We start from the raw sequence: 51,280 nt of genomic DNA, 5'->3' as shown, positions 1-51,280 counted from the left end.
TCGCACGGTCGTTGCTGGAGACTGGCGGGTTTAGACCGCGATTACACTCTCAATCCTGAAGAGCCGCTTTGGGTGAAAATTAAGGGGATGCGGGTATATGTAAACTGCGAAAAGGTTCGCTTTGAATTTTTTCGAGCGCGGGAAACGATCAGCCGCTGAAAGAGTTAGGGCTGTGCTCCTATATGATGAAGTCCATGCATATCGCCGTAATCGCCCTAGGTAAAATCGGGCTTCCACTTGCCGTCCAGTTCGCCGATTCCGGTCATGACGTGATCGGCGTGGATCTCAATCCGCAGACAGTTGATTTAGTCAATGCCGGTAAGGAGCCGTTCCCTGGTGAGGCTTTCCTGCAGGAGAAGTTGAGTGCTTTGGTGCCGGAGCGTCTACGTGCGACTACGGATTATGCCGAAGCTATTCCGAACGCGGACGTCGTGGTTGTCGTGGTCCCTCTGTTTGTCGATGACGCCACCTGGGAGCCGGATTTTACGTGGATGGATGCAGCGACGCGCTCCTTGGCTGAACATCTCACGCCGGGAACTCTGGTTTCCTACGAAACGACGCTGCCGGTTGGCACGACCCGCGGACGATGGAAGCCGATGCTTGAGACAGGTTCAGGCTTGAAAGAGGGGAAGGACTTCCACCTGGTATTCTCCCCTGAACGAGTGCTCACTGGGCGCGTATTCGAGGATCTTCGCAAGTATCCGAAACTTATTGGCGGGCTGTCGGCAGACGGCTGCCGCATTGGTCGGGAGTTTTACGAAGCGGTGCTGCAGTTTGACGAACGTCCTGAGCTAGGGCGTCCGAACGGGGTCTGGGATCTTGGCACCGCAGAAGCATCCGAGATGGCGAAGCTTGCTGAAACAACCTACCGAGACGTTAACATCGGCCTCGCCAACCAGTTCGGGCTGTTCGCCGCCGAGCAGGGGATTGACGTCTATCAGGTCATTGAGGCGTGCAATTCGCAACCGTACAGCCATATACATCGGCCAGGTATCGCCGTGGGCGGGCACTGTATCCCCGTATACCCACGGCTGTACCTTGCCACGGATCCGAATGCTGACATCGTCCGCACTGCGCGGTTGTTGAACGCCTCGATGCCTGAACGCCTGGTGAAGCAAGCCGAGGGTGTCCTCGGGACGTTGAAAGGCCAGCGGGCTGTGGTACTTGGTGCATCTTACAGAGGTGGCGTCAAAGAGACCGCGTTCTCCGGCGTATTCCCCACAGTTGATGCGCTACGTGATCTTGGTGCGATAGTCAGCGTCCAGGATCCTCTCTACAGTGATAAGGAACTAAGACGACTTGGTTTTGATCCGTATGTTACTGGTGATGAAGTAGATCTTGCCATCCTGCAGACCGATCATGCAGACTACCGCGACCTGATGCCATCGCAGTTGCCGGGCATCAAACTCCTAGTCGATGGACGCAACACGACCGATGCTGACCGATGGGCCGGGACCCCGCGAATCGTCGTCGGTACCGGATCCGTGCCGATGAGTGCTAAAGCATAGACAACAAATTACGCCCGACCTTTTCCTGAATGGAATCCGCTATCGCAAATCATCCCTCCTCCGTTCGAATCGTCGATTCTGCCGATGTATCCGCTGATGCCCTGCTTGGCGCAGGGACAAGTATTTGGCACTTGGCTCAAGTGCGCGAAGACGCGCGACTGGGTGCAAACTGCATCATTGGTCGCGGTGCTTACGTGGGTACGGGTGTAGTAATGGGAGACAACTGCAAGGTGCAGAACTATGCTCTTCTTTACGAGCCTGCTCGACTCGCCGACGGCGTCTTCGTAGGTCCAGCCGTAGTGCTAACGAATGACACCTATCCACGGGCCATCAACGCCAACGGAACTATTAAGACTGCCGATGATTGGGAACCGGTTGGAGTCACTATCGAGCGTGGTGCGTCGATCGGTGCACGTGCTACCTGCGTTGCTCCGGTGACTATCGGGCCTTGGGCAACTGTCGCTGCGGGTGCGGTGGTTGTAAAGGACGTGCCAGCCTATGCGTTGGTGGCCGGCGTGCCAGCACGACAATTGGGTTGGGTCGGTGAGGCGGGTCAGCCCCTCATAGCTGGAGAGAAACCAGGGATCTGGATCTGCCCAGTAACCAAAGAACGCTATATGGAAACAGAAACTACATTGACCAAGGAGAACGCATGAGCGAGTTCATTGTCCCTGCAAAACCTATTATCGGTGACGATGAACGTATGGCGGTTGACCGGGTGATGCGCTCCGGCATGGTGGCGCAGGGACCGGAAGTCGCCGCCTTCGAAAATGAATTCTCCGCACATTTCGTACCGGGCAGACCCTCAGTGGCAGTGAACTCCGGTACGGCTGGATTGCATCTGGGACTGCTCGCGGCTGGGGTTGGGCCAGGGGATGAAGTTATCGTTCCATCCTTTACTTTCGCTGCTACAGGGAATTCGGTGGCATTGACCGGGGCAACGCCAGTGTTTGTCGATATTGAGCCCGACACCTTTACCATGGATCCGGTCGCGGTCGCTGCGGCCATCACTCCAAGGACCCGGGGAGTCATGCCGGTTCACCTATATGGCCATCCGGCACGAATGCGAGAATTGGAACCGATTGCGAAGAAACATGACATCGCCATCTACGAGGATGCCGCGCAGGCGCATGGAGCTATGCTGGATGGTCGGCCAGTGGGTTCATTTGGAGAATTCGCAATGTTCAGTTTGTATCCAACAAAGAACATGACCAGTGGTGAGGGCGGAATGGTTACCGCGGCTTCCGACGAGGTCGCTCGAAAGCTTCGGCTGTTGCGCAATCAGGGGATGGAACGTCAGTACGAGAACGAGATTATCGGGTTCAATGCGCGGATGACTGACATCCATGCTGCGATCGGGCGGGTTCAATTGACTAAAGTTGATGCATGGACGAAGACGCGTCAAGCTAATGCGGCTTACTTGGATGCGAGCCTAGATGGTGTGACAGTGCCTCCGGTGATTGACGGCGCGGAGCATGTCTATCATCAATACACTATCCGTGTGCCTGAGGACAGGGACGGGTTTGTCGCGGCGCTCAAAAACGAATACAACGTGGGTGCGGGGGTGTATTATCCGATCCCTAACCATCGTTTACCTTCTCTTACTTCTTACGCGAATAATCTACATTTGCCTGAGACGGAGAAAGCAGCCCGCGAGGTACTGTCCCTTCCGGTGCATCCATCGCTTACACAGGAGGATCTGGATCGCATTGTCTGTGCCGTTAATACTCTGGCGAAGGCGGGTGCCTGACGATGGTGCTTCGCGCTGGCCTACTTGGAGTGGGCATGATGGGCCGTCACCATGCCCGAGTTTTACGGGAGGTTGAAGGGGTAGAGCTCGTCGCAATTGCTGACCCAGGTGGGGATCCCCATGGAGTTGCCGGGGGCTTGAAGATTCTGCCAGATACCGACGCCCTGATTGCAGTTGGTATTGACATTGCGGTAGTCGCGGTACCGACCGCTTTCCACGAGAAGGCGGCCCTACAGCTTGGTGCGGCCGGTGTGCACACGCTAGTGGAAAAGCCAATCGCGCATTCACTGGAGGCGGGTCAACGAATGGTGGACGCATTCCGGGATGCGGGGCTGGTCGGCGCAGTCGGACACATTGAGCGGTTCAACCCTGCGTTGCAGGAACTACGTCGCCGGATCGAGCGCGGTGAATTAGGCGCGCTCTATCAGATCCAAACTCGACGACAAGGACCTTTCCCCTCCCGGATTTCGGATGTAGGAGTAGCCAAGGACTTGGCATCACATGATGTCGACCTTACGGCTTGGGTGGTGCAGTCCGAATATGAATATGTATTCGCTCAAACGGCCTTCAAGAGTGGACGTGCTCATGAAGACATGATTGCTATTACCGGTCGCACCCAATCAGGCGTGATCGTCAATAACTTGGTGAATTGGCTCAGCCCAATGAAAGAGCGTCTCACCGTAGTTACCGGCGAGAAGGGTGCCTTCGTTGCGGATACCGCTACAGGTGACTTGACATTCTATGCCAACGGCACCATTCCTCTGGAGTGGGATACGGTTTCGTCTTTCCGCGGTGTCTCGGAAGGCGATGTCACTCGGTATTCATACCCTAAACGCGAACCATTACGCGTTGAACACGAGAACTTCCGCGACGCTGTCCTTGGCAGACCGTCTGACATTGTGACCATGGAACAGGGGCAACGTACCCTTCTGGTCGTTGAATCGGCACTTGAAGCAGCGAATAGCCGCTCTGTCTTGCAACTCTGAGCAACGCTTTGGCCAGCTGGTAGATCGTTATAAGCACGAGTTAGGGGCGATCTAAGGGCACTTATTAGTATCGTCTGTCCGATGCGTGGTAAAATTTTTTGTCTTTCGCAAACTACAGGGCTTTGTTGAGTCTCTGTAGTCTTCCTAGTTCTCATGCAGCGGCGAGGTGTGTATCAAGGCGCGAAAATATCTGTGATGGGTGATTCGACTTTCTATCCAATTACGAAGGCGACATGAGATTGACCCTTAGGACCTATTCCGGTCGTGACGGTAAGCATCGCAGAATCCGGTCCAGCATGCTGATCGTTCTTTTTCTTACTGCTTCCCTTTTCATATGGGTAGCGTTGGTAACTAGCAAGGTCCTTGCGCCTACTCCGGGAACTGAGAGACATGCCGATGCTGTGATTTCACTAGCTCCGGGTGATTCCCGCTTACCGACAGCGTTTCATTTATATTCGGCCGGCGAGGCCGACGAACTTGCCATTTCGTGGTTTCCTTCGCGCTTGAGCTATGGGATAGTCAAGCCCGAATGGGCCTTATTGGAAGACCTAAATTGCCGTAATGCCACTCGCGATGATATCCATTGCTTTACACCAGAGATCGATAGTACGTATGGTGAGGCCCTAAGCGTAAAAAAGTTGGTGGAAGAACGAGGATGGGAATCGATTACCGTAGTCACCAACCGCTACCATGTTTTTCGCTCAAAATTTATCTTCGAACACGTATTACCATCCACTGTCGATGTTGAAGTGATCGCCTCGCCGACTGACCTTCCTGTGATCGACTGGCTACGCCATGTCATCTACGAGAATGCGGCATTCGTCAAAGCGATATTCGAGACCTCGTTCGGATAGTTATGATGAGCTTAGGCACCACACAGGGATGATTTTCTACGCCAACTGGTGCTCCTGATGTCCGTCCTCGTAGGCATGGATTATGGATGCATTGAAACCAAAGCGCACCATAGGGTCTAGCTATTATGGGTGAGAAGAAGCACTGCGTAGAAATTTGTCCAGTTTCCGGCAGCGCGAATTCATGGGTAATCATAAATCACTGACTCCCGATCTCTATGCCGGAGTCAGCAGCGCGTGTTGATCTTGAGTTTGCTCCCAAATGTTGTTAGGAACCGGATGGGGAAAACCGTGACTAGTGCTTCCAGCATTGAGCTCCTCGCCGGTGGGAAGCCTCGCCGGTGGCGCCCGTGACTGGCAACTGGGGTTAGCCTGAATTAGTGGACTGTGAGTCTTGTAATGGCTGGTCTGGGATCAGCTGGCAAGGTAGGAACCGGGCCTCCCACGGCCGAGAGCATGACTCATAGTGGACATGACCCTCACGGTGTCATTCGGGTGAATCGTCTGCTCTCAGCGGTGGGCGGCCGGCGCCTGCCCGGCCCACCACGGTAGCCTGATCAGAAGACTGTCCACCCCAAAAGGGGCGTGACCCATCGCGGTGTTGCTCCGACGGTGACTTCTCTCCCGGACTGGTACCGGCCGCACCCGGCCGCATCTCCCATCCGTGAAAAATGAAAAATCACTCCAGCCGCATGTCCATCGTCTCGCAGAGCGTCGCCAAAACATACTCCCACATCATCGGCGTGGACACCCACGCGAAAAAGCACGTCTACGCCATCCTCGCCAATAGCGGTGAGCACATCGAAACCCGCGACTTCCCCACCACCGCGGCAGGCATCAAATGCGCCATCACCTGGGCCGGGCGCCGCACCGGAGCGGACGCCATCACTTTGTGGGTCATTGAAGGAGCCGCCTCCTACGGGGCCGTGCTCGCCGGCGCCGTCACCGAGGCCGCATACGCGGTCGCCGGGGCGCCATCCGGCTACCAGAAAATCGGACGCGGCATGGGCAAGACCGATCCTCTGGACGCCCAGCGCATGGCCACCGCCGTGCTGCCCATCGAGGTCCACAAGCTGCGTATCCCGCGGATCAATGACGGTGCCCGGGCCGGCCTGCGCGTGCTGGCCACCGCCCGGGAGACATGTTCGGAACCGAGCGCACCCGTTACGTCAATGCGCTGACCGCGCTGCTACGCGTCACCCTGCTGGGCATCGACGCTCGCAAACCCTTGAGCAATGCCCAGATCCTGCAGGTCGCCGCATGGCGCACCCGGGACGAGGCCATCGAGCTGAGGATCGCCCGCGCCGAAGCCGTGCGATTGGCCCAACGTATCGGCGAGCTGGACGCGCAGATCAAGGACAACACCTCCGAGATGACTTCGTTGGTCAAGCTCAGCGAAGGCAAGGAGCTGTTCGAGTTGAAGGGTGTGGGGCCGGTGGTAGCCGCGGTCTGCGTGGCCGCGTAGTCGCACCCCGGCAGGCTGCGCTCCGAAGCCGCGCTCGCGTCCCTGGCGGGCGTGAATCCTCTCCCGGCATCCTTGGGGAACACCATCCGGGATCTGTTGAACCGCCGTGGGGACCGGCGACTGAATAAGGCCCTGCACACCGCCGCGATGGTGCGGATGGCCCATGTCGAGGAGACCAAGGCCTACGTCGAGAAACGCACCGCCGAGGGCAAAACAGTCAAGGAGATCCGCCGGTGCATCAAGAGGTATCTTGCTCGTCGAATCTACAACATTCTTGAGACTGCTAATTTGTCATCGATCACGGCTTGACAGATATAGAAGATGCACTCGAATAAGCGGGATCAGCCGATCCCAGTTTTTGAGAGGATGTCACTAGTGAGCAACATGAAAAAGCAACGCTGGTCCTTCACCGAGGAGTACCGCAAGGAAGCCGCTGGCCTGGTCATCGGTACCGCGCGCAGCATCAGCGCGGTCACCAAGGAGTTGAACATCGGTGAGCAAACGCTGGGCACTTGGGTGAAGAAGGAGCGCTCCTGCCGAGGCTTGGACGGTGAGCCGACCGGGGCGCTGGATGAGTCCGAACGCGAGGAACTCAAGCGCTTGGACAAGGAAGTCTTCGAGCTGCGGGAGGACCATCGTTTCTTGGGAAAAGCAGCGTATTTCTTCGCGTCGAAGCAATATCGGTCGAACGGTTCGAACTGATGCACGCGTTAAAGGATGAGTTCGCCCGGACACGGATGGCGGCATTGGGGTCTGCTGAAGGTTTGGTTGACACTTCGACCGCATAACCCAGCTATGGTTATGCTCAAACGAAGGAACAAAAACCATGCCAAGAATCTTCACCGAAGAATTCAAGAAGGACGCCGTCGCTCTCGTAGAGTCGGGGATTTCTCAGAAGCAAGTCGCTGCGGATCTGGGAGTATCCAAAACAGCGCTGCAAACTTGGGTCCGCGATGCCGGCTACCAATCCCACGGAATGACCCCAGCCTCTGATGCTGACGAACGCAAAGAAATGTCCCAAGCGCTCAAACGCATCCGCGAATTAGAAATGGAGAACGAAGTGCTGCGCAAGGCCGCAGCCTACCTCTCCCAGCCGCATATTCGTTCCCCAAAATAATGGGCCCGCTCGTCCAAGAACTAGCCGCCAAAACAGGCAGGAAACATATTCGAAGTGGCGGTGACGTGCCGGGTACTTGGGTTCAGCACCCAGGCGTACTACAAGTGGCTGAAGAACCCTGTCTCTGCCCGGGAAATCGAAGAGCAGGAGCTGATCGGCAAGCTGCATGAGCTTCACGAGGAAGATCCAGAGGGCGGGTACCGTGTGCTGGCCGATGATCTGGAAGACGCCGGATACCAAGTTTCCGAGCGCAGGGTCTGGCGGTTATGTCGCAAGGCAGGGATCCGCTCAGTGATCAGCAAACGCCAGCGTAAGTACTCACCAGCTGGTCCACCGGTGCATGATGACCTGGTGCAGCGGAACTTCACCGCCGAGCAGCCTAACCAGCTGTGGCTGACCGATAACGCCCTCGCACCACACGAGCGAAGGAAAGCTGTACCTGTGTGCGATCAAAGACGTGTTCAGTAACCGGATCGTTGGCTATTCAATGGATTCGCGGATGAAGGCCCATCTGGCCGTCAATGCCGTGGAAATGGCAGTTGCGCACCGTGGCTACCCACGTGGAGTCAAGGTCCACAGTGACCGCGGCAGCCAGTTCCGGTCCAGGAAATTCACTCAAACGCTGGAACGTCACGGGCTGATCGGTTCGATGGGCCGGGTCGGGGCATCCCCGTTAACCGGCTAAATCAATTATTCACCCCCGGAAACCCGTCGATAATCCTTGACTTTCAGCAGAACGAGGCGGATTCTCTTGTCCCATGGAGACAGACCCGGAACTGCGGTTGGAGGCCTCCGGCGAAACATGGATGATCGCCGGAACTGGTTCATCCGCGTTCATCACGGTCAACGACTACCTTGGCTATCTGACTGACCGGAACTACTCGCCAGCAACGGTGCGGGCCTACGGCTTCGACCTGCTGGCCTTCTGCCGCTGGCTCACCACCGAAGGCCTCAGCCTCCCCGAGGTGAGTACCGAGGTGATGCTGCGTTACCTCACCGCCTGCCGGCATGCCACGGTTCCGGGCCGCCCTGGCCCTAATGTTGTGACTTTGCAAGGCCAGCGAGCCGACGGCTATGCCCCGGCCACCGTGAACCGGCGTCTGGCTGCCGTCTCGGGTCTTTTCACGTTCATGGTGATGCGCGATCCCACCGTGAAAAACCCGGTTCCCCGAGGCGCCGAAGCCCGCTGGCACGGACCGGAGCACCGCTCCGGGCTGCTCGGACATCTGGCCCGACCCCAGCCCCGCTCTGCCCTGCGGCTACGTGAGCCCCGCAAACTGCCTCGCGCCCTGGAGCACGACGAAGTCGTGGCGCTCTTCCAAGACCTGAAGTCCTGGCGGGACCGGGCCATGGCCGGGCTGATGCTTTATTGCGGGCTACGTGCCGGAGAGGTTCTGGGCTTGGAAGTCTCAGATATCGATATCGGCGCCCGCTGGCTGCTGGTGCACGGCAAGGGCTCCAAGGAACGCCGCATCCCCCTGGACACCGACGTCGCCGCAACCATCCAAACCTACCTGCTGGTTGAGCGGCCCGAATCATCCAGCCGGAATCTCTTCGTGGTCGCCAAGGGCAAGACCCGCGGCCACCCGCTGACCCCGGCCGGGCTACGGACCATTTTCCGTTACCACCGGGAAATCTCCGGAGCTGCCGAGGCCCACCCGCACGCGCTGCGCCACACCTTCGGCAGCTCATTGGCCGAGGCCGGAGTCGACTTAGCCGTGATGCGCGAGCTGTTGGGCCATGCCCACGTCAACACCACCGCCCGATACATCCATCTGGCGCCCGCCCACGTGAAAGTCTAATACGATGCAGCTCGCAAGCGCCAGCAATCCACCAGCTGAAGACCCCACCCACGACGTGGACGCATACAGGGACTATCTGGCCGCGCGCGGGCACGGTTCCAAGCCGGCATTTTCCGGGGCGAGAACCTTCATGGCCCGCTGGCCGCAGCCCGAAGACTGGTTGGACGAACCACTGGCACAGCGCACAGAAACCAAAAAAACACACGACGGGGTTTATCTTCTTCTTGATGCTCAGCGGCAGGTTGCATGGGGACTACGGGTATCTTCTGGAAACCAAACTCACCAACATTCTCAGCGCCTGCACGGGCCAAGCATTAGAAGCTGACCTGCTCTTCTTCCTGGACAAGGCCAGCACTCTGGGCTTCAGCGAGCGGGTCAGCCGGGCGATGACCACCGGCGTTGTCGCCCGGATGCTGCTTCACACCGGCGCTCCGCTCGCCGCGGTGCAGGCCGGTGACCTGGAGGAGTTCGAAGGCCGCCTGCCGGGCGCGGGAGCACCGCACAGGCCGTTCCGCGCATCCTTACCTGAGGCTCAACAACGACGTGCGCAGGGTCTTGTTCCATGCCGAGCTCATGCCCGAACCGCCACCGAAACCAGACACTCGCGCTACCTTCACCCAGCGGATGGACACGGTCCAGGGGCCTCTAGCAGAAGCGTTGGTGCGGTATCTGGACCGCAAAACCGTGACCTGCGTGCCCCACACGGTATCTTCGCTGGCGACTCGACTGGCGCATTTCGGTGCCTATGTCACCACGTTGGACCCGGAACTTTCTGGACCTGAGGGTTTGGAGCGGTGCCAGCATATCGAGCCGTACCTGATCGCGTTGAGCCGGGCGCCGAACACCAAGTCCGGGGGCATCCTCTCGCCTGCGGAGCAGGCCCGTAGGATCCATGCCGTCTCGAACTTCTTGCGGGAAATCACCGAATGGGGATGGCCCGACGCCCCGTCCAGGCAGCTGCTGTTCCGCTCCGACGTCCCGCGCTTGCCCAGGCCGTTGCCGCGCTACCTGCCGCCGGACAGCGACCGAATGCTGGCCCGCGCCTTGCTGGAATCGCCCAACCGTTTGGCAGCCGACGCCTTGTTGCTGCAACGAGCGTGCGGCCTGCGGATTGGTGAGCTGTTGGACCTGGAAATGGACTGCGTCCACCAGTTAGCTGGCAATGGGGCCTGGCTGAAAGTCCCCTTGGGCAAGATGAAGACCGAACGCATGGTGCCTCTAGACGAAGACAGCTTGGCGTTGCTGGACCGGATCATCGCCACCCGGTCCCCAGGGCAGGCCCTCACCCACCCGGTGACCGGGAAACCCGTGCAGTTCCTTTTCACTCATTATGGGCAACGGTTGCAGGTCAACGGGCTGAGGGCGGAACTGGACCGTGCCGCAGCCAGCGCCGGGCTCGGTCACGTGACCACTCACCAACTACGCCATACCTATGCCACGGCTCTGATCAACGCCGGCGTCACGTTGCAGGCCTTGATGAGCCTGCTGGGGCATGTCTCAGCAGAGATGAGCCTGCGTTATGCCTCGCTGTTCGATTCGACCGTCCGCACCGAATATGAGCGTGCGCTGGATTTGGCCAAGACCCGCATCGGCACCACCACCGGAACGGGAAGGACGCTGCTGCCGATCGCCAGCGTCACTAGTGGTGACTGGCGTGCGACACCGACTATCAAATCACGGCTGGCGGGTGGCTACTGCCTGCGGGCCCCGGCTCAGGAAGCTTGCCCATATGCGAATATTTGCGAGCACTGCCCCAGCTTCCGTACCGAGAACAGCAACCTCCCAGTGCTCCAAGCCCAGCGCAAGGATGCCGCCTTGCTGGCTCAGGATGCCCGGGGCCGTGGCTGGGACAGCGAAGCGCGCAGACACGAAGCGTTGGTGGCCCAGTTGGATCTGCTGATCGGTGAGGCAGGCACGGCATGAGCCCCGAGTTGCTGGATGACCGGATTGAGATGGCCCTGCGGGAGCTTGCTGGACAGGGTGCCCGGATCAGTATCGTCGCCGTTGCCGCCTTGGCGGGTATTCCCCGGTCGAGTCTCTACCGCAATGCCCAGGCTCGTGAACTCATCAACCAGCGCATTGCCGAAACCCGCCTGCATGCGGAAACGAACCTTGTTTCCGAGGTCCATCGGCTCCGGGTCCAGCTCGAGGCGTTAGCTGCACGGGTCCGCACTCAGGAAGAACGCCTCCGGCGCCTTGAAGGCCGGCCGCACACCACCCCGCGTTGAAGCAGGAAGATTAGCCGGTTATGGCTCAAACTAAGCAAATATTAGCCGGTTAATGCTGGGACAACGCAATGAGCGAGTCATTCTGGTCGACGTTGAAGAGCGAATTCTATGACCGCTACCGGTGGCCGAGCCGGATGGAAGCGAAGCGGAAAGTCGCCTGGTGGATCGGGGATTTCTATAACCGCCACCGGCTGCATTCAAGCCTGAGGATGGTTCCTCCGGTGGAATTTGAGCAACTGCTGCACGGCCAGCATGAGCTGGTTGAAGAGTGTGGGGCTGAGTTTACGCTAACTGCATGAGGCAGGCCACGTTTCCACTAATTTCGGGGGCCCACAACTTCATCCCGCAGCTATCGCGGTGCTGTGGGCAGCGGTAGGAGGATGGAAGAATGCTACTAATTCTAGGGACAGCACTGCACCGTTCAATGGCTACCTAGCCAAATCTCGGATGGGATTCTGGAAGGAGGAATGGCCGCCAATTGTCGGATTGGGACCTAGCGGTTATTAGTCGGATATTGGAAAGACTCTTAGAGCTAGGCAATGTCTGCATCTTGAACACGTCCGCAGTTCCGTCATGTATGAGAGTAGCCGAACCGGATCCTACCTATGATTCTGGCAGCCTTGATGGATCTGTGTTAGATCTTTCACTGTCAAATTCGCAGCCGCCGTCGGGGGTTTGCCAGTCTCATTAGAAGCCTGTACGTGGAAGGTATCCGCTGGATCCGCGACCTGATGCGCGGGCGAGCCGGCCCAAACAGCACGGTGTTCTTCTCCGACCACCTAATGAGCGAGGTGTAGCAGGTCGCCGACTAGCTGATCCTGATCGGGCGCGGCAAGTTGATTACCCAGGCACTTACGGTGCAGCTGCTCGATGCCCACAGCCGCGCGCAGATCTTCGTAAAGTTCCCGTAGGCTCACGGCTCGCCGAGCTGGCACGCGGCCGCGGCTACAAGGCTATGACCGGATCCGGCGACTGGTTGTAGGTCGTCGGGGCTACCCTGACGATGCTTAGCTCAAGCCTTCCGCAACGGTATCGAACTGCACGAGCGGAGCTCTGCCGGCACCTCGCTTGAATCGATCTACACCTAACTGACCAGCAACGCGGTCGCATACGCCGTCCAACCAGAAGAAACGATGCGATCCCAATGAATACCCTGGCGTAGCTAGGGCGGGCGACCCAGGCCAAAACCTCAAAGTTCCTGTCTCTGCGCTCGCTGACCGGGTTGTTCGTCGCCGAAATTCTTGCCACCATGGCGCTGGGCTAGCTGCTGGGCGCGAGGGGCAAGGTTAGCCGTGAGAACGGCTACGACAGCGCAATGCCCGCCCTGCTGTTGCTGTTCGCGACCTTGAAGTTCGGCCAACTACTGTTCGCCGCTGGCGTGGTGCTGCACCTGACCGGCGAATACTCGTCGAAGCAGATCGGCTCCATGCCGCAGGCGATGCCGCGGCATGGTGTCCTTCTGGCCGCCAAGCCGCTCGTGGTGGTGGCGCCCGGATTCCTCGGCGGGATGCTGGCGATCGCGCTGGGCACCGCCCCGGCGGCGTTGAGCGTTCAACGCCTCGGCGTTTTCACCGTTGGCGATCGGGTCACCTCGACGCTGGGTGACGGGGATATCTGGTTCTGTTGGGCCTGATGGCCAGCGGGCCGGAGCCACTGATCCGAAACTCCGCCAGTGCGATCGTCGTGATGCTGATGCTGGAGGTCGGGCTGCCGTAGACCCTGCAGCTGTTGCGCCTCAATCGGGAACAGGAGCTGATCCGCCACCTTTCGGCAACGCCGCCACCTTCATGGCTACCGGTGCGACCGGGCATAACGGCCCAAGCACCGCCCTCTTGCTCATCATCGCCTCGGCGGCAGTGCTGCTGGGCACCGAGACGGCACGATTCTTCCGCCGCGATGCCTGAAGCCAACGGCCGAGAACAAACGGCCAATATGGCACCAAACCGGCGGCGATGGCAGAAGATTCATAAGTTCACAGTCGTTGCCAAGGCATCGTCCATGCGGATGCAAGAGAGCGGCTTCGGCCAGAACGCAGGGTGCAATAGTCGTGCCTGCCGGCGATTCCTGCTGAAGGGAACACGGCCGCGCAGGGCATCAATGATGTCCCAAGTGCGAGTTATCCACGCTCCGGCGTGCTGCGCAATCCGTGGCACCGGATGGATCGATGGTACGACGTCACGCCCGGCAAGGCGCAGGATCATCCGGGAAGCCAACGCTGTCCGGAATATCGAACTACCGAATACCGCAACGGGAGGAACGAAACCATGATTGACAAGCACCAGATCGACGCATTGCTGCACCACGACGGAACGGTCGTAGGAGCCGACGGGGAGAAGATCGGCAAGTTCGGCCAGGTCTTCCTGGACGACCAGACCGGAGAACCACAGTGGGTTACCGTGCGCACGGGGCTATTCGGGCTTTCCGAGAGCTTCGTCCCGCTGGATGAGGCCAGGATGGACGGCGACACCGTGATCGTGCCGTTCGACAAGCAGACGGTCAAGGGCGCGCCGCGCATCGACGATGAGGACGGGCATTTGAGCCCGGCCGATGAACAGGAACTCTACCGCTATTACAACCGCGCCTACGATGCCACGGCACCGGAGGGAATCGAAGCAGACCGCGGCACGGGAATGGATCGAGAGTCCGGCGTCGACCGCACCGCCGCCGGTCCATTGGACGGCGGGCTCGGCACCCTGGCGCCGGGCGATAACGCGGGCGTCGAGGACGAGCTGGACCCGGTTCGCGGACAGGACAAGCCATTGGACGGCCAAGGCGCAGACCAGTCCATGACCCGCTCCGAGGAACAGCTGCGTGTCGGAACCGAGTCGGTGGAGACCGGACGCGTCAGGCTGCGCAAATACGTGGTCACCGAGGACGTCACGACCACGGTTCCGGTGAGCCACGAGGAGGTCCGGGTGGAACGTGAGCCGCTGGCCGGTGACGCGGCCGGCGAGCCGGAGCTTGGCGAGCAGGAAGAAGAAGTCACCCTGCATGCCGAACGCCCGGTCGTGGAGAAGGAAGCTGTTCCGGTGGAGAAGGTCAGGTTGGGCACCGAGACGGTCACCGAGGATGAGCAGGTGACCGAGCGGTTGCGCAAGGAAGAAGTGGAAACCGAGGGGGATTCCGGACGCGTGGATCCGGTCAACCGCGACCGGTCCCGGGATGACGGGATCTAGCCCGGGCCGCCTGCCGCAGGGCGACGGCACAGGCCAAGTCAGCTAGGAGGAATCATGAGCACCAGTGCAGGAAACGATCCGCGCGGCGAAGGCGCGTCGGAGCCCGCGCACCGCATGCCGGCAGATCACGATGAGAGCCAACCCCGGGACCGGGACGCGGCCGAAGGGCGGAATCTCGCGGGCAGCGAACGGTACGAGCCGGAGACTGTGCCACACTCGGACCGGACCGGAACGCAGGAGTCACCGCGTGGCTGGAATGCCGCGGTGGAACGGGAAAGGCACCTGTACGGCGGGATGAAGATCGGTTCAGCCTTCTTCGGCTGGCTGAGCGCCACCGGCATGGGTGTGGTGCTCACCGCCCTGGTGGCAGCAGCCGGGGCGGCGGTCGGGGTCAGCACCGGAACCAACCCGGACGAGGTGGCCCAGAGCCTAAACCAGGATCCGCAGACCGTGGGCATGCTCGGGGTCATCGTGCTGGCCGCCATCGTCCTGGTCTCCTACTACTGCGGAGGCTACGTGGCGGGACGGATGGCCCGCTTCCACGGAGCCCGGCAGGGTGTGGCGGTCTGGCTGTGGGCGCTGGTCATTTCCGCTGTTGTCGCCCTGCTGGGCTGGATCGGCGGCAGCCAGTACAACGTGCTGGCGCAGGTCAACAGCTTCCCGAGGATTCCGGTGAATGAGGGCACGCTGAGTGCGGCGGGAATCATCGCCCTGGTGGTCGTCGCTGCGGTGGCCTTGCTGGGTGCCGTGCTCGGCGGGCTGGCGGGCATGCGCTTCCACCGCCGGGTCGACAAGGCGGGGAGCCAGGTCAGCTAGGCTCAAGGCTGCAGCACAGCAAAGCCGGGGCGGGAGCATCAAACGATGCACCCGCCCCGGCTTCTGCGTGCCGTAGCTGCTGTCTAGCGGCCCGTGCTCGGTTCCCCGGAAGCGCCGGGATCTCCGGAATCCGGCTGGTCCTGCGTGGATGCGCGCAGCATCTGCTCGAACTCCTTGCGTTCCTTGCGGGAGATCGGCAGCTGGCCGGTCGCCGGGTTCACGATCCGGCCGCTGTCGCGGGCCGCTTCGGAGGCGGGCTTCGGTGCGGGAACGGTTTCCGCGCCCGACTGCTTCTTCGGCTGCTTCGGGGCCTTGGCCTGCTTGCCGGGCTTGGCGCTCTTGGCAGCCACGCTTAGCTGGCCGGACTCGCCGTCCCCGGCCACCGCGGTGATCCGCGCGGTGGCGCCGTCCATGGCCACGGCCAGGTCCTCGGCCGAGGTGGCCTGGTTCTGCGCGTGGCGGCGGGCGGCGCGGCGGTCCGCGGTGCGCTCCTTGCGGGACTCGACCAGGTGGTAGAGCACCGGAACCAGCACCAGGGTCAGCAGGGTGGAGGAGACCAGGCCGCCGATGACCACCACGGCCAGCGGCTGCGAGATGAAGCCGGACTGCCCGGTGATGCCCAGTCCCATCGGGACCAGCGCGAAGATGGTGGCCAGCGCGGTCATCAGGATCGGGCGCAGGCGCTGGCGGGCGCCGTGCGTGATCGCATCCTGCAGGTTCATCGCCTCCCTTTCCGGGGTGGCATGCCGGTACTGGTTGATCAGGTCGATCAGCACGATCGCGTTGGTGACCACGATGCCCACCAGCATCAGCATGCCGATCAGCGACGGCAGGCCCAGCGGGATGCCGGTGGCCAGCAGCAGGCCGATCGCGCCGGTGGCGGCGAACGGGATGGAGACCAGCAGGATCAGCGGCTGGACCAGCGACTTGAAGGTCGCCACCATGATCACGTAGACGATCGCCACGGCCGCCAGCAGCGCCAGGTAGAGCTGGTTGAAGGACTCGGCCTGCTCGGTGGCCGCGCCGCCGATCTCCGCGGTCGCGCCCTCGGGCAGTTCCACGCCGGCCAGGCGTTCGGTGACCTGCTTGGAAACCGAGCCGAGCATGTTCTCCTGCGGGGCGAGCGACACCGTGGCGATGCGCTGGCCGTTGGAGGTGGTGACCTGGCGGACCACGTCGGCGCGTTCAACCGTGGCCAGGTCCTGCAGCTGCTTGACCCCGGTGGCGGTCGGGATCGGCAGTTCCTGCAGCTCCTTCAGCGAGGTCAGATCCAGCCCCTCGCCGATCAGCACCTGCATGTCGGTGAATTCCAGGCGCAGCGTGCCGGCCGGCACGGGGGAGACCTGGGAGGCGACGATGCCGGACAGCTCGGTTTCGGTCAGCCCGGCCGCGGCGGCCTTCGTGGCGTCGATGTCGATGCTGACCTGCTCGCGCATCGCGGAGAGGTTGTCGCTGAGCTGGGTGACGTGCTCGGTGCCTTCCATGGCGGAGCGCACCGCGGCGGTGGCCTCGCGCAGGATGTCCTCGTTCGGGGCCTTGACCTCGACGGTGACGTCGGAGGACATCATGCCGCCGGAGCTGCCGGAGAAGCTCAGGGTCGAGTCCTTGGGCAGGGCCAGCTGATCCAGCTCGGCGCGCACGGTGTCGGTCAGCGCCAGCTGGTCCGCGTCGGAGTCGGTGATCGCGGTGAAGTTCGCGGTGTCCGAGCCGGAGGAGAACATCGCCGCGAAGCCGCTGGCCGAGCCCACGGTCATCTGCACGTCGGTGATGCCCTCGGTCTCGCGCAGCACGGCCTCGACCTTCTCGGCCTGCTTGCGGGTGGCGTCCAGCGAGGTGCCCGGGGCCATCTTCTGGGTGATGGAGATCGAGTTCTCGCCGGTGTTGCCCAGCAGGTTGGTCTGCAGCAGCGGGGTCATCGCCACGGTGCCGGCCAGGATCAGCACGGAGGCCAGCAGCGTGATGACCGGGTGCTTCTGCGTTCCGCGCAGCACCGGGGCGTAGGCGCGCTGCATCCAGGACTTGTCCTCGGCCAGGTGCACGGTGTGGGTGGCGGCGCTGCCCGGGCGGTGCGGCAGGAACCAGTAGGCCAGCACCGGCACGATGGTCAGCGATACGATCAGCGAGGCCAGCAGCGCGATGGTCATGGTCATTGCGAACGGGCGGAACAGCTCGCCGGCCAGGCCTCCGACCAGCGCGATGGGCAGGAAGACCGCCACGGTGGTCAGCGTCGCGGCGGTGATGGCCCCGGCGACTTCCTTGACGGCCAGCAGGATCGCCTGCGACTTGGATTCGCCGTGCGCCAGGTGGCGCTTGATGTTCTCGATGACCACGATGGAGTCGTCCACCACGCGGCCGATTGAGATGGTCAGCGCGCCCAGGGTCAGCATGTTCAGCGTGTAGCCGCCGGCGTTCATGCCGATGAAGGTGACCATCAGGGACAGCGGGATGGAGATCGCGGTGACCAGGGTGGAACGGATGGAGAAGAGGAAGACCAGGATGACCAGCACCGCGAAGCCCAGGCCCAGCGCGCCCTCGGTGGTCAGCGACTCGATGGAGGACTCGATGAACGGGGCCTGGTCGAAGATGGTGGTGATCTTGGCGTTGGAGCCCAGCTCCGCCTGCAGCTCGTCGAGCATGCCGGTGATCTGGTGGGACAGGGCCACGGTGTCCCCGTCCGGGGTTTTGGTGATCGCCACCGAGAGGGTTTCCGCGCCGTTGGTGCGGGTGATGCTGGTGGCCGCATCGGCCTGGACCGACACCTTGGCGACATCCTGCAGCAGCACCGGGCCGTTGTCTGCCGGCAGCGGGATTTCCTTGATCGCGGCCAGCGTATCCGGGGCGGAGCCGGCGATCACCGGCAGGGTCAGGCCGTCCACGTCCATGGTGCCGATGGGCATCGGGGAGCCGGCGTTCTCGATGCCGTCCTTCAGGTCGGCGACCGTCAAGCCTTCAGCGCGCAGCTTCGCGTCATCCGGGATGACCGCGATGTGCTGGGAGGAACCCCCGGAGACCGAGGCTTCGCGCACCCCGTCGATCTTCTGCAGCTTGGGCAGCATGATGCGCTCGACGTCGTCGTTCAGCGCCTCCAGCGACTTATCGGAGGAGATCGCCATCTGCATGATCGGGAAGTCCGCGATGGAGCCGGCGAAGGCCGTGGGCTCCACGTCATCGGGCAGGCTCGACTTGGCGTTGGCGATCGCCCGGTCCACCTGGGAGCGGGCGCGGTCCATGTCCGTGCCGTACTCCAGCATCAGCGAGATGCGGGTGAATCCGGTCTGCGAGGTCGCGGTCGAGGATTCAAGGCCCTCCACCGCCTGCAGGGCAGTCTCCAGCGGGCCGGCGACCTGCTCGTCGATGACCTCGGGGCTCGCACCCATCTGGGTGGCCATGACGGAGATCTGCGGGAACTCGAGGGAGGGAATGAGCTCCTGCTTGAGTGAACTCATGGAGATGACGCCGAAGACGGCGGCAAAGACCGTGACCAGCGCGATGAGCGCCCGGTTTTTCAGAGACAAGATGGCCAAGCGCTGCATGCGGGTATGGTCCTAGCGGTGTCGCGAAATGGGGTGGATCAACTTAACTCTAGTTCGTTGGCCGAAAACAACCGAAAATCCACGGGGGTTTGAGCCGAAGATCATCCGAATGGAGGATCTGTTCGGCGGATCCAGACTGCATGGCTGCTGCCAAATTGGGGAATTTGCCTTTGTTTGAGTGAAGGGAATGTAGTCAGTAGCTGAGTGCAGATTCAATTTTCGGCAAGTTTCATCGTGGAGCCCGGGCCACAATGTAAGTGTGTTGAGCCGAGAACCAAGAGGGCTGATGTCCTTCTGGGAACCGTTGGATGACCTGATGAAATATAAAGAACATTTAGGTCCTTCACGATAAAATGACGCCATCGTTCGATTTTCGCGAACGATAAATCACTCGTTTTGAAATGGGGAAATAATTTGGGGGAATTTCTGGCAAAACTTCCACGTCTAGTGTTGACCACGGCTGTCGCGTGCGGATTGATCGTTGGAAATAGCATTCCGCCGGTCGCGTTTGCTGTCGGGGAGACAGCGCAAGCCACCTTTATCGGGGACAAGGATCCCGAAGGATACTTCTGCCCGGACGAAACAGTCCAAGCCGGGCAGATCTCGGATTTCGCTTTTTGGAAGCTCAATTTCGAGGCAGAACTCAAATACCAGTGGTATCGAAATGGTGCACCAATTCGCAATGAAACTGATGAGCGCTATGTGGTTTCGAATGGCGACCTAGGCAAAGAACTCAATGTTGCCGTAACGGTGTATTCTTCAACTGCTGATGGCATGAAAAAAGTTTTGACCGTCGATGGCTCTGACAGGCTCGTTAAACCTTGCGCGGTGAAGGCGAGCGGAGACGACGAACCAGTCCTGTCCTCTGGACGTAGTCGTGTGGGCGACACAATCAAGTTATGGTACTACTCCGATAGGGAAGCGTCTGTTGACTATTCATGGATACGTGTCTCCGATGGCGTGGTCATATCCAAGGAACCATCCCTGACGCTAAGCGTTCGTGAATACGGCGAAGAGATCCAGCTTCTGGCGGTGTTCACTAAACCAGGCGCTTGGGACGTGACAAAAACCTTCTGGCCATTCACCGTGAACTCAGGAGATCTGAAAGCACTGGCAAGGCCTAAAATTTCTGGCGAGCTGAAAGTTGGCTCCACGGTGAAGATCGTGGATGGCAAGTACAACGCCCCATCAGTTTGGATGTCAGAGATTCAGTGGTTCCGCGATGGGCAAAAAATCCCCAATGCCAATGAACGCACGTACAAGCTGAACGCGTCTGATGCGGGCAAAAGCATGTACGCAACGATGAATCTCAATGCTGAAGCCTATTCTGGGGTAAATAGTTGGGTAGAAAGTACCGATCCGGTTTACGGTGGGAACTTGGAAGCGTCCGAGGCGCCAAGGGTCACAGGAAAAATGAGCTGGAACTCAATGCTGACTGCTACCACCGGTACTTGGAAAATCAAGCCAACGTCCTACTCATATCAGTGGTACCGTAACGGCAAGGCGATCAAGAACGCGATCAAATCAACATATAGATCTTCACCTGACGATGTTGGCAAGAAGATCACTGTACGCGTCATAGCGAAACGGAAAGGGTTTGGTACAGGGCAAGCCGCGAGCAACCAGGTGACTGTCTCGGGGACGACCTTGTCGGCAAAGTCGAAACCTAAAGTCACGGGCACGTTCAGGCAGAACCAGACGCTGAAAGTCAGTAACGGCACCTGGAACGCAAAGCCGTCATCGTATTCCTATTCCTGGTACCGCAACGGCAAAAAAATAAGCGGTGCAACCAAGAGCTCATACAAACTGAGCCCGAAGGACGTTGGCAAGAAGATTTCCGTCCGGGTCGTGGCCAAACGCTCTGGATTCAAATCCGGCTCGTTCGAGACCAAGAAGACGAACGTCGCTCCGGTGCTCTTAAAAGTCTCGAAGAAACCCAAAGTGAGCGGCTCGGCGAAGTTCGGTTCGACGCTCAAGGTGTCCAACGGACTTTGGAGCAAAACTCCAACTTCGTACAGCTATTCGTGGTATCGCAACGGCAAGAAGATCAGTGGCGCCAATAAGAAGACGTATAAGTTGACATCCGCAGATGTCGGCAAGAAGATTTCCGTCCGGGTCGTGGCCAAGCGCAAGGGCTACGACAACGGACAGTATGCGACTGCTGCGAAGAAGATCTCAGCAGCGTCGTTCAATAAGATTTCGAAGCCGACGATTTCCGGAAAAGCTGCGTACGGTAAGACCCTGACCGCCAACCCGGGCAAGTCGACCCCGAAGGCCACATCGTATTCCTACCAGTGGTACCGTGATGGCTCGCCGATCAAGGGCGCCACGAAGAAGAAGTACAAGGCAAAATATGCCGATGTGTACAGCGACTTGACGGTCAAAGTAACAAGCAAGCGCAGCGGCTACAAGAGCTCAAGCCGGACGAGTTCGGCAGTATGGATCTGGGATGAATACGACTACGATTACGACTACGGCGGATCCAGCTCAGGCAAGGAACCGAACCGCTGCTATCTACCCGGAGGCCAGAGCTACTACTACTGTTAGTTGACTAGTCTCATCAGGCAATAGCGACGACACCACTGGCCGTCAGGCACAAGAATCACGAAGGCCCGCACACCAGTTGGTGTGCGGGCCATCGGTCTCAACTGGGACTAGTTCAGTCCCAGTGCCTTATCGGTGGCTGCCTTGACCTCGGCGTACAGTGCCGGGTTCTCGTTCAGCTTCTGGCCGTAGGAAGGAACGATGTCCTTCAGCTTCGACTCCCAGCCGGCGAACTGCTTCGGGAAGCAGCGCGAGAGCAGGCCGATCATGATCGGGGTGGCGGTCGATGCGCCTGGGGAAGCACCCAGCAGGCCGGAGATCGTGCCGTCCGAGGAGGTGATGACCTCGGTGCCGAACTGCAGGACGCCGCCCTTCTTGGCATCCTTCTTGATGACCTGCACGCGCTGGCCAGCGGTGATCAGTTCCCACTTGGAACCGTCGGCCTCAGGGAAGTACTCCGCCAGCGACAGGTCCTTCTTGGCGCGGGACTTGAGAACTTCCTTGATCAGGTAGTTGGTCAGCGCCATGTTGTCCTTGGCCACGGCAAGCATCGGGATGATGTTGTGCGGACGCAGGGACAGCGGGAGGTCCATCTGGCCGGTGGACTTCAGGAAGTTCATGGAGAAGCCGGCGTACGGGCCGAACATCAGCGAACGCTTGCCGTCGACGAATCGGGTGTCCAGGTGCGGAACCGACATCGGAGGGGCGCCGACCGACGCCTGGCCGTAAACCTTGGCGTGGTGCTGGTTGATGATGGTCTCATCGGTGCAGCGCAGGAACTGGCCGGAGACCGGGAAGCCGCCGAAGCCCTTGATTTCGTCGATGCCCGACTTCTGCAGCAACGGCAGCGCGCCGCCTCCGGCGCCGACGAAAACGAACTTGGCCTTGACGGTCTTGACCGCGCCCGAGGCCTTGTCCTTGACGGTCAGCTCCCAGCCGGCACCGTCGCGCTTGATGTTCTTGACCTTGTGGCCGAAGTTGATGGAGGCTCCCGAAGCACCCAGCGAGTCGGTCAGGTCCGCGGTGAGGCGGCCGAAGTCGACGTCGGTGCCGGAGACAACGCGGGAGGCGGCGACCTTCTGCGAGTCCTTGCGGCCCTTGGCGACCAACGGGGTCCATTCGTTGATGGTGTCCAGGTCGTTGGTGATTTCCAGTTCGTCGAACAGCGCGTTCGGCTTCAGGGCCTCGTAGCGGGTCTTCAGGTACTTGGAGTGGTCATCGCCGATCACAAAGGACATGTGCGGCAGGGCGTTGATGAACGAGTTGTCCGCGACGCGCTTGTTTTCGACGGCCCACGAGTAGAACTGGCGGGAGATCTGGAACTGCTCGTTGATTCCGATGGCCTTGGCGGGATCCACGGATCCGTCGGCCTTGGCGGCGGTGTAGTTCAGCTCGCACAGTGCCGAGTGGCCGGTGCCTGCGTTGTTCCACGGGGAGGAGGATTCCAGCCCGGCCTTGTCCAGGTTTTCGAAAAGACCGATAGACCAGGTTGGCTCCAGCTGGTTGATCAGGGTGCCCAACGTGGCACTCATGACGCCGGCTCCGATTAGTACTACGTCAAAAGATTCGGTTGACGTTACAGAAGGCACGAGGATCTCCATCGACAGTGATACTTTGCTCTAACCCAGAGTAGACCTTTACCCCCGTCGGTTAGAAATCCTTAACTGGCTCGGACGGGCCAGTGGTGGCTAACTTGAGATAGCCGGTGAATTGTTCATCTGGATGTCGGCATAGCACTCGTTGAGCATCGGCGAGGACGGGTAGAAGGCCACATTGGGGTTGAAAGCCAGTGCCGAAATGGGGAATACCAGCGGCAGTAGGGGCAAATCGTAGTTCAGCGTCTGCAGGATCGCGGCGTAGGCGGCGGTGCGCGCCTCGCCCGGATCCAGCGAACGGGCGGCCAGGATTTGTGAGTCAAGTAACGCCGAGCTGTAGCCGAACTCAGCGGCCTTGTTGGACAGGATGCCCGATAGAAAATCGTCCTCGCTGCGATAGCCACCGGAGTAGCCCAGCAGGTGCAGGCCGGTGAACCGGTTGGAACGCACGGTGTCCACGTATCCTTCGGTCCACGGGATGGGGCGGGGGCGGACCCGGATGCCGACCTTGGCCAAGTCCTCGGCCAGCTGGGCGAAAACGCGTTCGGGCAGCGGCAGGTAGTTGCGCGAGACGCGCAGCGGGTAGGCGAACTCGATCTCCTCGCCCTGGTAGCCGACCTGTTCCAGCAGCTTGGTGGCGGCGTTCTCGTCGTGGTTGTAGCGGGCTTCGGGCTCGGGCACCGACAGCGCCGGCGGGATGATGCTCGCCGCGGACTTGGTGCCCTGGATGAACAGCTTGCCCGCCAGCTGACCGCTGTCCACCGCGTGCGCGATGGCCTGGCGGAACTCCCGCTTGGCCAGCCATTTGTTGCGCAGGTCCATGCCCAGGTAGAGCACGGAGAAGGGATCGCGCTGCACCACCAGCTTGGCGCTGCGCACCAGGTCGCGCATGATATCGACGGATACCAGGTCGAAACCGTCGATCTCATCCGCGCTCATGGCGTTTTCGCGGTTATAGGGGGATGGCACGGAGGAGAGGAGCACCACCTGGGGGTGTCGGCTGTTGGCTTCCAGCCGGCTGCGGTTCCAGTAGTCCTTGAACAGCTCCAGCCGCACGGTCTGGTCCTTGTGGGAGACGAAGCGGTAGGGTCCGGTGCCCATTGGCGCGGACAGCAAGGACTTGGCGGGGTTCGACTGGGGTCCGCCGGTCAGCGTGGACGGCGCGGCGATGGCCATGCCGGGCAGCGACAACGCGTCGATCAGCATGGGCAGGCGGCGGCGCAGCGTCAGCGTGACCAGGTACTTGCTGGTGGCCTTGACCGAGCCGAAGTAGCTGGCGCTGCCGGCGGAGGACTTGCCGGTGAACAGGTTCTGCTCGAAGACCGGCTTCAGCGCGGCGAGCTGTTCCAGGCGCTGCTGCTGCGCAGCCAGATCGCGTTCGGTGGGCTGGCGGTCGTCGTCGGCCTGGAGCTGGAGGTCCTTCTCGGAGGGGAGCTTGGGAACGTCTTCCACATGGTGGAAGACGTCGGTGAAGCCCTGGCTGGAGTAGTCGGACAGCGCGGGCGGCAGGGCGGCCCAGCGGGTGAAGTTCGCGACCACCGCTTCGGCGTCCAGCTCGTTGCCGTCGTGGAAGAGCACCCCCTGGCGCAGGGTGAAGGTATAGGTGAGCCCGTCCTGGGACTGGGTCCATGATTCGGCCAGGCCGGCAATCGGGCTGCCGGTGTTGGCGTCGATGGACACCAGCGTTTCGTAGATCTGCCGGGAGACGCGGAAGGATTCGTTGTCGCCGGTAATCGCCGGATCGAGTCCGGCCGGGGGAGCGGGGGCCGCCAGGCGCAGGGTGCGCGGGACCTCGGAAGCGGTCTGCGCCGCCGTCGGCGAAGCTGTCGCGAAGCTGTTCGGCGACGTGGTGCAGGCGGTGAGGGCCAGGGCCGTGCCCGCCAGTGTGCCGGTCAGCAATGCGCGTCGCGAGACGAGGTTTTGCGGCTTTTCGGGCACGGTGCGGCTCAACTTCCTAATCTGGCAGGCAAGGCTCCCCGGCGCGCGCCGCATCGGCATTTTGCGTGGACGCAAATACTGCGGGACGCTCAGGGATATCTATCAAAGATAGCGCAACGAACCGGCGGCATCCGCTGAACCTGCCGGGGATGCCGCCAATGAGATCAAAATGTTAGCAATTGCTCGTGGCTAGGGGCGGTGCACCAGATTCTCGCCATCCCGGCCCTGGGACCAGGCTTGCAGCTGGCGCTTCAGCAGCTTCACCATGCGCGGGAAGAATGCCTCGGTGTTGCCGCCGTTGTGCGGGGTGATCAACGCGTTGGGGCATTTCCACAGTGGGTGGTCAGCCGGCAACGGCTCCGGGTCGAAGACGTCCGAGGCGACGTTCAGACGGCCGCTGGCGACTTCGGCGACCAGCGCGTCGGTGTCCACCACGGGGCCGCGGGCGACGTTGACGATGGTCGCGCCGTCCGGCAGCTTGGCCAGGAGCTCGGCGTCCACCAGATGGTGGGTGGAGTCGTTGAGCGGAACAATGAGGATCAGCACCTCAATCTGCCCCGCGTAGTCTGCCAGCTGCCCGGTGCTGTAGACCTCGCCGTGCTCGTCGGTGCGCGCGGTGGATCCGAAACGCAGCAGGTTGACCTCGAAAGGATCCAGGCGCTTGCGGATTTCCTCGCCAATGCCTCCGACACCGACGAGGCCGACGGTCCGGTCGGCCAAGCCCGGCCAGCGCAGCGGATTCCACCGGCCCTGGTCCTGGTCGCGGACCGAGGTGGGGAAACCGCGCAGCGAAGCGAGGGCCAGGCCCAGTGCGATCTCCGCGGTCGCGGCGGCGTGCACGCCCGATGCGGTATTGATTGTCGCGCGGTCTCCGATCATGTCGACCATTCCGTCGTAGCCGGTGGTTTGTGTCTGCACTATGGAGACATTCTCGGCCTTGCGGACATTCTTCAGGAATTCCGGATCTGCCATATAGGGGAAGATCGCGATGTCGATGTCTTCCAGCGGGGAATCCGGGTCTGATTCGAGATCCCAAATGACGGGTTTCAAATTCGCGGGTAGTTCTCCCACGGCGTCAAGCAGCTCTTGGGTAGGAAAGGAAACCGTACGTTGGGTAGTCATGAATTCACTCTACAAAGTCCACCGCTTCTTGGGTAGTAACCCCTAGTCATCTCGTGTAATGCAGCTCACCGCCGAAAAGCGTGTTCTCGATTTGCGCGAAGCTCAAAAGCTGGTAGAGTTTTATCTCGTTGCGAAAGCGCGAAGCCGAAAAGCTTCTAGAACATCGCAGCGGGCGCCTCTAGCTCAATTGGCAGAGCAAATGACTCTTAATCATTAGGTTCCGGGTTCAAGTCCCGGGGGGCGCACGAACAATTTCTTCGTTGCGGAGTCATTGTTTACACAAATTAATATGCGCCTTTAGCTCAATTGGTAGAGCAAATGACTCTTAATCATTAGGTTCCGGGTTCGAGTCCCGGAGGGCGCACAAAAACAAGGTCAGGCTTCGGTCTGGCCTTTTGTGTTTCCCCTGGCGCACAGCGCCTCGCCGCCCAGCGCTGCCCATCCCTCCTGACATGCCGCCGTCTGCGCAGACAACCCCCGCGAAAGTAACACCTGAGTGTGATATTCACCCCCATGAGTGCACAGGCAGAAATATGCAACGCCTTCTCACTAGTGGAATATGGGCGAGGATCAGCCTCGACGTCTAAGAGTTAATCGTTAAGTCACTTAGGGTTTGTGAATTAACACCATTTGTTCTGATGGGTCCCATAGCTTTGCCAAGGACCAAGCCTGTACCTTGCAAAGAAATAAGGATCATGAAAACTCAATCAACGACTCTCGTATCGCTGCTCGTAGGCGCAAGCGTGCTGACCACGGGAGTGGGACTTGCCCCCGCCGCGTGGGCTGCGCCGAGTACGGTGACGGCGGACCTGCTCAATGTCGACTTCTCCACGAAGTCCGCGGAAGATAGCGCCCAGGGGCGTGTGCTCAGTACCTTCGGCGAGCCAGCGCTGCAGACCGATGATCAGAACGGGCGAGTCAGCGCCAACTTCGATGGCAAGGATGACGCCTATGCCTATCCGTTGGGCGAGGCAGACTACGCGCAACTGGCTGACTCGTTTTCCGTGGAATGCTCAGTTAAATTCGACGGTGAACTTCCTGCCAAGGAGGTGACCTTCTGCGGAAACAAGCAGGGGGGCGGCTTCGCGCTGACTGCCAAGAACAGCAAGCTCGACTTCATGCTGCACGTGGACGGGTCCTACAAGCGGGTCTCCACCTCGTTGCGTACCGACCAGTGGTACCACGTGGTGGGTGCCTTCGATGGCAAGAGCATCAAGCTTTACGTCGACGGCGAGTTGGTCTCCGAAGCACCAGCCAGCGGTGTCATGACGGCAGTTGATCCGCGGGCGCAGAACATGGTTCTCGGAGCCGACAGCGCCGTGGGAAAGAGCGAAGCCTTCGCCGATGTCGTGCTGGGCCAGGCCCGGCTCTACAGCGAAGCCATGCCGGCCGCGCAGGCGCTGGCATTGAGCGAAGAATTCCACGCCATGCCCGAAGCACCCAGCGCCGACGTGATGGACATCGACTTCACAGATGGTTCCACCATCGACCGGTCCCGCGGGGTGAAGGCCGCGGTCCATGACGAACCGGTCATCGCCCAGGACGGGGCGATGCGCAAGCAGGTCGCCGCCTTCGATGGTCTGAACGATGCGCTGGCCTACCCGTTGGGCGACCAATACCAGAACCTGTCCCAGGGCATGACGCTTGAATGCGTCTTCCGCTACGACGGCGACACTGCGGCGACGGGTGAAAAGAACCTCTGCTCCAACAAGGAAGCTGGCGGCTTCTCGATGAGCCTGGTCGGAGACAAGCTCTCCTTCATGCTGCATACCGGCGCCTACCGTTCGGCCACTGCCACCATCGACAGCGGCCGCTGGTATCACGCCGCCGGAGTCTTCGACGGCAAGCAGATCAAGCTGTACCTGAACGGAAAGCTTGCCGCCACCCAGGAAGCCAGCAGCGGCACCGTGACCTGGCCGCCGAAGCCCGAGGCGCACAACTTCGTGCTGGGCGCCGACTCCTCCAACGGCAACGTGCAGTTCCATGGCAAGTCCAAGATCGCCGCCGTGCGCATCTACAGCCAGCCGCTCGCGGCCCCGCACATCGCCTCGCTGAACAAGGAAGCGCTCGGCCACGTCAACGAACTGTCCGCGGACATCGAGTCGAGCACCCCGGCGCCCGGGACGGAAATCACCAAGGCCACGGAATTCCAGGTGGCGTGGAACGTGCCCGACCTCATCGGCGCAAACCTGGAGTACCTGCTGGATGGAACGCCGATTCAGCCCGGGGACGCGATCGACGGGCTGGCCGCGGGCAAGCATGGGATCGAAGCCGCCGGAACCGACGTCTTCGGCCGGCCCATTTCGCAGCGGATCGAATTCACCTCGGGCAGCATTCCCGAGGGCAACGGCACGCAGACCGGGCAGGGCAAGGGCTCCGTCACGTTGTCGGCCAACGCCACCAACCCGGACGGCGGGGACGTGCGCTCGACATTCCACGCCGGCGCCACCAGTATTTCCCGGGGCGGCGCCTCCGGCGTCATCGACCAGCTGCCGGACACCCTGGACTTCGCCGGCGATGCCAAAGCCGCGCCGCAGGAAACCGGCGGGCAGATGCTGCCGGGCGACGGATCGTTCTTCGACAGCCAAGCCACCGGCGAGGGCCGGATTCCCTACCAGCGTTTCACCGTGGATGCCGACGCGCAGGGCGCGGAGCAGAGCGTGCGCTGGAGCGGCCAGCTTGATCCGCAGCGCGAAGCCCAGGTGCGCGTCTGGAACCATGAAAAGTCCGCCTGGGACCTGGTGGCCAGCGGCCGCGGCGTCAGGGACGGGCTGCTGACCCTGGATGGCGCGATCTCGGCCGGGCACGTGGCCGACGGCAAGGCGCAGCTCCTGGTCACCGGGCACGACCCGTTCGCCGACGACCTGGACGAGCCGGTCCGCGGGGCCTTCGAGGACCCGCAGGACTACGACTTCTCCATGGTGCATTTCACCGACACCCAATACCTGACCGAGGGCGCGGTGGAGCAGGAATTCTCCGAGGAGCAGCAAAAGGTCTGGGCCGAAGCGTATACCGCGATCCCGCGATGGATCGCCGAGAACGCCGAGCAGCGGAAGATCGAATACGTGACCCACACCGGCGACATCGTGGAGAACTGGCACAAGGAGAGTTACGCGGACGAGGACGCCCAGCGCCGGATCGCCGAGCGCGAGTTCGAATTCAGCTCCTCGGCCCAGCGCATCCTCGACGACACCGGGATCCCCAACGGGGTGCTGCCCGGAAACCATGACAACCGCTCGGGCAAGGACACCGGCCCGGAGAACCTCTACAACCAGTATTTCGGCCCCGAACGCTACGAGGCGCTGGAAGGCAGCCAGGGATGGAAGCAGGCCCAGGCGAGCTACCAGTCCTGGGCTCCGGAGGACAATGAGAACCACTACGACCTGTTCAGCGCGGGCGGCCTGGACTTCATCGCCCTGTACCTCGGGTTCGATGTGACCGAGGAGGAAATCGCCTGGGCCAACGAGGTGCTCGCGCAGTACCCGGACCGCAACGCCATGCTGATGACCCACGCGTACAACAAGCCGAGCATCAATGCCGACGGACGCGGGGCCGCCTACTCGCACGACGGCAAGCGGATCTCCGAGGGGATCCTGGAGAAGAACAGCAACATCTTCCTGGTGCTGTCGGGGCATGAGCACGGGGTGAGCATCCAGGTGCGAAAGGACGTGGGCCAAGCGCAGAACAACGTGGTCGAGCTGCTCGCCGACTACCAGTTCTACGAGGTCGGCGCCGAACAGCTCGGGCTGGCCGGGATCGACGGGCGCAGCCCGCAGGACATGCTGCGTTTCGGCGCAAGCTACCTGCGCATGCTGCAGTTCGACGTCGACCGCTCGGAGCTGGCCATCGACACCTACTCGCCGCTGCTCCAGGACTTCGGGGCGACCGAGTTCGACGATGAAACACGCTACAACGGCACCGAGGACGAACTGCGCCTGCCGATCCAATTGCAGTCGCGCCAGACCAGCTTCACCACCGACGCGGTGATGTCGCTGGCCCCCACCGATGAGGTGATCGGCGAGGCGACCGCCCGCTCGGGCTGGCCGGCCTCGGTCGAATGGGCCGGGCTGACCGAAGGCGAGGTCTATTCCTGGTACGTCACCAGCGTCGATGCGCAGACCGACCAGGAGCTGGCCCCGGGCCAGGTGCGGCAGATGGGTGTGTTCACCGCGAATGCCGCCGGAACCGACACCTCCGCCCCGGAGCTGAAGGTGCCGGACAGCACCAAGCTCACGGTCGGCGACGCCTTCGACCCCATGGACCAGGTGAGCGCCGCGGACAACACGGACGGGGATGTGACCGGGCGGATCGAGGTCATCGGCGCGGTCGACACGGCCACGCCGGGCAGCTACGCCCTGACCTATACCGTGCAGGATGCCAACGGCAACCAGGCGATCGCATCACGCGTGGTCGTCGTTCAGGGCACCGCGGCGCCGGAGCAGCCGGAGAATCCCGAGGACGGGCACGGCAGCGGAATGGATGAGGACGGAGCCGACACCCCGGGCCTGGAGCAGGGTTCCCCGAAGCCGGAGGCCCCGGAGGAGTCGGGCGCCCCTGGTCCGAAACCTGCGCCGGAATCCGAGGCGGGGCAGTCGCCACATGCCGGCGACCCGGACCCGGAGGCAAAGCCCCAGGAGAACTCGCTGGCGGACACCGGTGCATCGGTGATCTTCACAGCCCTGGGCGCGCTCGTGCTCACGGCCGTCGGAGGCCTCGCCTTGTGGCTGCGCCGCCGCGCCGCAAAACAGTAGGTTGACGCCATGCGTCCGCCGGACGGGAGGGCCCGTCCGGCGGCCGCATGTGGCCCAACGCACGCGCAAGGAATTTGCCCTTTTGTGCGCAGGCAGGCGTGGCGGGATTCCGGCATTTTCGCTTTGACCTGATCTTTTGATGCGTTCTCGGGCCGCTGTTGGCGATTTTTGATTTTTGCCGAGTTCTGCGTATGATTATCTACGTCGCAAAGACCGGTTCGAAAGATAACTAGTCAGAGTGAAGTTAGCGCCTTTAGCTCAATTGGTAGAGCAAATGACTCTTAATCATTAGGTTCCGGGTTCGAGTCCCGGAGGGCGCACGGTAGATCCGGCCTGATTCGTCAGGCCGGATTTTTTGTATAGCTACGAAACGAGGTTTCACCGATGAGCACTGCAGCAGCGCAAACCGAACGACTCTCCGTTGGAGATCAGGCCCCGAGCTTCACCCTCAACGACTCGAACGGCAATGCCGTGTCGCTGTCTGACTACCTGGGCAAGAAAACTATCGTGTACTTCTACCCGGCCGCCTCCACCCCGGGCTGCACCAAGCAGGCCTGCGACTTCCGCGATTCCATCGAATCCCTCACCGGACTCGGCTACCAGGTTCTGGGCGTCTCGCCGGATGGTGTTGCCAAGCTGGAAAAGTTCGTGGCCAAGGAAGAGCTGAACTTCCCGCTGCTCTCCGACGAGGACCATGCGGTCGCCGAAGCCTATGGCGCCTGGGGCGAGAAGAAGAACTACGGCCGCGTCTATGAGGGCCTGATCCGCTCGACCATCGTGGTCGACGAGGAGGGCAAGGTGCAGCTCGCCCAGTACAACGTACGGGCGACCGGACACGTCGCAAAGCTCCGCCGTGACTTGGGGATTGATCCCAAGTAACGCCCGGTGCGGGTCGATTTCTTATCGACTGCCACTTCCGCTACACTAAATGAGGTCGTCATTCGGAAATCCGCTTTCCGGTGTAGCGCGAGCGAGTATGGCGGAATTGGTAGACGCGCTGGATTTAGGTTCCAGTGTCTTCGGACGTGAGAGTTCAAGTCTCTCTACTCGCACCAATGGAAACCCTGCGAACCGATTGCGGTCGCGGGGTTTTCGCTTTTCACCGCGGCCTTCTGCGCGCCCGGTGTCCTTGAGGGCTTAGTATCGAAGTAACGCCGGTGGCGCGCCGTTGAGCGGAAAGCCGCACGGCGCGCGGCTCGGATAGGGGGAACGGTGAAGGAGCGAAAGCTGCCTACGATGTATGGTTTGGCGGAATCCGACCCGGACCAGAATCTGATCAAGCGCGAAGGCATGAGCCCTGAGGCCCTGGGCCAGATTGACCGCATCATGGCCGAGATGGGCCGCATGCGCCGGCTGGAACGCCAGATCATGCGCAATTCACAAAGCTTCATGAAGCTGAACGAGACCGACATGCGCGCCCTGCGCATGCTGATTTCCGCGAAGCACGCCGGCACCGTGGTCACCCCGGGCCAGCTCGCCCGTTATCTGGGCATTTCCAGCGCCTCGGTCACCAAGATGATCGACCGGCTGATCGACGGGGAGCACGTCGCCCGGCGTCCGCATCCCACCGACCGGCGTTCCTGGTGCATCGAGGTCACCGATCCGACGCACCTGATGGCCCGCGAGCAGGTGGGCCGCCACCACGCGCAGCGCTTCGAGGTGGCCCGGGAATTCACCGACGCGGAGCGCGAGGTGATCATCAGGTTCCTCGCCCGGACCTCCGATGCCATGGAAGACAGCATGAGCAGGGCGCAAACTGCTCTCGAAGGCCCGGACGAGAAGTCTGGAAAAACCGGCGACTAGGTGCTGGACCCCTCCGCCTGCTGCACGATGCTCTTGAGCATGCCGGAGAAGATGAACGTGTGGAACGGGCTCACCGACCACCAATAGGCCCGGCCGGCCAGTCCGCGGGGCACGAAGATCGCCCGCTGGGTGACCTGGACTTGGTCGCCGGGGCGCTGGGTCAGGCGGAATTCAAGCCAGGCCTGGCCGGGAACCCGCATTTCCGCGCGCAGCCGCAGCAGCTCGTTGGGTTCCAGCGCTTCCACGCGCCACCAGTCGACCACGTCGCCCAGGGCCAGGGTGCTGCGCGAGCGGCGCCCGCGCAGCAGCCCCACCCCGCCGCTGAGCTTGTCCATCAGCCCGCGGATCCGCCACAGGCTCGGCAGCACGAAGTAGCCTGACTCCCCGCCGATGCGCCCGATGACCTGGTAGAGCTCCTCCGCCCCGGCCCGGGTTTCCATGCTCCGCTGGTCGATGTAGATCTTGCGTCCGGCCCAGTGCGGGTCCGAGGGCAACGGCTCGGCCGGGGCCGAGACCGGGTGCGCGGTGGCCCAGCTGGTCTCCACCGAATCCGCGGCGATCTTCTCCAGGGCCAGCCGCACCGCGTCCGGATAATCGGTGAGCCCGCCGTCCGGGGCGGCGATCAGCTCGTCGATGCGGTGCGAACCCATCACGCAGTCGTGCTGCAGCGAGCCGACCAGGGCGGTGGCCAGCGTGTGCGGCAGCGGGGTCACCAGATTGACCCAGTGCGAGGCCAGCTGCGGGGTGAGCACCGGCAGCGCCCAGATCCTCGGCTCGCGCAGCCCCGCCACCCTGGCGTAGGTGCGCATGAGGTCCGCGTAGCTGTAGGCGCGCGGCCCGCCGATGTCGTAGGTGGCGTTGACCGGGGCCTCCAGCTCGGCGCAGGCGGCCAGGTAGTGCAGGGTGTCGCGCACCGCGATCGGCTGCACCCGGTTCTTCACCCAGCGCGGCGCGGGCATCACCGGAAGCACGTCGCTCAGGTGCCTGATCATCTCGAAGCTGGCCGAGCCGGACCCGATGACCAGCCCTGCCTGCAGGATCAGGGTATGCAGCCCGTCGGGATCCGGTGTCCCGGGCTGGAGCACCTCGCCCACCCGCACCCGCGAGGCCAGGTGTTCGCTCAACTCGCCTTCCGGATGCAGTCCGGAGAGGTAGACCAGCTGGGCCACGGATTCCGCGGCAGCGCACTGGACCATGATCTTCGCGCAGTGTTCCTCCTCGGACATGAAGTTCCGGGTGCCGGACATGGAGTGCACCAGGTAGTAGACGGTATGGGCGCCGCGGCAGAATTCGGCCACCGCCTGCTCATCTTGCAGGCTGCCTTCGACAACCTCGACCTGGTCCCGCCACGGCACGTCGCGCAGCCGTTGGGCGTCGCGGGCCAGCACCCTGACGCGGTGGCCGCGGCGCAGCAGCAGCGGAACCAGCCGCCCGCCGATGTAGCCGGTGGCTCCGGTGACGGCAATCAATTTCATGTGATGCTCCGTTCCTTGCGGGCGCGCAGCGCGAGGCCAAGCGCGGTCAGCAGCAGCAGGCCGGCGATGGCCAGCGCCGCACTGACGATGAGTGCTGATTCATTGGTTCCGGTCAGCCGGCTGACGCCGATCCAGGCCAGGCCCCAGACGATGGCCGCCGCGGGAGCCAGCTGGCCGCGCGTGTAGCCGGTCAGCGCCACGCCGATGGCGGCGGCCGCCACCAGCAGCGCCACCGTGGCGATGCCGGGCCATGCGGCATCGGCGCCGACACCCAGCGAGGCGAGCCACGCCGCGGTGTTCGCCAGGCTGGCCACGCAGACCCAGCCCAGATAGACGCCGAAGGTGGTCCACAGGATCCAGTGCTCGACTCGTGTCGCGCTGCCGTAGGTGCGCAGCAGCACCACCACCCAGACCAGCGAGGCCAGCAGGATGAAGATGACCGCAACGCTGACGACGAGCCAGCCTTGCTGCGCGGTGAGGATCCAGGCCGCGTTCAGCAATGCCGACAGCGACGCCGGGCCGCGCAGTCGACGCAGGGTTTCGGACCGCGCGCCCGGGGCGGTGAGCTGGTAGACCGCGAAGACGGCCAAGCCCAGATAAACCAGCGACCAGATGGAGAAGGCGGGGCCGGCCGGGGCCAGCAAGGTGGCGTCGGCGCTGAGATATCCGCCGGCGGCATCCTGGATGGGGGTGCCGCCGGCGGCCCCGCTGCCAAGGAACGAACCGTAGACGGCCAGCGCAATGGCCAGAAGGGTGCCTACCTGGGCGGGGAGGACTGGGCCGCGGGGGACGGCCAGGGACTGCTGCATGATCGGTCTCCTTGGGTGTTTGCTGAAAAACTTTCCGGGAAGAGTCGACAAATCCGAGTACTTAAGCCATGATGTATCTAGATAGGCTAAATATCAACCAAACGAGATACTATGCCAGAGAATTCCCATGTTCCGCCCGGCGGGCCGGTCTCGACCGGAGACATCTTCCGCCTTGTCCAACACCTGTGCCTGTCCTACGACCTGGCCCAGAACCGCTACCGCGCCCAACTCGAGCTCAACGACTCGGACCTGCGCGCCCTGAACCTGCTGCGGACGATGGATCCGGTCAGTCCCGGGATCCTGAGCCATTACCTCGGCCTGTCCTCGGCCGGATCCACCACCGTCCTGGACCGGCTCGAGTCACGCGGGTTTGTTTCCCGCCATGCCCACGACGGGGACCGCCGCCGCACCGTGGTGGGGCCCGGGGCCAACTATCCGCACTGTACCGGTCCGGGACTGGCACTGATGCGCTACCTGCATGAACTCTGTGAACAGCTCGACGGCCCCGGCCGCGCCAAGGCTGCCGAGCTGCTGCGCCAGGCCAGCGAGGAACTCGCAGCACCCTCCGCGGACGCGTCCGGGCCGGCCCCGGAGCAGACCGATAAACCAGTGAAGTAGGGACACCATGACCACACATGCAAACCGCACCGACACCGAACCGGTGCAGCGCAGCGTCGCCTTCGCCGATGACGCGACGCTGCAGGAGATCTCCCGGCACCTGGAGCGCCTGACCGACTCCGCCCGCCAGCGCACCGCCAACTACTCACGGCATGGCGCGAAGCTCTGGGCCCAGCTGGGCGAGCGGCTGGCCACCGGGAAGCTGGCCCGGCCCGGGCTGGTGATGCTCGGCTACGAGGCCTTCGGCGGGCGCCACCGCCGCCAGGCGCTGGATCTGGCCTGCGCCTTCGAGCTGCTGCACAATGCGCTGATCATCCACGATGACATCATCGACCGCGACTTCCTGCGCCGCGGGGCCCCCACCATCTCCGCCCTCTACCGCGACGAGGCGGCGGGCTTCGGGCGCAGCCGCGCCGACGCGGAGCACGCGGGCAACAGCGCCGCGCTGATCGCCGGGGACCTGCTGCTGTCCGAAGCCATCAAGGTGGCCGGCCGGGCCGCGGCCGGGCTGGACAACGAGGAACAGGTCGAGGCCTGCTTCTTCCAGGCCATCGAGCAGGCCGGTGCCGGCGAGCTGGAAGACCTGCTCTTCTCGCTCAATCCGCACCCGGCGACCACGGCGGACGTGCTGCACATGGAGGAATTGAAGACCGCCGCCTACTCCTTCCAGCTGCCGCTGCAGGCCGGAGCCCTGCTGGCCGGCGCCGATGCGCTGCAGGCGCAGCTGCTCGGAACCATCGGCTCCAAGCTGGGTGTGGCCTACCAGGTGATCGACGACGTGCTGGGAACCTTCGGCAACCCGCAGGACACCGGCAAGCCGGCCGACTCGGACCTGCGCGAATTCAAGAGCACCATCCTGCTTTCGCTGGCCGCCGAGGACCCCCAGTTCGCCGCCCTGCTGCAGGAATTCCGCGCCGGCAGGGTTTCCGCGCACCAGGTGCGCCAGGCGATGGCCCAGCAGGACGCCGAGACCTTCGCCCGCGAGCTGGCCCGCCAGCTGTGCACCTCCGCCACCCGTTCGGCGGCCTTCCTCCGCCTGCCCGAAGACGCCCAGTCCCGGCTGCACCACTGCACCCGGCTGATCCTTGAAAGGAGCTGGTGAGCATGGCCCCCGCCCATCCCACCGCCCTGCAGACCTACTCCCGCACCGCGGCGCGCAGCGCCCGGCTGGTGCTGGGGGAGTATTCCACCTCCTTCTCGCTGGCCTGCCGGATGCTGGATGCCGCCAGCGCCGCGCACATCGCCAACATCTACGCCCTGGTCCGGCTGGCCGACGAGGTCGTGGACGGGGTGGCCAGCCAGGCCGGCCTGAACCCGCAGGCGGTCGGCGACTGCCTGGATGAACTGCAGCAGCAGACCGCCCTGGCGCTGCAGCGCGGCTACAGCACCAACCTGGTGGTGCACGCCTTCGCGCTCACCGCTCGCGAAACCCGCATCACCACCGAGCTGACCGACCCGTTCTTCGCTTCCATGCGCGCTGACTTGAGCGTGCACCGGCACAACGAGCAGAGCCTGCGCGAGTACATCTACGGCTCCGCCGAGGTGGTGGGGCTGATGTGCCTGCAGGTCTTCCGCACCATGCCCGGAGCCCCGGCTCAAACGCCTGCGCAGGCGCAGCTGGTGGAACGCGCCGCGCGCAGCCTGGGCGCAGCCTTCCAGAAGGTGAACTTCCTGCGCGATGTGGCCACCGACAGCGGGCAGCTGGACCGGGTGTACTTCCCCGGCACGGATCTGGAGCACTTCACCGAGGAACACAAGCGGAACCTCGTGCAGGACATCGAGGCGGACCTGGCCCACGCCCGCGCCGGAATGCCCTACCTGGCCCCGGCCGCGGCCCGCGCCGTGCGCATGGCCCACGACCTGTTCGCCCGGCTGAACCGCCAGCTGGACAAGGCCCCGGCCGATCAGCTGCTCACCCGGCGCATCTCCGTCTCCGCGCCGCGCAAGGCGCTGATCGCCGCCCGCGTGCTGGCCACGAGCCACCGCCGCCGCGGACCCGGCCCCGATCCCGATCCCGGACAGGCCGTGCACGGACCTGACGCGGCGCGCCTGCCGCTGAACGGGGGACCACATGCAGCCTGAACGCCAGCACATGACTGAACGCCAAGACCTCCCCGAACGCCAGGACATCGTGGTGATCGGCGCCGGGTTCTCCGGCCTGGCCAGCGCCGGCCTGCTCGCTGCGCGCGGCCACCGGGTCACCGTAATCGACCGCCACGACCACGTGGGCGGGCGCTCCGGGCGGCTGGAACGCGAGGGCTTCCGCTTCGACACCGGACCGTCCTGGTACCTGATGCCCGAGGTATTCGAGCACTGGTTCGCGCTGATGGGGACCAGCGTGGCCGAGCAGCTGCGGCTGCGCCGGCTGCCGGTGGGCTACCGCACCTTCTTCGAACACGCCGCCGAACCGGTGGACGTGGGCACCGGTGCGGAGGTGCGCGAGCTGTTCGAGAAACTGGAGCAGGGCAGCGGCGACCGGCTGGATTCCTACCTGGAGCACGCCGCCACCGGCTACACCCTGGCGCTGGAGCACTTCCTCTACGACGACTTCCGCGACCCCAAATCCCTGTTGCGCCCGGAGATCCTCAAGCACCTGCCGCGGCTGCTGCCGCTGCTGGCCGGGAACCTGCACCGGCACATCGCGCGGCGCTTCGCCGCCACGCCGGCCCGCCAGATCCTGGGCTACCCTGCGGTGTTCCTGGGCTCCAGCCCGCGGCGCACCCCGGCCCTCTACCAGCTGATGAGCCACCTCGACCTCACCCAGGGGGTGCAATACCCCTTGGGCGGATTCGCCGCCGTGGCCGACGCCATGGCGGATCTGGCCCGCAGCCACGGGGCCAGCATCCAGCTGGGCGCCACGGCCACCGGCATCGACACCGGCCACCGGCAGGAACCGGGCGGCACCGGCCGCGCAAGCAAGCCGGCGGTGCGCGCCGTGCGCTGGGTCGATGCCCAGGGCCGGGCGCGGCAAACCCCCGCCGACGCGGTGATCGGCGCCGCCGACGCGCGCCACCTGGACGGCGCGCTGCTGCCGGTGCACCTGCACACCCACACTGCGAAGAAGTTCGAATCCCTGGACCCGGGCCCCAGCGCCGTGCTTGTCTGCCTGGGCATCACCGGGACCCTGCCGCAGCTGGAGCACCACAACCTGCTGTTCACTCAGGACTGGGACGACAATTTCGCCCGCATCCGCCGGGGCCGGCCGCTGCGCGATCAGACCAGCATCTACGTGTGCAAACCCAGCGCCACCGATCCCGACGTCGCCCCGGAGGGGTGCGAAAACGTGTTCATCCTGGTCCCCGCCCCGGCCGCCGCGGCCTGGGGAGCCGGCGGGCCCGACGGGCAGGGAGACCCGGCCGTGGAAAAGATCGCCGACGCCGCCATCGACCAGCTCTCGCGCTGGGCGAAGATCCCGGACCTGCGCGAGCGGATCATCGTGCGGCAGAGCATCGGCCCCGCTGATTTCGCCGAGCAGTACGGGGCGTTCCGCGGCGGCGCCCTGGGCCTGGCGCACACCCTGGGCCAAAGCGCCATGTTCCGCCCGGGCAACCGCAGCACCACCGTCGACGGCCTCTACTATGCGGGCAGCACCGTCCGCCCCGGCGTCGGGGTGCCGATGTGCCTGATCAGCGGGGAGCTGGCGGCCAAGGCCATCGAGGGCATTACCGCCCCCGGAGCCCTGGACCCGGCGCAGTTCCAGCACCGGCAAAGGACGGCCCGATGATCTACCTGCTCGTTTTGGTTGCGCTGCTGGGCTGCATGCTGCTGTGTGATGCCCGGGGCAAACTGTTCATCTTCCGCCACCCGGTGCGCGCGGTGGCCTGCCTGGCGGCGGGCACCGGCTTCTTCGTCCTCTGGGATGTGCTGGCCATCCAGCGCGGCATCTTCCTGCACCTGCCCTCCGAGCTGATGACCGGGCTGATGGTGGGGGACCAGTTCCCGCTGGAAGAGGTCTTTTTCCTGTTGTTCCTTTGCTACTCCTCGATGATCGTGCTCACCGGCTGGCCGGTCGCCGCCGCCTGGCTGCGCCGCACCCGCCAGCGGAACGGAGCCGGACATGTTTCTTGAACTCAGCCTCTGGTTCACCGCCGCCGCGGTGCTGATGCTGGCCGCCGCCCTGCTGCTGCGCCGGATCCCGTTGCGCCGAGTCGCGGGCCAGCTGGCGGCGGCCGTGGGAGTCATGCTGGTGCTGACCGCCGTCTTCGATAATCTCATGATCTATGTCGGGCTGTTCGACTACGGCCAGCACACGCTGACCGGCGTGCGCATCGGGCTGGCACCGATCGAGGACTTCTTCTACCCGGTGTGCGCGGTCCTGTTCGTCTCCGGGCTCTGGTGGCTCCTCGGCGCCGACCCGCAGGCACAGGACACGACGCCGGAAACCATCGCGAGGAGCGCACCATGATCAAGGAACTGCTGCTCACCTCCCGGCCGATCTCCTGGGTGAACACCGCCTACCCCTTCGCCGCCGCCTACCTGCTGGCCGGCGCCGGCATCGACTGGAAATTCGTGATCGGCACGCTGTTTTTCCTGATTCCCTACAACCTGCTGATGTACGGGGTCAACGACGTGTTCGACTACGAATCGGACCTGCGCAATCCGCGCAAGGGCGGCGTGGAGGGAGCCCTGCTGGCCAGGGAATCGCACACGGCGGTCCTGCGCTGGTGCCTGCTGGCCACCGTCCCCTTCGCGCTGGTGCTGGCGCTCGCCGGGTCGGCCGCCTCGAATCTGGTGCTGCTGGTCTCGCTGGCCGCGGTGCTCGCCTACAGCGCGCCGAAGCTGCGGTTCAAGGAACGTCCGGGTTTGGACTCGGTGACCAGTGCCGTGCACTTCGTGTCGCCGGCGGTGTACGGCTGGGTGCTGGCCGGCGCCGCCCTGGGCGCCACCCAGTGGCTGGTTTTCGCAGCATTCCTGCTGTGGGGGATCGCCAGCCACGCGCTCGGCGCGATCCAGGACATCATCCCGGACCGGGAAGCGGGACTGGGTTCCATTGCCACGGTCAGCTCGGCGAGGACCACGCTCTACCTGGTGCTCGGGGCGTACCTGACGGCTGGCATCCTGTTGTTCGCATCGCTGGACGGGCTGCCGTCGCTGGCCGGTGTGCTGGCCCTGCCCTACGTGCTCAATGTCCTGCCCCACCTGGGTGTCACGGACCAAACCTCCGGCGGCGTCAACAAGGCCTGGAAGAGGTTCCTGTGGATCAACTACGTCTGCGGATTCCTGCTGACCATGCTGATCATCGCGGAGCTGAGCCTTGCGTGAGGTACGCGGCACGGCCGCGGCCCGGCCAGCTGGCGAGCCCGGGCTTCGTCTCGGCGCCAGCTCGGGTACGGTGGGGAGCATGGACGTAATCCTGCTTTCAGAGACCGGCGAACCGATCGGCACCTGTCCCAAGGAACTAGTACACACCACCGACACCGCCCTGCACCAGGCGTTCTCCTGCCATGTGGTTAACGCCGATGGGCAGGTGCTGGTCACCCGCAGATCGCTGGACAAGAAGACCTGGCCCGGAGTCTGGACCAATTCCTTCTGCGGGCACCCGCAGCCGGGAGAGTCCTTCGAGGATGCCATCAGCCGCCACGCGCAGCGCGAGCTGGGCATGAAGATCACCCAGCTCGTTGTGGTGCTGCCCGAGTACCGCTACCGGGCGACCGATGCCTCGGGCATCGTGGAAAATGAGATCTGCCCGGTGTTCACTGCCGTGATCGACGGGGACCTGGCGCCGGCGGCCGACGAAGTCATGGACTTCCAATGGGTTGATCCGCTGCAGCTGGGCCGGTCGATCACCGCCACCCCTTGGGCATTCAGCCCCTGGCTGGTCACGCAGGCGCCGGACATGGAGTTCTACGGCCTTCGCGGCTGAGGCCCTTTCCTGACATCGCACCGACAGCACCAGACCCCGGATGCCAACAATGGGTGGCTTCCGGGGTCTGGTGTTTTCGGGCAGTCGCACGTGGATTGCCGGTTTAGTCAACCGCCGCGAGGTCTGTGAGCTTCCGTGCGCGGTTTACACGAAGTTCTCGGTTCCTTCGATGGTGTTCATGAAGTGGTCCATGAAATCCGCGAAGTCCTTGGCGTCGACCTCCTGGTCGATGACTGCCGCCACGGACACCGCATCGTCGAGCTGCAGGTCGATGCTCGGGTGCGACGGGATGGAGAAGCGGAAGACGCGTCCGGTGGACGTGGCCACCTCGTATTCGCCGTCGTTGAGCAGGGCGAGCTGGTTGACGTTGGTGTTGTTGATGGTGATGGCGTCTTCGGAAGCTGTGAGATTGCTGGAGTTGACCGGAGCCAGGACCAGTTCGGCCGGCTGCTGCCGATAGCCGATGACCTTAAGCCCCCCGGAGCCGGCGATACCGGTTCCTGCCACCAGGTTGTAGCTGGCGAAATTCGGGATCTGCGAATCGAAAACGCGGTGCAGGCGCGCCTTGACTTGCTCGGTCGGGTTATCGGCTGGGCTGGTGTCCATGTCTCTCACTCTACTAAGGAATACCTGCAAGCCGGGCCAGATTGCCGGCCGACCCCATGAAATTCTCAGGTGGACGGTGCCGGAACAGCGGTTGACGGCGCCTGCCCCACGCCTAATGACACTGGGAATGCTGGCGGGTCTTCCCATCGGCGTGAACCCGGATTCTTGGGCCCAAGTAAGTCAAGGCAGGCGTGGCGCAGCGTCGCGTGGCCGGCCGCCTACCCCGATCGTTTCGGGAACAAGCGGATTTGGGCAATCTGATCAGTGCTTTCAGCAACCTATTTGTGTCATGCTCGCGTCATGGGTTGCCCAATTGGTCATATTGACTCCTAGAATGATGTTTTATGAGCCATGACTCCAGCCCGGACATCAAGCCACGGTCGCGTGCAGTGACCGATGGCATCCACGCTGCTCCGTCGCGCGGCATGCTGCGCGCGGTCGGCATGGGGGATGAGGACTTCGCCAAACCACAGATCGGTATCGCCAGTTCGTGGAACGAAATCACCCCGTGCAACCTTTCGCTGAACCGCCTGGCGCAGGGCGCCAAGGAAGGCGTCCACGCCAGCGGCGGGTTCCCGATGCAGTTCGGCACCATCTCCGTTTCCGACGGCATCTCCATGGGCCACGAGGGCATGCATTTCTCGCTGGTCTCCCGAGAGGTCATCGCCGACTCGGTGGAAACCGTGATGATGGCCGAACGCCTTGACGGCTCGGTCCTGCTGGCCGGCTGCGACAAGTCGCTGCCCGGCATGCTAATGGCCGCCGCCCGGCTGAACCTCTCCGCGGTCTTCCTCTACGCCGGCTCCATCATGCCCGGCTGGGTGAAGCTGGAGGACGGCACCGAAAAGGACGTCACGCTGATCGACGCCTTCGAAGCCGTGGGCGCCTGCGCCGCCGGCAAGATGAGCGAAGGCGACCTGGAGCGCATCGAGAAGGCCATCTGCCCGGGCGAAGGCGCCTGCGGCGGCATGTACACCGCGAACACCATGGCCTCCATCGGCGAGGCGCTGGGCATGAGCCTTCCAGGCTCCGCCGCACCGCCCTCGGCGGACCGCCGCCGCGACATGTTCGCCCACCGTTCCGGGGAAGCCGTGGTGCAGATGCTGCGCCAGGGCATCCGCGCCCGCGACATCATGACCAAGAAGGCCTTCGAGAACGCCATCGCGGTGCTCATGGCCTTCGGCGGTTCGACCAATGCGGTGCTGCACCTGCTGGCGATCGCCCGCGAGGCCGACGTCGACCTGGAGCTCGCGGACTTCAACCGCATCGGCGACAAGGTGCCGCACCTGGCCGACCTGAAGCCCTTCGGCCGCTACGTCATGAACGACCTGGACCGCATCGGCGGCGTCCCGGTGGTCATGAAGGCGCTGCTGGATGCCGGGCTGCTGCACGGGGACTGCCTGACCGTCACCGGCAAGACCGTGGCGGAAAACCTGGCGGACATCGCCCCGCCGGATCCGGACGGGAAGATCCTGCGCGCCATGCAGGACCCGATCCACACCACCGGCGGCATCGCGATCCTGCACGGCACGCTGGCTCCCGAGGGCGCCGTGGTGAAGTCGGCAGGCTTCGACGCCGAGGTCTTCGAGGGCACCGCCCGCGTCTTCGAGCGCGAGCAGGGTGCGCTGGATGCGCTGGACCGCGGAGAGCTGCAGGCCGGGGACGTGGTGGTCATCCGCTACGAAGGCCCCAAGGGCGGGCCGGGCATGCGCGAGATGCTTGCCATCACCGGCGCCATCAAGGGCGCGGGCCTGGGCAAGGACGTGCTGCTGCTGACCGACGGACGGTTCTCCGGCGGCACCACCGGCCTGTGCATCGGTCACGTGGCGCCCGAGGCGGTGGACGGCGGTCCGATCGCGTTCGTCAAGGACGGGGACCGCATCCGGGTGGACATGAAGGCGCGCAGCTTCGACCTGCTGGTGGACGAGGCGGAACTCGAAGCCCGCAAGGAGGGCTGGGAGCCGCTGCCGGCCAAGTTCACCTCCGGGGTGCTGGCCAAGTACGCCAAGCTGGTGAAGTCGGCCTCGACCGGCGCCTACTGCGGGTAGCCGCAGCGGGAAGAAAAAGAAGTTCGTCCTCGGGTGGGCGTGTCAAGCGTCCACCCAATGGACATCCATCTCATATAATGAGATGGCACGGGGTGCGAGTTGATCTTTGCCACTGGGTGAAGAAAGATTAGACACATGCAAACAACCACCGATGTACTACTAGTTATCAGGCGCGGAGCCTGATACCAGTTCTGGCCAACAGGCAGAAGATCGGTGACGCGCAGCCCCCTTTCGTCAGCAGTGACGGCCGTGGGGCGTTTTTTATGCGCAAGATGAAGAGATAGAAATGGAAAGGATCCAGATGAGCAACTCAACACCCGCCAATCCGGCGTCGGTTGCGAAGTCAATTAGTCGACCCAAGGATGCCGCCGCCGCTGTCTCTTCTGTCGTGGAAGCTTCGAACCCGGTTCAGGGTCCGAACAACATCGTTGCTCCCACGCAGATGACGGGCTCACAAGCCATCGTCCGCTCGCTGGAAGAATTGGGCGTCAAAGACGTCTTCGGGTTGCCAGGTGGGGCCATCCTTCCCACCTACGACCCGCTCATGGACTCGACCAAGGTCAATCACATCCTGGTCCGCCATGAACAGGGTGCCGGCCATGCCGCACAGGGTTACGCCATGGTGAGCGGGGAGGTTGGCGTCTGCATTGCCACCTCCGGACCGGGCGCAACCAACCTCGTCACCGCACTGGCGGACGCCAACATGGACTCGGTTCCCATGGTGGCGATCACCGGCCAGGTCAACAGCGCCTTCATCGGCTCGGACGCGTTCCAGGAAGCCGATATCGTCGGCATCACCATGCCGATCACCAAGCACGCCTTCCTGGTGACCAATCCGGAGGACATCCCCCGGGTCATGGCCAGCGCGTTCTACCTGGCGCAGACCGGCCGTCCCGGCCCGGTGCTGGTGGACATCACCAAGGATGCCCAGACCGCGCAGATGACCTTCTCGTGGCCGCCGAAGGTTGACCTGCCCGGCTACCGCGTGGTCACCCGCGGACACAACAAGCAGCTGCGCGAGGCCGCCAAGCTGATCGCCGGCGCCACCCGTCCGGTGCTCTACGTGGGCGGCGGTGTGATCAAGGCCGACGCGCACGAGGAACTCAAGGCCTTCGCCGAGTTCATCAACGCCCCGGTGGTCACCACCCTGACCGCCCGCGGCGCCTTCCCCGATTCGCATCCGCAGCATGTGGGCATGCCCGGCATGCACGGCGCCGTTTCCGCGGTGACCGCGCTGCAGCAGTCCGACCTGCTGATCACCCTGGGCGCCCGCTTCGACGACCGCGTCACCGGCGTGCTGTCCTCGTTCGCGCCGAACGCCAAGGTGATCCACGCGGACATCGACCCGGCGGAGATCTCCAAGAACCGCGTGGCAGACGTGCCGATCGTGGGCTCGCTGGACGAGATCATCCCGCAGCTGTTCGAGGCCTGCCAGACCCGGTTCGAGACCGAGCCGCAGCAGGACCTGTCCAACTGGTGGTCGCTGCTGGACCGCCTGCGCGAGACCTACCCGATCGGCTACACCGAGACCCACGACGGCCTGTCTGCCCCGCAGCATGTCATCGGGCGCATCGGCGAGCTGACCGGCCCGGAGGGCGTCTACGTGGCCGGCGTGGGCCAGCACCAGATGTGGGCCGCGCAGTTCGTGAAGTACGAGCGCCCGCGCTCGTGGCTGAACTCCGCGGGCCTGGGCACCATGGGCTACTCGGTGCCCGCCGCCATGGGCGCCAAGGTGGCCCAGCCGGACCGCGTGGTCTGGGCGATCGACGGCGACGGCTGCTTCCAGATGACCAACCAGGAGCTCGCCACCTGCGTGATCAACAACATCCCGATCAAGGTCGCGGTGATCAACAACTCCTCGCTGGGCATGGTCCGCCAGTGGCAGACCCTGTTCTACGACGCACGCTACTCGAACACCGACCTGAACACGGGTCACGGCACCGCGCGCGTTCCGGACTTCGTGAAGCTGGCCGACGCCTACGGCTGCGTGGGCCTGCGCTGCGAACGCGACGAGGACATCGACGCCACGATCCAGAAGGCGCTGGAGATCAACGACCGCCCGGTGGTCATCGACTTCGTGGTCTCCGCCGACTCCATGGTGTGGCCGATGGTCCCCGCCGGAGTGAGCAACGACCAGATCCAGATCGCCAGGGGCATGACCCCGGAATGGGAAGAGGAAGACTAGAGCATGGCAAAGCATACGCTGTCCGTACTGGTCGAAGACGTGCCCGGCGTACTCACCCGAGTCGCCAGCCTCTTCGCCCGCCGTGCGTTCAACATCCACTCGCTGGCCGTGGGCCCCACGGAAATCGAGGGCATCAGCCGCATGACCGTGGTGGTCGACGCCGAGGGGGATTCCCTGGAGCAGGTGACCAAGCAGCTGAACAAGCTGATCAACGTCATCAAGATCGTGGAGCTGCTGCCGGAGTCCTCCGTGCAGCGCGACCACATCATGGTCAAGGTCCGCGCCGACGCAGCCACCCGGCTGCAGGTCACCCAGGCCGCGGAGCTGTTCCGCGCGTCGGTGATCGACGTGGCCACCGACTCGCTGGTCATCGAGGCCACCGGCAACGCGGCCAAGATCGAGGCGCTGCTCTCGGTGCTTGAGCCCTTCGGCATCCGCGAGATCGTCCAGGCCGGCACGCTGGCCGTGGGCCGCGGATCCAAGTCGATGAGCGACCGGGCACTGAAGAGCCTTTCGGCCTAGCGCCGGACCGTGTCCGCGGACAGCCGCAGATGACTTCTTCGGACACGAACACGACATTTCACAATCACAGGCACCACACTTGAAGATAGATGCTGGTGCAAGTACCAAACCTTCCGTTCCGAAAGACACAAGGAGCAATTCACATGGCTGATTTGTATTACGACGACGACGCAGACCTCTCGATCATCCAGGGCAAGAAGGTAGCCATCATCGGCTACGGCTCCCAGGGCCACGCGCACGCACTGAGCCTGCGCGACTCGGGAGTGGACGTCACCGTCGGCCTGGCCGAGGGTTCCAAGTCCCGCGCCAAGGCCGAGGCCGAGGGCCTGAAGGTCGCCACCGTGGCCGAGGCCGCCAAGTGGGCCGACGTCATCATGATCCTGACCCCGGATCAGGTCCAGGCCAAGGTCTACGCCGACTCGATCGCCGAGCACCTGGAAGAGGGCAACGCCCTGTTCTTCGGCCACGGCTTCAACATCCGCTTCGGCTTCATCCAGCCGCCGGCCAACGTCGACGTGGCACTGGTTGCCCCGAAGGCTCCGGGCCACACCGTGCGCCGCGAATTCGAAGCCGGCCGCGGCATCCCGGACCTGATCGCCGTGGAGCAGAACTACACCGGCGGCGCCAAGGAGCTGGCCCTGTCCTACGCGGCAGGCATCGGCGGCACCCGCGCCGGCGTCATCGAGACCACCTTCACCGAGGAGACCGAGACCGACCTGTTCGGCGAGCAGGCTGTGCTTTGCGGCGGTACTTCGCAGCTGGTGCAGTACGGCTTCGAGGTCCTGACCGAGGCCGGCTACAAGCCGGAGATCGCCTACTTCGAGGTGCTCCACGAGCTGAAGCTGATCGTCGACCTGATGTGGGAAGGCGGCATCGCCAAGCAGCGCTGGTCGATCTCCGACACCGCAGAGTACGGCGACTACGTCTCCGGCCCGCGCGTCATCACCCCAGAGGTGAAGGAGAACATGAAGGCGGTTCTGGCCGACATCCAGTCCGGCGCCTTCGCCAAGCGCTTCATGGATGACCAGGCCAACGGCGCCAAGGAGTTCCTGGAACTGCGCGCCAAGGGCGAGGCCCACCCGATCGAGACCACCGGCCGCGAGCTGCGCTCGCTGTTCTCGTGGATTTCGGACGCTTCGAGCGACGACTACGTTGACGGCTCCGTGGCCCGCTAAGCGGAACCACGTCGAATAGTCTTCACGACGCAGGCGCCTGCTGCCGGCATGTTTCATGCCAGCGGCAGGCGCTTTGCCATTCTCCGGAAGAACTCAGGCCAGGCCGCTACGCTCGGTGGAAACAAGGGAGCTGAACAGTGGCGCAACAGACGAACTACGACGATTTCGCGCAGGCCTATTCGGATGAGAACGAATCCAGCTTGCTGAACGCCTACTATGAGCGGCCCGCCATGCTGGAGCTTGCGGGTGACGTCTCCGGGCGCAGGATCCTGGACATCGGCTGCGGCTCCGGTCCTCTGGCCGCGGCGCTGCTGGAGCGCGGGGCGCAGGTCGAAGGATTCGATTCCAGCGTGGCGATGATCAACTTGGCACAGCGCAGGTTGGGGGAGCGGGTTCGGCTGAGCGTCGCACGGCTAGGGGAGGATCTTCCCTACGCTGCGAACACCTTTGATGATGCGGTGGCTTCGCTGGTCTTCCACTACTTGCCGACGTGGAACGCGGCCTTGACGGAAGTGCACCGCGTTCTCAAACCGGGCGGTCGCTTAATGCTCTCGGTGAATCATCCGCTCCTCTATCCCTGGAACCATCCGGGCAAGGACTACTTCAAGCCGACCCTCTACACCGACGAGTTCACCTTCAAGGGGCAGCGTGCCGAGCTGACCTACTGGCACCACCCCCTGCATGTCATGGCAGATGCGTTCCTGAAGGCAGGGTTCCACATCGAGAGAATCTGGGAACCGCCGTTTTCCAAGGATGCCCCGGAAGAGATCCTGCCGGAGAACCTGCGCGAACGCGACGCGTTCTTGAGCTTTCTCTTTTTCGAGCTTCGTACCTGAAGCCTCGCCGCGCAGCAAACGACCTGGAGGACGCCAGAGGCCGGGCAAGAACACGATTTCCGCGTGTTTCCTGCCCGGCCTTCATGGAAACGAGCTGTGGTTAGCGCTTGGAGGCGCGGTAGCCTGCCTTCCGGGCATCGCTAGTGTTCTTGAAGCACTCCTCAGGCTTCGTGCGATCGTAGAAGGCACCGCCCTTGACATGGTACTTCCACTCGTTCTTGCTGCCCGTTCGGTTGCCCTTGACCGGGTAGCCGGATGGGCACTTGTAACCGTTGGCTTTCTTCGAAACCGGGGCCTTCTTTGCGGCCTTCTTGACGACCTTCAGAGTCTCGGTTTTCTTCACGGTCGAAGTCTTGCCCTTGTACTGGTACTTGACCGAGGTGGTGACCTTGTAGGTTCCAGCCGAGAGCTTGACTGAGGCCTTGTTCTTGGCGACGGTCTTGGAGCCCTTCTTGACGGTCAAGTTTGCGGCCTTGACCTTGGCACTCTTCGCCTTCGAGTAATTTGGCTTGATGGTGGCCTTGGCTGAACCAGAAACGGTTTTGTTGCCGATCTTCTTGATGCTGACAGCCGGGGACGCCTTCTTTGCGGCGGCTACGCTGACACTGGCCGGAGCGGCAGTAAGAGGCTGGGCGGTAGCGGTAGTCGCGCCCGAGAAAACCAAGGCGCCAGAGGCGAGGACCACAAGGGCCCTCCGAAGGATCTTATTCATTTTTCCCCCAGGAAGTGATGATGGGTTGAGGTGAAAGTCCTCAGACCATTGCAAAGTCTAGCGGATTGGCGAATACGGAAAAAATTTGGTTTCACCACTATGGAAATATGCCCGCAATCAGGACCTTTGCCGTAGATCGTTGGACGGCAGGCCAGCCTGGCAGCCTGAGAACACAACCTGGAATGAATCCCTTGCTGTCCGCCGCACTGCATGCTGCAGGCGTTAGATGTGCGCGAGTTCCCTCAGCGAGGATTCTGGGAGCAAAACAGGTGCTCCACGGGCTTGGATGTCGACTCGGTCATGTTCCGTGCAGCACATGAGTTCTGGGAAAGTTTTATCGTTGACAAACAGCAACATAATTCGTTGAAAGTCTCCAACAATGCGCAGGGAATTTTCGTGATAGACACGCAGGAAATATCTTCCCTCCCTGATATCTGTTGAGCTGTGTGCGAGTTGAAAACTGATCGCGTGAGTGGAAAATGCAGGAGGTCGCTAAATTTCCATCCTTCTGGAGGTGTTGACTGAGTGTTTATAGGGTGGATTTCCCTGAACTTCAAATTAAATTAGATATGGACTGGTGTTGGAATTCGCGTAGTAAAAGATGCGCTTTGCAACCAATTAAGTTCTGGAGTGGCGAGATTTTTCGTAGCACGCGAAAGGTCGATTTACCGAAAATATTAACCTTTACTTAATCTAAAATTTCCCGGATAGTTAATTCATCTCGGGGGTGGGGCCCAAGGCGGGTATGGATAGTGATTTGGGGCAGACGCTCGGGCATCGCTGGTCCAATGACGGTAAGCGTCGGACCATTTAACTTTGGGGAGTTGAACGTGCCACACAGGAGAAGTTTGCCCGAAATAACGGGCAAGAAGGCTGGCGCCATGTTTGCCGCCGCCACACTCGCAATTACGGGAGCAATGCTAGTTGCCCCCGCGTCGGTCGCAGCACCGCCACCGGGTCAGGACTTCAATGTCTCGCAAGGCGACCTGGAATTCATCATCAAGCAAATTGAAATCTCCGAAGCCCATGCTGAGGATTCCCTCGCCGACAGCAATTCGTCGCCTCTCTGTAAGTCAACCTCAACATTCGACATACCATCCCAGACTCATTTCGACCTTGACGGTGATCCCTGCGTGGGCTCGCCGCTTTTGCCATTTGGTCTTCGGACAGTCGATGGACGCTGGAATAACCTGATGCCTGGCCAAAATGGATATGGCACTGCGCAGGAAGTTTTCCCACGGCTATTGGAAGCCGACTACAAGGAAGCAGAAACAACACCACCGTTTGCGCCCGGCAACCCTTCGGACCAGCCTGGCCCAGGGACAAGCTACGCCCAAACCGACGGGTTTGTCTACGACTCCGAGCCCCGTACCATCAGTAACTTGATTGTTGACCAGACAGTCAGCAATCCTGCGGCTGGCGCGGTTTCTGACCGTGTTGACGGGG

Annotated in this window: 37 protein-coding genes, 4 tRNA genes and 4 pseudogenes (1 of these 45 cut by a window edge); 37 read left to right on the top strand and 8 right to left on the bottom strand. The window is 62.8% G+C overall.

Translation table 11 applies throughout. The features are described 5' to 3' along the window. Positions 1 to 194 precede the first annotated feature (194 nt). The 15 genes and pseudogenes from IEY43_RS07345 (at position 195) to IEY43_RS07275 (ending at position 15,699) form a co-directional block, all read left to right on the top strand. Positions 195 to 1,508 carry a nucleotide sugar dehydrogenase gene (locus tag IEY43_RS07345; RefSeq protein WP_188947948.1) on the top strand — a complete coding sequence of 438 codons (1,314 nt, stop codon included), beginning with the start codon at positions 195 to 197 and terminating at the stop codon, positions 1,506 to 1,508. A 29-nt stretch (positions 1,509 to 1,537) separates the two neighbouring features. Beyond that, on the top strand, positions 1,538 to 2,164 hold the full coding sequence (locus IEY43_RS07340) for an acyltransferase (protein ID WP_188947947.1): 627 nt from the start codon (positions 1,538 to 1,540) through the stop codon (positions 2,162 to 2,164). Next, the gene (locus IEY43_RS07335; protein WP_188947946.1) at positions 2,161 to 3,258 is read left to right on the top strand and encodes a DegT/DnrJ/EryC1/StrS family aminotransferase; all 1,098 of its coding nucleotides are present in this window, start codon (positions 2,161 to 2,163) and stop codon (positions 3,256 to 3,258) included. Before IEY43_RS07340 ends, IEY43_RS07335 begins: the two co-directional genes overlap by 4 nt. A 2-nt stretch (positions 3,259 to 3,260) precedes the next feature. Continuing rightward, positions 3,261 to 4,244: a Gfo/Idh/MocA family protein gene (locus IEY43_RS07330; RefSeq protein WP_188947945.1), complete on the top strand. Its 984-nt coding sequence runs from the start codon at positions 3,261 to 3,263 to the stop codon at positions 4,242 to 4,244. A gap of 296 nt (positions 4,245 to 4,540) precedes the next feature. After that, positions 4,541 to 5,098 (top strand): YdcF family protein, encoded by a 558-nt coding sequence (locus tag IEY43_RS07325; RefSeq protein ID WP_188947944.1) that lies wholly within the window; start codon positions 4,541 to 4,543, stop codon positions 5,096 to 5,098. Positions 5,099 to 5,787: 689 nt separating this feature from the next. Next, a pseudogene (locus IEY43_RS07320) lies at positions 5,788 to 6,869 on the top strand (IS110 family RNA-guided transposase). 66 nt (positions 6,870 to 6,935) lie between these two features. Beyond that, positions 6,936 to 7,309 (top strand): annotated as a pseudogene (locus IEY43_RS07315) (transposase); the annotation flags it as partial. 77 nt (positions 7,310 to 7,386) lie between these two features. Further along, positions 7,387 to 8,347 (top strand): annotated as a pseudogene (locus tag IEY43_RS07310) (IS3 family transposase); the annotation flags it as partial. 88 nt (positions 8,348 to 8,435) lie between these two features. Further along, complete coding sequence (locus IEY43_RS07305; protein WP_188947943.1) at positions 8,436 to 9,479, top strand: tyrosine-type recombinase/integrase; 1,044 nt, start codon at positions 8,436 to 8,438, stop codon at positions 9,477 to 9,479. Between the two features lie 624 nt (positions 9,480 to 10,103). Further along, the gene (locus IEY43_RS07300) at positions 10,104 to 11,402 is read left to right on the top strand and encodes a tyrosine-type recombinase/integrase (protein ID WP_188947942.1); all 1,299 of its coding nucleotides are present in this window, start codon (positions 10,104 to 10,106) and stop codon (positions 11,400 to 11,402) included. Next, positions 11,399 to 11,707 (top strand): hypothetical protein, encoded by a 309-nt coding sequence (locus tag IEY43_RS07295; RefSeq protein WP_188947941.1) that lies wholly within the window; start codon positions 11,399 to 11,401, stop codon positions 11,705 to 11,707. The genes IEY43_RS07300 and IEY43_RS07295 overlap by 4 nt, the downstream gene beginning before the upstream one ends. 53 nt (positions 11,708 to 11,760) lie before the next feature. Beyond that, positions 11,761 to 12,006: pseudogene (locus IEY43_RS07290) on the top strand (integrase core domain-containing protein); the annotation flags it as partial. Positions 12,007 to 13,022: 1,016 nt separating this feature from the next. Next, a complete protein-coding gene (locus tag IEY43_RS07285) occupies positions 13,023 to 13,340 on the top strand; it encodes a hypothetical protein (RefSeq protein WP_188947940.1) in 318 nt (105 codons plus the stop codon). 631 nt (positions 13,341 to 13,971) lie between these two features. After that, complete coding sequence (locus IEY43_RS07280) at positions 13,972 to 14,883, top strand: DUF2382 domain-containing protein (RefSeq protein WP_188947939.1); 912 nt, start codon at positions 13,972 to 13,974, stop codon at positions 14,881 to 14,883. 54 nt (positions 14,884 to 14,937) lie between these two features. After that, complete coding sequence (locus IEY43_RS07275) at positions 14,938 to 15,699, top strand: hypothetical protein (protein ID WP_188947938.1); 762 nt, start codon at positions 14,938 to 14,940, stop codon at positions 15,697 to 15,699. 83 nt (positions 15,700 to 15,782) lie between these two features. On the opposite strand, the gene IEY43_RS07270 is transcribed toward IEY43_RS07275, so the two are convergent. Further along, positions 15,783 to 19,232, bottom strand: coding sequence for an efflux RND transporter permease subunit (locus IEY43_RS07270; protein ID WP_188947937.1), 3,450 nt, complete (start codon positions 19,230 to 19,232; stop codon positions 15,783 to 15,785). Positions 19,233 to 19,679: 447 nt separating this feature from the next. Here IEY43_RS07270 and IEY43_RS07265 point away from each other — a divergent pair, with 447 nt between their 5' ends. Further along, on the top strand, positions 19,680 to 21,779 hold the full coding sequence (locus IEY43_RS07265; protein ID WP_188947936.1) for a hypothetical protein: 2,100 nt from the start codon (positions 19,680 to 19,682) through the stop codon (positions 21,777 to 21,779). Positions 21,780 to 21,886: 107 nt separating this feature from the next. Here IEY43_RS07265 and IEY43_RS07260 read toward each other — a convergent pair whose 3' ends face one another. From IEY43_RS07260 to IEY43_RS07250, 3 genes are all read right to left on the bottom strand, one after another. Further along, positions 21,887 to 23,377 (bottom strand): malate:quinone oxidoreductase, encoded by a 1,491-nt coding sequence (locus IEY43_RS07260; protein WP_188947935.1) that lies wholly within the window; start codon positions 23,375 to 23,377, stop codon positions 21,887 to 21,889. Positions 23,378 to 23,464: 87 nt separating this feature from the next. After that, entirely contained in the window at positions 23,465 to 25,321 is a 1,857-nt protein-coding gene (locus IEY43_RS07255; RefSeq protein WP_188947934.1) for an ABC transporter substrate-binding protein, read from the bottom strand. Between the two features lie 177 nt (positions 25,322 to 25,498). Next, positions 25,499 to 26,431 (bottom strand): 2-hydroxyacid dehydrogenase, encoded by a 933-nt coding sequence (locus IEY43_RS07250; RefSeq protein ID WP_188947933.1) that lies wholly within the window; start codon positions 26,429 to 26,431, stop codon positions 25,499 to 25,501. Positions 26,432 to 26,603: 172 nt separating this feature from the next. On the opposite strand from IEY43_RS07250, the gene IEY43_RS07245 reads away from it, so the two are divergent. The 7 genes from IEY43_RS07245 to IEY43_RS07215 all read left to right on the top strand — a co-directional run bounded on the left by IEY43_RS07245 (position 26,604) and on the right by IEY43_RS07215 (position 32,985). Continuing rightward, positions 26,604 to 26,676 (top strand) — tRNA-Lys (locus IEY43_RS07245). 46 nt (positions 26,677 to 26,722) lie between these two features. Next, positions 26,723 to 26,795: transfer RNA gene (locus IEY43_RS07240), tRNA-Lys, on the top strand. 331 nt (positions 26,796 to 27,126) lie between these two features. Continuing rightward, the gene (locus IEY43_RS07235; RefSeq protein WP_188947932.1) at positions 27,127 to 31,182 is read left to right on the top strand and encodes a LamG-like jellyroll fold domain-containing protein; all 4,056 of its coding nucleotides are present in this window, start codon (positions 27,127 to 27,129) and stop codon (positions 31,180 to 31,182) included. A gap of 247 nt (positions 31,183 to 31,429) precedes the next feature. Beyond that, a tRNA-Lys gene (locus tag IEY43_RS07230) sits at positions 31,430 to 31,502 on the top strand. Between the two features lie 64 nt (positions 31,503 to 31,566). Then, the gene (bcp, locus tag IEY43_RS07225) at positions 31,567 to 32,061 is read left to right on the top strand and encodes a thioredoxin-dependent thiol peroxidase (RefSeq protein WP_188947931.1); all 495 of its coding nucleotides are present in this window, start codon (positions 31,567 to 31,569) and stop codon (positions 32,059 to 32,061) included. A gap of 91 nt (positions 32,062 to 32,152) precedes the next feature. Further along, positions 32,153 to 32,237 (top strand) — tRNA-Leu (locus IEY43_RS07220). 181 nt (positions 32,238 to 32,418) lie between these two features. Continuing rightward, a complete protein-coding gene (locus tag IEY43_RS07215) occupies positions 32,419 to 32,985 on the top strand; it encodes a MarR family winged helix-turn-helix transcriptional regulator (RefSeq protein ID WP_229777308.1) in 567 nt (188 codons plus the stop codon). Here the strand turns inward: IEY43_RS07215 and IEY43_RS07210 are convergent. Both IEY43_RS07210 and IEY43_RS07205 read right to left on the bottom strand, forming a co-directional pair. After that, positions 32,982 to 34,460, bottom strand: a complete 1,479-nt coding sequence (locus IEY43_RS07210) for an SDR family oxidoreductase (protein WP_188947929.1) — start codon at positions 34,458 to 34,460, stop codon at positions 32,982 to 32,984. The two genes, IEY43_RS07215 and IEY43_RS07210, sit on opposite strands and share 4 nt — an antisense overlap. Next, positions 34,457 to 35,269: a TspO-related membrane protein gene (locus IEY43_RS07205; RefSeq protein ID WP_188947928.1), complete on the bottom strand. Its 813-nt coding sequence runs from the start codon at positions 35,267 to 35,269 to the stop codon at positions 34,457 to 34,459. Before IEY43_RS07205 ends, IEY43_RS07210 begins: the two co-directional genes overlap by 4 nt. A 111-nt stretch (positions 35,270 to 35,380) precedes the next feature. Here IEY43_RS07205 and IEY43_RS07200 point away from each other — a divergent pair, with 111 nt between their 5' ends. The 8 genes from IEY43_RS07200 to idi all read left to right on the top strand — a co-directional run bounded on the left by IEY43_RS07200 (position 35,381) and on the right by idi (position 41,750). Further along, on the top strand, positions 35,381 to 35,887 hold the full coding sequence (locus tag IEY43_RS07200; RefSeq protein WP_188947927.1) for a MarR family winged helix-turn-helix transcriptional regulator: 507 nt from the start codon (positions 35,381 to 35,383) through the stop codon (positions 35,885 to 35,887). A gap of 7 nt (positions 35,888 to 35,894) precedes the next feature. Continuing rightward, complete coding sequence (locus IEY43_RS07195; protein ID WP_188947926.1) at positions 35,895 to 36,989, top strand: polyprenyl synthetase family protein; 1,095 nt, start codon at positions 35,895 to 35,897, stop codon at positions 36,987 to 36,989. A 2-nt stretch (positions 36,990 to 36,991) separates the two neighbouring features. Next, positions 36,992 to 37,969 (top strand): phytoene/squalene synthase family protein, encoded by a 978-nt coding sequence (locus IEY43_RS07190; protein ID WP_188947925.1) that lies wholly within the window; start codon positions 36,992 to 36,994, stop codon positions 37,967 to 37,969. 10 nt (positions 37,970 to 37,979) lie between these two features. Further along, on the top strand, positions 37,980 to 39,611 hold the full coding sequence (gene crtI / locus IEY43_RS07185) for a phytoene desaturase family protein (protein WP_188947924.1): 1,632 nt from the start codon (positions 37,980 to 37,982) through the stop codon (positions 39,609 to 39,611). Further along, positions 39,608 to 39,955 carry a lycopene cyclase domain-containing protein gene (locus tag IEY43_RS07180; protein WP_188947923.1) on the top strand — a complete coding sequence of 116 codons (348 nt, stop codon included), beginning with the start codon at positions 39,608 to 39,610 and terminating at the stop codon, positions 39,953 to 39,955. The genes crtI and IEY43_RS07180 overlap by 4 nt, the downstream gene beginning before the upstream one ends. Beyond that, positions 39,945 to 40,292, top strand: coding sequence for a lycopene cyclase domain-containing protein (locus IEY43_RS07175; protein WP_188947922.1), 348 nt, complete (start codon positions 39,945 to 39,947; stop codon positions 40,290 to 40,292). Before IEY43_RS07180 ends, IEY43_RS07175 begins: the two co-directional genes overlap by 11 nt. After that, positions 40,289 to 41,149, top strand: a complete 861-nt coding sequence (locus tag IEY43_RS07170) for a prenyltransferase (protein WP_188947921.1) — start codon at positions 40,289 to 40,291, stop codon at positions 41,147 to 41,149. The genes IEY43_RS07175 and IEY43_RS07170 overlap by 4 nt, the downstream gene beginning before the upstream one ends. Positions 41,150 to 41,228: 79 nt before the next feature. Next, entirely contained in the window at positions 41,229 to 41,750 is a 522-nt protein-coding gene (idi, locus tag IEY43_RS07165; protein WP_188947920.1) for an isopentenyl-diphosphate Delta-isomerase, read from the top strand. Positions 41,751 to 41,894: 144 nt separating this feature from the next. Here the strand turns inward: idi and IEY43_RS07160 are convergent, their stop codons facing one another. Next, on the bottom strand, positions 41,895 to 42,356 hold the full coding sequence (locus IEY43_RS07160) for a hypothetical protein (RefSeq protein WP_188947919.1): 462 nt from the start codon (positions 42,354 to 42,356) through the stop codon (positions 41,895 to 41,897). A gap of 344 nt (positions 42,357 to 42,700) precedes the next feature. On the opposite strand from IEY43_RS07160, the gene ilvD reads away from it, so the two are divergent. From ilvD to IEY43_RS07135, 5 genes are all read left to right on the top strand, one after another. Then, entirely contained in the window at positions 42,701 to 44,404 is a 1,704-nt protein-coding gene (ilvD, locus tag IEY43_RS07155; RefSeq protein ID WP_188947918.1) for a dihydroxy-acid dehydratase, read from the top strand. A 301-nt stretch (positions 44,405 to 44,705) separates the two neighbouring features. Beyond that, complete coding sequence (locus IEY43_RS07150) at positions 44,706 to 46,589, top strand: acetolactate synthase large subunit (protein WP_188947917.1); 1,884 nt, start codon at positions 44,706 to 44,708, stop codon at positions 46,587 to 46,589. A 3-nt stretch (positions 46,590 to 46,592) separates the two neighbouring features. Next, on the top strand, positions 46,593 to 47,111 hold the full coding sequence (ilvN, locus tag IEY43_RS07145; protein WP_053797884.1) for an acetolactate synthase small subunit: 519 nt from the start codon (positions 46,593 to 46,595) through the stop codon (positions 47,109 to 47,111). A gap of 143 nt (positions 47,112 to 47,254) precedes the next feature. Then, a complete protein-coding gene (gene ilvC / locus IEY43_RS07140) occupies positions 47,255 to 48,286 on the top strand; it encodes a ketol-acid reductoisomerase (RefSeq protein ID WP_188947916.1) in 1,032 nt (343 codons plus the stop codon). Positions 48,287 to 48,423: 137 nt separating this feature from the next. Further along, positions 48,424 to 49,122 (top strand): class I SAM-dependent methyltransferase, encoded by a 699-nt coding sequence (locus IEY43_RS07135; protein WP_209550396.1) that lies wholly within the window; start codon positions 48,424 to 48,426, stop codon positions 49,120 to 49,122. A 100-nt stretch (positions 49,123 to 49,222) separates the two neighbouring features. Here IEY43_RS07135 and IEY43_RS07130 read toward each other — a convergent pair whose 3' ends face one another. Further along, positions 49,223 to 49,834: a sunset domain-containing protein gene (locus tag IEY43_RS07130; protein WP_188947915.1), complete on the bottom strand. Its 612-nt coding sequence runs from the start codon at positions 49,832 to 49,834 to the stop codon at positions 49,223 to 49,225. A 788-nt stretch (positions 49,835 to 50,622) separates the two neighbouring features. On the opposite strand from IEY43_RS07130, the gene IEY43_RS07125 reads away from it, so the two are divergent. Continuing rightward, on the top strand, positions 50,623 to 51,280 hold the start of the coding sequence (locus IEY43_RS07125; protein ID WP_188947914.1) for a peroxidase family protein. 4,853 nt of this gene lie beyond the right edge of the window; 658 of the gene's 5,511 nt are visible here — the first part of the coding sequence; the start codon lies at positions 50,623 to 50,625; its stop codon lies off the right edge, out of view.

Source organism: Glutamicibacter protophormiae, from assembly GCF_014647495.1.
In the GTDB taxonomy this organism is placed as follows: Bacteria; Actinomycetota; Actinomycetes; order Actinomycetales; family Micrococcaceae; genus Glutamicibacter; species Glutamicibacter protophormiae.
Note: the sequence above shows the minus strand (reverse complement) of the source record. Positions and strands in the feature narration are given on the sequence as shown.

Coding starts and splice junctions, on each gene's coding strand:
- IEY43_RS07345 (WP_188947948.1), top strand. CDS start 195: ATGCATATCGCCGTAATCGCCCTAGGTAAAATCGGGCTTCCACTTGCC.
- IEY43_RS07340 (WP_188947947.1), top strand. CDS start 1,538: ATGGAATCCGCTATCGCAAATCATCCCTCCTCCGTTCGAATCGTCGAT.
- IEY43_RS07335 (WP_188947946.1), top strand. CDS start 2,161: ATGAGCGAGTTCATTGTCCCTGCAAAACCTATTATCGGTGACGATGAA.
- IEY43_RS07330 (WP_188947945.1), top strand. CDS start 3,261: ATGGTGCTTCGCGCTGGCCTACTTGGAGTGGGCATGATGGGCCGTCAC.
- IEY43_RS07325 (WP_188947944.1), top strand. CDS start 4,541: ATGCTGATCGTTCTTTTTCTTACTGCTTCCCTTTTCATATGGGTAGCG.
- IEY43_RS07305 (WP_188947943.1), top strand. CDS start 8,436: ATGGAGACAGACCCGGAACTGCGGTTGGAGGCCTCCGGCGAAACATGG.
- IEY43_RS07300 (WP_188947942.1), top strand. CDS start 10,104: ATGGACACGGTCCAGGGGCCTCTAGCAGAAGCGTTGGTGCGGTATCTG.
- IEY43_RS07295 (WP_188947941.1), top strand. CDS start 11,399: ATGAGCCCCGAGTTGCTGGATGACCGGATTGAGATGGCCCTGCGGGAG.
- IEY43_RS07285 (WP_188947940.1), top strand. CDS start 13,023: ATGCCCGCCCTGCTGTTGCTGTTCGCGACCTTGAAGTTCGGCCAACTA.
- IEY43_RS07280 (WP_188947939.1), top strand. CDS start 13,972: ATGATTGACAAGCACCAGATCGACGCATTGCTGCACCACGACGGAACG.
- IEY43_RS07275 (WP_188947938.1), top strand. CDS start 14,938: ATGAGCACCAGTGCAGGAAACGATCCGCGCGGCGAAGGCGCGTCGGAG.
- IEY43_RS07270 (WP_188947937.1), bottom strand. CDS start 19,232: ATGCAGCGCTTGGCCATCTTGTCTCTGAAAAACCGGGCGCTCATCGCG.
- IEY43_RS07260 (WP_188947935.1), bottom strand. CDS start 23,377: ATGGAGATCCTCGTGCCTTCTGTAACGTCAACCGAATCTTTTGACGTA.
- IEY43_RS07250 (WP_188947933.1), bottom strand. CDS start 26,431: ATGACTACCCAACGTACGGTTTCCTTTCCTACCCAAGAGCTGCTTGAC.
- IEY43_RS07235 (WP_188947932.1), top strand. CDS start 27,127: ATGAAAACTCAATCAACGACTCTCGTATCGCTGCTCGTAGGCGCAAGC.
- bcp (WP_188947931.1), top strand. CDS start 31,567: ATGAGCACTGCAGCAGCGCAAACCGAACGACTCTCCGTTGGAGATCAG.
- IEY43_RS07215 (WP_229777308.1), top strand. CDS start 32,419: ATGTATGGTTTGGCGGAATCCGACCCGGACCAGAATCTGATCAAGCGC.
- IEY43_RS07210 (WP_188947929.1), bottom strand. CDS start 34,460: ATGAAATTGATTGCCGTCACCGGAGCCACCGGCTACATCGGCGGGCGG.
- IEY43_RS07205 (WP_188947928.1), bottom strand. CDS start 35,269: ATGCAGCAGTCCCTGGCCGTCCCCCGCGGCCCAGTCCTCCCCGCCCAG.
- IEY43_RS07200 (WP_188947927.1), top strand. CDS start 35,381: ATGCCAGAGAATTCCCATGTTCCGCCCGGCGGGCCGGTCTCGACCGGA.
- IEY43_RS07195 (WP_188947926.1), top strand. CDS start 35,895: ATGACCACACATGCAAACCGCACCGACACCGAACCGGTGCAGCGCAGC.
- IEY43_RS07190 (WP_188947925.1), top strand. CDS start 36,992: ATGGCCCCCGCCCATCCCACCGCCCTGCAGACCTACTCCCGCACCGCG.
- crtI (WP_188947924.1), top strand. CDS start 37,980: ATGACTGAACGCCAAGACCTCCCCGAACGCCAGGACATCGTGGTGATC.
- IEY43_RS07180 (WP_188947923.1), top strand. CDS start 39,608: ATGATCTACCTGCTCGTTTTGGTTGCGCTGCTGGGCTGCATGCTGCTG.
- IEY43_RS07175 (WP_188947922.1), top strand. CDS start 39,945: ATGTTTCTTGAACTCAGCCTCTGGTTCACCGCCGCCGCGGTGCTGATG.
- IEY43_RS07170 (WP_188947921.1), top strand. CDS start 40,289: ATGATCAAGGAACTGCTGCTCACCTCCCGGCCGATCTCCTGGGTGAAC.
- idi (WP_188947920.1), top strand. CDS start 41,229: ATGGACGTAATCCTGCTTTCAGAGACCGGCGAACCGATCGGCACCTGT.
- IEY43_RS07160 (WP_188947919.1), bottom strand. CDS start 42,356: ATGGACACCAGCCCAGCCGATAACCCGACCGAGCAAGTCAAGGCGCGC.
- ilvD (WP_188947918.1), top strand. CDS start 42,701: ATGAGCCATGACTCCAGCCCGGACATCAAGCCACGGTCGCGTGCAGTG.
- IEY43_RS07150 (WP_188947917.1), top strand. CDS start 44,706: ATGAGCAACTCAACACCCGCCAATCCGGCGTCGGTTGCGAAGTCAATT.
- ilvN (WP_053797884.1), top strand. CDS start 46,593: ATGGCAAAGCATACGCTGTCCGTACTGGTCGAAGACGTGCCCGGCGTA.
- ilvC (WP_188947916.1), top strand. CDS start 47,255: ATGGCTGATTTGTATTACGACGACGACGCAGACCTCTCGATCATCCAG.
- IEY43_RS07130 (WP_188947915.1), bottom strand. CDS start 49,834: ATGAATAAGATCCTTCGGAGGGCCCTTGTGGTCCTCGCCTCTGGCGCC.